Consider the following 57,671-nt stretch of genomic DNA (forward strand, 5'->3'; position numbering starts at 1 on the left):
GCCGGATGCGACGAGAGTCGCACGTCCGGTGCGGAGGGCGGGCCGGGGAAACGGGCCAGGAGCAATCCCGGCACCGCGCCCCGGTCCGACCCCTACATCATCGGCAAGAACCACCAATCGGCCATCGGCACCCTGGTCGAACGCAGCACCCGCTACGTCATGCTGCTGCACCTACCGGCCAGCCACAACGCCGGGGCTGTTCAAGGCGCTTTGCTCGATGCCATCTCTACGTTGCCCACACACCTGCGCCGATCGCTGACCTGGGACCAGGGCAGCGAGATGGGTCTGCATAAGCAATTCTCCATCGCCGCCGACATGCCGGTCTATTTCTGCGATCCCGGCTCACCTTGGCAACGCGGCACCAACGAAAACACCAACGGGCTTCTGCGCCAATACTTCCCAAAAGGCACAGACCTATCCTTGCACACCCGAGCCAATCTCGACGCGGTGGCTACAGAACTCAACTCACGGCCCCGCAAATCATTGGATTGGGATACACCTGCTCAACGCCTGGCCACCCTCATTGACGTCGCAGCCTAGGCTAAACCATCCGTGAAAGGTGGAACCAACGAGGATTTGTCCGCCTGATCGGCGCCGCCAGTCCTCCAGTGTTGGCACTCTCCTGCGCTTTCAGCTGCCAACGAGAGAATGTGCGCTCGATTTCTGCTGAACTCGCCCCGCGAGGCAACGGGCCACGACGCCCAGGACTAAACGCGAACATCAGCAACGACGCGCCCGGATCCGTGACTGCCGTGATCTCACGGGCATATGCAGCACGCGCTGCGTCACTGAGCCCATGGAAGCAACCGACATCGAGCACTAGCTGATATCCGCTTCCGATCGATTCGGGCAGATCAGTGACATCACCAACCACAAACGTGGCGTTGACTCCGGCAGCTTGCGTCTTCTCGCGTGCTCGGTCTACCGCCTTCTTGACCATATCCAGACCGGTCACCTGCCACCCGCGGACCGCCATCTCCACGCTGTGATCGCCTGTCCCGCAACCGATGTCGAGTGCTCGGGGCATCTCAATCTGTACCGCTGATTCCCGATCAAGGATGGTACTTAGATGCTCGCGAAATCCTGATTGCGCTCCGGCGTCCTCCCATGGCGTCACACCGAGCTGATAGGCCAACTTATACATACGGCTCACGACAGCACCCCCATCTTGAAGCATTCCGACGCAAAATACTCCACTATCTACGCACATATGCAGATTCTGATCAATACCTCCACAGTTTGAAGCCAACGACTTGCCATCACACAGTTGAACGAAAAAACCAGGCAACCACTAATCTCGGACTCCAGATCCAGTCACCTGTGTTGCAACGAACCCTTGAATCCGCCGGTGGGGGTGGGGGCGCTACCGGGCCGGGGTCGGCGTATGCGATGCCGGTGCTCGCGAACAGCACCAGGGTGCTGCTCGCGAGCAGGACGGCTCCACCATGCTGACAAATTATGTTGAACAGAAACATGTCTCGCTCCTAGTTCAGGATGTAGGGGTCGCCATACACGGACAGTTGTGTTTGTTGAACCGCGCTGGCGACCGCGAACGTCGCGTAGGAGCGCACAGTCACCGGGCCGCCGCAGGCATCCACCTTCAAGTGGACGTCTTGCATATCTAGTCGCCCTACGCCTGCCGTCACCGGCATGGTGCCCATCGCGACGGTGGTGATCACGCCCGGTTGCAGGTCGGTTTGTACGAAGCCGCCGATCGCCCCGCTGCCGCCTACCTGTACTCCCGGCTGGCCGCTGACGGTCGCCCCGACCGACCCCGTCAACTGCCCGGTGCCGCCAATCTGAAGGCCCTGCGACACGTCGATCTGGCAGCCGACTTGGTAGCCCGCGACGAAATTGGCCGCGGTGACGGGATTGCTGCCGTTACCACCGATGTTCGCCTGCGCGGACAGCGTCATGAACGCCTCGCGCGAGTTCTGTGCGCCGGCCAGGTTTGGGACCGCATTGATCACCTCGCCCGAGAGGGCAACGGTCAGATTCCAGCCATCGAAGGTCGTGCGTTGGCTGGATTGCGGAGCCATCTCGGCGGGGGCGGCCCAGCTGGATGCCGGCATCGCTAGGGCGCACCCGATGGCCACCACAGTCGCTCCGGCGAACCAACCGGAGCGCTTCGATCCATCCATAATGATCGCCTCCTCAAATAGTTTGTATAACACTAACGATTTGATTAAAACAGATGATCAAGATAGATGTACTGTTGGGGCATGACCGAGTTCCCGCCGGAGGATCACCCCAGGCCAGCGGGGTTGTTTGGACCACTGTTCGAGATTCTTCTGCGTCGCATGCATGTCGAAGTGGCTGCCGTACTGGGTGAGCACGAACTGCGACTCCTGCATATCGGCGTGCTCAACGTCTTGGATGCGGCCGGCAAGCAGTCGCAGGCGGACCTCGCCGACGCCTTGCGGGTAGACAAGACCACGATGGTTGGGCTTTTGAACGATCTGGAAGCTGTTGGCTTCATCGAGCGGCAGCGGTCCCCGGAGGATCGCCGCCGCCACGATGTGGTGATGACTCCGCTCGGAAAGCGCCGGTACGCCGAGATAGTCGACGGGCTCAGGGGAGCAGAGGCCCGGGTGCTCTCCGCCTTGAGTGCCACACAGCGATGTGAACTTTTCGTGTTGCTCGAAAAGGCATTCCTGGCGGAGTCCGGGGATGCCGCGGCCGACGGCGATTGATCAGGTGAGGCCGGTGACGAACCGGATTCGGCCCTGCACCGTGATGTGATAGCTGATGCGGTGGAGCACCGCATCGCTGTCGCGCACGGCCAGATCGACGAGTAGGCCGTCGAACAGACTCTGGATCGTCTGTCCGGGCTGTAGTCCGATGCCGGTGCGTGTCCTGAAACGCCAACGGTCGACGGCGAATCCGGCGTCGATCGCCTGATGCCGATCGAAGATCGAGCTCAGGGTTGCGAAGGGGATGGCGCTGTCCACCTGGAACCACGGGAAGGCCCCGGCAGGAATAGGAATGTTGTGCCGCGTCGTGATCGCCTTGAAGGCATCGCTCATGTTCGGGGAGATCAACGCTTGATTTCGTGACCAATCCACGCTGGTCTGTCCGGGCATGTTGACGATGGCGACGCCATTTGTCTGGAAGACAAAGCGTTGATCGACGATCGACGACGGTTGTTGCTCGTTGACCGCCAGCGCCACCGGAGTGAAGAAGTGTGACTGACTTTCGAAGTTCGGAATGAGGACCATGATGCACGCGCCTTTCGTCGCCGGATGAAGGTTCTTCCAGCGCAGGGCCATTGCGATAGATCCGTTGTCGTGCTCGGCCGAACGTTGGTGATGCGACGGTATGGGGGCGCCGGAGCAGAGGCGCGAGTAGTGCGCTACCCGACTTCGGTTTACGGTCTCAGTGTGCAGCCCATGCTTTGGCGCGCTCCAGCTCGTTCAGGCCGAACATCGCGATCTCGCCGGGAACCATCCATGAGAGCGCATGCAACGTGTGCGCTACCCATTCCTTGTCAGTCACCACGGCGATCTTTTTGAAGGCCGAATGGCGCTGGAAAAGCATCCCGAAGCCCAGCTTCAGATCTTCGGCCAGCCCGCCGGAGCCAAAACCCTCGTAGTCGCTGGCGATGACCTCAACGATCCGTAGTTCATCTGACGCCAGTGATTGTTCGATGACTGGTGTGAACTCGCGTAGTTCGTCGCCGGCCAGCCTGCCGGACACCCGGAATCCAATGACGCCCTCCGGCATATCAGTCAATTTTTCGATCATCGTTCCATCGTGCTGCAGACCCGTTTGCCTATCAAGGCACGGGTGCACGCCGGAATCGAGCTTTGAGCGACATCGCATGTTTTTCCACCACGAACCAGCTCAGTGCCGCCAGTGGCAGGGTGAGTGCAGTCGCAACCAGGAAGAACAGGAATGGTGGCAGGACGGCGAGTCCTGCGACGGCCAGCAGCTGCTGGATGGGGAATGCGTAGATGTAGACGCCATACGACAAGTCGTTGCCTAGGTTGAGTCTTTTGTCATGGATGAGGGCACCGGACACGATGACCACATACGCCAATGGCAGGGCGCCGATTACTCGATAGTTGGAGGTCAGTCCCGAGAGCGCAAGAATGCCAAGGCATATCGCGACAAAGGACCATCGTGCGGGCAGGGCGTCTCGATACTGGTGTAGCAGCGCCCCGGCCGCGAACATCAGCGCAAACCGCGCCACCATCTGCGGAATGGTCTCCATCGCGAAGACCGGATACGACAGATATGCTGCGGCACAGAGGAATAACACGAAAGCGGCGGGAACAACCCATTGCCGCTTCAGTGCTCCCGTTATTCCCAGAGCCGCCACCGCGATGTAGCAGACGAATTCGAAGATGAGCGTCCAGATCGACCCGTTCCAGATGCCAGGCCACGGAATGTTGCGCGGTGTTCCGTCGATACCGGCGTAGAACACGTTGAGCATGGCGTTGTTGAGGAAGTACTCGAACGGTTTGGAAGAGCCCAATAAGCTCGCTGCCGAGCCGCCTTGGATGGCGACGCTGACGGGGGCGATGACGAACGCCGTGATCGCCAGGCATATCCATAAGCCGGGGAAGATGCGCAAAGCGCGGGCGATGAAGAAGTCGCGCGGACTGGGGTGGCGCATCCAGCTTGCGGTGATGAGAAACCCTGACAATGCGAAGAAGCCGTCGACACCTACTTGTGCCAGTAGTCCTTCGTATGCGGGGAACGGCAGGCGGTGTCCGGTGAGTGGCCAGGAATGCCACAAAATGACGGTCGTCGCCAACCCGAGCCGCCACGCGTTCAGCGCGTTCTGTCGAGGATCGAATACTTGTCCGAGAGTCATCTGACCCCCTGCGTAGAGCTAGGTGCGCACCCACTAGGTGGCGTTGTCGAACTATGCGGCGAATGCTTACGCCCGTTGCGCGGCCCCGTGCGACCGGGATGAGCGCACCATACGCCCAATCAAGATCATGGATGACGAGTTCTCGGCCAGATAATTGGAAAACGCCCATTTTCGACCTGGCTGGTCGGTGTAGGCGAGAATTTGGTTGATGAAACAGGTAGAGGTACCCGAAGAGCTGGTCGCCGCCGCGGCGAAGGCGCGGACCGTCGCGGTGCTCACCGGCGCTGGCATGTCCGCCGAAAGCGGGCTGCCCACCTTTCGCGATGCGCAGACCGGACTGTGGTCGAAGTACGACCCGATGACATTGGCGACACCGGAAGCCTGGAACGAAGACCCTGGGCTGGTGTGGGCGTGGTATCAGAATCGGCGCATCCAGCTGATGGCGGTGCAGCCCAACGACGGCCACCGCGCGTTGGCGCAGTGGGGATCTCGCCGTGACGTCAAGATTGTCACCCAGAACGTGGATGACCTCCATGAACGTGCCGGCAGTGCGGAGGTCACCCATGTTCACGGCAGCCTGCTCAAATCGCATTGCGACACCTGCCGGACAGGATTTGACGTGAGTGTCGCCGTGCCCGAGTCCGAGCGGGTCGCACCGCCCGAGTGCGACTGCGGCGGAAAAGTCCGGCCGAGCATCGTGTGGTTCGGCGAGATGCTTCCCGAGGTCGAGTTCGGTCACGCCGTCGCGCATGCGCAGAACTGTGAATTGATGTTGCTCATCGGGACCTCCGGCATCGTGTATCCGGCGGCGGGACTGCCGCAGCTGGCACTGAGTCGTGGGGCGACGGTTATCGAGATCAACCCGCAGGAGACCGACCTGTCCTACCGTGCGGATCTCGTGTGGCGGGCCACCGCTGCCACTGCACTGCCGGCCCTGGTAGAGGCACTTTCGCTCTAGCGGGCGGGCTGAGTACCGTTGGCCCGTATGGGAAACACACGAAGTATCGGCATCCCTCGGGTAGGTGTGGGGCACTGGACCAACGGGGCGGCCGAGACCGGCTGTACCGTCATATCTCTGCCGCCGGGCACATGCGCGTCCTGTGAGGTGCGCGGCGGTGCGCCAGCCTCCCGCGAGCTGGCCGCGTTGGCTCCGGACAAGTCGGTCGTCGCGATCGATGCGGTGGTACTGACTGGTGGTTCCGCCTTCGGACTCGCGGCCGCCGACGGCGCCATGCGATTCTTCGAGGAGTCGGGTAGGGGTGTGCCGACACCGGGCGGGCTTGTCCCGGTGATCCCTACGCTCGCGCTGTTCGATCTGGCGGTCGGAGCGGCAGCTGTTCGGCCGTCTGCGGACGATGGATACGCGGCGGCACGAGACTCGGCCGATGGGCGGCATTTCCAGGTCGGGCGGGTCGGCGCGGGGACCGGTGCCTACACCTCGCACTGGCGCGGCCCGGACGGGCGTCGGCATGGCGGTATCCGGTACGCGGAGGTCGCCGCACAGGGGGTGATCGTCGGCGCGCTGGTGGCCGTCAACGCCTACGGCGACATCGACCTGGGTGGGCCGGAAGTATCGCTAGATTCGGTGGCTGCCCTGTCTGAGTTTTTCGGGTTTGGCGACTCACGTCAGCACACCACAATTGGGGTGGTCATCACGAACGCCCAGCTCGACAAGGTGAGCTGCCATATCGTCAGCCAGGGCGCACACGATGGGCTATCGCGTGCAATCACGCCGCCACACACGCGATTTGACGGTGACGCGTTCATTGTCGCCGCGACCGGGCAGGTACCCGCTCATGTCGATGTTGTGCGGCTGATGGCCCTTGACGCTGTGGCGCGCGCGATTCGTTCGGGCTAAACGTTTCACCTCACGGCGCCCGACTCAGACGTCCGTTCGTGCCGCCCACCCTTGCGCCGGTTACGTTATTTTAGATAACGTATCTATCGAGGCGAGTATTCACCTCAAGGTCGAGGTGAATGTGGATGGAGGCATGCGTGTTTGAGCAGCCGGGCAATGACATCCGATTCGACGGACGGGTGGCGATCGTCACCGGCGCCGGTGGTGGGCTTGGGCGCGAATACGCTCTACTGCTCGCCAGTCGCGGCGCCAAGGTCCTCGTCAACGACATCGGATCACCCGACGAACTGTTGGGCACCGGGAGCTCCGATACCCCGGCCAATTCGGTGGTCGCCGAAATTCACGCACTGGGTGGCGAGGCCGTCGCCGACACGAATACCGTCGCCACCGGGGACGGCGGACGGGCCATTGTCGCCGCCGCCTTGGACGCATGGGGGCGAGTTGATGTCGTCATCAACAACGCCGGAATCGTCGGCCCGATCAAGACATTCGCCGAACTCACCGACGAGGACGTCGATACCGTGCTCGGTGTTCAGTTGCGCGGCCCGTTCAATGTATTGCGTCCGGCGTGGAAGGCGATGGTGGACCAGGGATACGGGCGGATACTCAACATCTCCTCCAGCAGCATGTTCGGCCAGGGGGAGGCGTGCACCTATCCGACCGCCAAGGCCGCAATGATCGGCATGACAACCAATCTGGGTCTCGCCGGACCGGCGTACGGCATCAAGGTGAACGCGCTACTCCCGGTCGGGTTCACGCGGATGGTGGAAAACATGCCCGAGCCTGCGCTCAGTTGGCTTCGTGAAACCTTCCCGGCGGCAGCCGTGGCGCCGGTCGCGGCCTTCCTGGTGTCCGAAGATGTGCCATGTTCCGGTATCAGCTTCAGCGCCGGTGGTGGACGTTTCGCACGGGTTCTCCTCAGCGAGACGCACGGGGTGACCTCGACGGATCTCACCATCGAGGAGGTGCGCGAGAGATTCGACGCGGCGATGGAGACTGCCGGCGCCGCCCCTATCGCCAACGTGGGTGATGAACTAGCGCTCTATGCGGCCGCGCTTACCGCGACATGATGGCGTGGTGTTCCTGGACAATGCCGCGACCAACTGTCGCATCAGCCCACAGTGGCTGACCTGGTACAGGTTCGATTGCTCTGCGGTGCTCCTACTGGGTTGCGTGGGATCAAAGACTGAACTGGACGGTCGGCAGACTCGAAAAGCACAACGCCACTGACCATATTCGTGATGTGGAGCGCGCAACCCGGCGCGCAACATCGATACCAAGGAACCTGACAAGTCGTCTGGGTGAGGTGGTGAACGATGGCCGATTTTCGGACAACGGTGTGCATTGTGGGAGCGGGCCCAGCAGGCATGCTGCTGGGCTTGCTATTGGCCCGTGCCGATATAGAAGTAGTTGTACTAGAGCAACATTCAGACTTCATTCGGGACTTTCGCGGCGATACGGTGCATCCCTCGACCTTGGAAATCATCGCCGAGCTTGGCCTGTACGATGAATTTGAACGGCTATCACACCAGAAGGTCTCAACTGTCGGTGTGGTGCAGGATGGCAAGCGTTTCAACATAGCCGATTTCAATAAGCTCGCTGTTCGTTTCCCTTACATCGCATTGGTGCCACAGTGGGACTTCCTGTCCCTTCTGGCGCGAGAGGCAAAGCGATACGACAATTTTCGGCTTCTCATGTCAACTCAGGCGCTGGGCGTGACGCGCGATCGCGGTCGCATCACGGGCGTCAGGTTTCGCGACCGTTCAGGAGAATTTCGTATCGAGGCGGCACTTACAGTGGCTGCCGACGGCCGTCATTCGGCACTGCGCAGCGATATCGCGTTTACACCGAAGGATCTTGGATGCGCCCTCGATGTTGTCTTCTTCAGGCTGCCCCGACTGGAAACTGATCCCGCAGAGGGCATTTGTGTGCGCCTGGGACGGGGAAAGATCTTCGGAGCTACCGATCGCGGCAACTACTGGCAGATGTCGTATGAGACAAGTCGCGGTGGTTTCGAAATACTGCGGAGTCAAGGGATAGAAGCCTTGCGTGCGGACTTGGCGCGGTTGGTCCCGTTCATGGCAGACCGAGTTGACGATATACGTGGGATCCACGATGTCAGCGTGTTGCAATGCCGTATCGACCGGCTTCGTCGCTGGCATGTACCCGGGCTGCTTTTCATCGGTGACGCGGCGCATGCCATGTCGCCGGTGGCCGGACTTGGCGTCAACCTCGCCATCCAGGACGCGGTGGCAGCCGCAAATATTCTGTGGCAGCCCATACGGCTTGCACAGGCAGCTGGTATCGAAATTGACTGTGCCGCTTTGGCGAAGGTTCAGCGCAGACGCTGGGCGCCGACAGTGCTGTCGCAAGGATTGCAACGAATGGTTCAGCGGTTCGGTATCGATGGCGCCTTGAGCGGAAGGCGGCAGCCGCGGTTCCCGGAGGTTCTCGATCGATTCGAAGTGCTGCAAAAGTCCATGAGCCACGTGATTGGTGTCGGGTTCGGGCCCGAGCACGTGCGCTCTCCGCAGCACGCCTGCGCTAGATGAGGAGATGGTTGTGCTGGAAGAAGTTGTGATCGTTGGCGGTGGTACCGCAGGTTGGATGACTGCGTCGTACCTCAAGGTCGCGTTCGGTGACAGGATCGCCGTGACAGTGGTGGAGTCGGCGCGGATAGGGGCAATCGGAGTGGGCGAAGCCACGTTTAGCACAATTCGACACTTCTTCGAGTATCTCGGATTGGAGGAACACGAATGGATGCCATCATGTTGCGCCACATATAAACTGGGCATCCGTTTTCAGGACTGGCGCAAGCCGGGCCATCATTTCTATCACCCCTTCGAACGTCAGCGGGTGGTAGACGGATTCGGTCTCACCGACTGGTGGCTGGACAATCCGAGGTCCGACAGCTTCGATCGCGATTGCTTTTTGATAGGTACCTTGTGCGACAACGATAAGTCGCCACGCCGCCTCGATGGATCGTTGTTCATGGGCACCGACGGCGAGAACACCGCATATCGAACGACACTGTCCGAACAGGACACGCAGTTTCCGTACGCGTATCACTTTGATGCGTCGCTGCTGGCGGACTTCTTGCGAGACTTCGCGGTACGCCGTGGCACCCGCCACGTAGTCGACGACGTAGTGGATGTTCTGCAGGACGATCGTGGCTGGATTAGCCAGGTGCGTACTCGCGCGCATGGCAGCATCGGGGGTGACCTCTTCATCGATTGCACAGGATTTTCCGGCCTGCTACTGGGACGTGCAATGGGGGAGCCCTTTGAGTCGTATCAGGGGAGCCTCCTCAACGATCGGGCGGTAGCCTTGCGCGTCCCGACCGACCAGGACCGCGGGCACCTGCCTCCCTACACGACCGCGACAGCCCAAGACGCTGGATGGATTTGGAGCATCCCCCTGTTTGACCGAATCGGTACCGGCTATGTCTACGCCGAGGATTACTGCAGCCCCGAGGATGCGGAGCGTGCTCTGCGCGACTTCGTCGGTCCGGAAGCGGAAGGGTTGGAAGCCAGTCATATTCGGATGCGCATTGGGCGGAGCCGAAGAAGCTGGGTGGGGAACTGTGTGGCGATCGGATTGGCCAGCGGGTTCGTTGAACCGCTCGAATCAACCGGGATCTTCTTTATTCAGCACGGCATAGAGCAGCTGGTAAAGCACTTTCCTGACGCGAACTGGGAGGAGAGTCTGCGAGACTCCTACAACCGCGTGATCAACCGATGTATGGATGGTGTCCGCGAGTTCCTCGTGCTTCATTACTATCTGGCCGCGCGCGTGGATACTCAGTACTGGCGTGACTCAAAATCCGTCCAGCTCCCTGCTGCTCTCGCAGAACGGATCGAGCACTGGCGCAGCAAGTTACCCGACACCGGGTCTGTCTACCCCCACTATCACGGATTCGAGCCCTACTCATACGTATGCATGTTTGTCGGGCTTGGTGGAATCCCGGCACGGCCGTCGACGGTTGTGAGGTACCTAGATGCGACGCGCGCGCAGCGTGAGTTCGACCTACTTGCGCAACAAGCGTCACGTCTGCGGCATTCATTGCCGACCCACCGCGAGTATCTCGCTCAGATGTACTGAACCGCAAGAACCGAAGCTCGTACTCGGCCTGCCAGATCGATTCACTACATACGTGTGGGTTCAAGGTTTCGCCACCGCTGGCTTTGCGGTCCAGCGCCACCGTGATGTCTGGGCAGACGAGTGGTGTGGAGGCCGCCCCTGCGGACGGAGGATGAGAAGTGGACAAGAAACGAAACCCGAGGAGTCTTCGCGGATGACACTGGCGCCGAATGAAACACATGGCACAAAGGGACCTCTGCGCTCAAGGTGCGTGACCGTTATCGGCGCTGGTGTCGCGGGACTCGTGGCGGCGTATGAGCTGGAACAGCGCGGACACCGTGTTGAGCTTCTCGAGGCGCGCCCGACCGTGGGCGGGCGTTTGCATACGCATAGTTTCTCGTTGGGCCGAAAGGGACCCATCGCAGAACTTGGTGCGATGCGGATCCCAGCCCGGCACTGTCGAACGATGAAGTTGATCGATCAGCTCGGGCTATCGGATCGAGTACGGCAATTCCGCACCCTGTTCTCTGACGATTCCAACTACCTCGCAACACCCGAAGGTCACGCACGAGTACGCGATGCGTCGCCGGCACTGGTAGCCAAGTTCCTTGCGGATAGTGCTCTAAGGCAGCATTATCCAGATGATGCGGTGCTATGCGCATCATGGCTGGCCGCGAGTGTCAATGCAATTGCGCCCGATAGGTTCCGCCATGGTCTTGGCGCGGATCTCAATGTCGAGCTGCTCGATCTACTGCGGCGCATCGATCTAGCGCCGTTTATCGTCACGCGAAGTGGTATCCAACGTGTTGATCTCAACCGGTTCTTCGCCAACCATCCAAACTTCGCGTGTGGAACCAGACTCAGCCTCTTCTTCGCCGATGTCGTTACTGAGACATCATCGGCACTGTTTCGCCTGGAGGGCGGAATCGATCAGATCGCTGTCCGTCTGTCGGCGCGGTTGCGCGGTCCAATCCACCGGGGGAGCCGGGTTACCGGCCTGCATGTTGTGCGCGACGGGGTATTCATAGAGACGCATCGCGGACTGAACACCGAGTTGATCCGGCGCGATTGCGTGTTGTGTACGGTGCCCTTCTCTGTTCTGCGTGGAATCCGGCTGTCCGGCATGACCGCAGACAAGATGACAATCATCCGCGATATGCGTTACTGGGCAGCGACCAAGATAGCTCTGCATTGTCGTGAGGCGTTCTGGGAGCGCGATGGGATAAGCGGGGGAGGTTCCTTCACCGGCGGATTGGTACGCCAGACCTACTACCCACCGGTCGAGAGCGATCCTCGACTGGGTGCGACATTACTAGCCAGCTACACAATTGGCCCTGATGCAGACTTACTGGCGCAGATTCCGATGGAGCAACGCCTTGCCATGATCCGCGCGGAACTCTGCAAGATTCACCCGGAGCTCAGTCAACCAAGCATGGTGTGCGGCAAGGTGATGAGAGCGTGGGGTGACGATCCCCTGAGCATGGGTGCGGCTTCGGTCAGATGGGGCAAGGATTCAGATACAGCGGAGGAAGAACGGGTGCTGGCGGCAGCACCTCAGGGCGGTCTGTTCTTCGCCGGAGAACACTGCTCGTCCGTCCCGGCTTGGATCGAGGGGGCTGTGGAGTCGGGGTTGAATGCCGTCAGTCAGATAGACGCCTACATGCAGTCGACCGGCGTGGGCGCCATGGTTTGTGACGGAGGCCGTGAGGGCGGTGCGGCGTGACTGCGGCTTCAGAACGTTCTGTCGATGTATTGGTCGTCGGCGGTGGGCCCACAGGACTCGCCATGGGAATGGAACTACGATCGCGCGGTGTCGATTTCGTGATCGTTGAGTCTGGCGACGGTACGGTCACGCATCCGAAAGTGAGTGGCATTGGCCCGCGGTCGATGGAGCTGTTCCGCCGCTGGGGGGTTGCGGAGAAGATCCGCCAGTCTGGTTGGCCCGGTGATCATTCACTGGATTGCGCATGGGTCACAAAGATCGGTGGCCATGAGTTGCATCGAGTTCGTGGATTCACCATGGATACGCGACCAGACTACGACCACACACCAGAACCGGATGCGATCTGTCCGCAGCATTGGCTGGCGCCTTTGCTTTATGCCGAGCTCGGCATCGCCCCCGCGGGTCCAATCTTGACACGTACCCGACTCGATAGCTTCGACCAGGACGACGAAAGTGTGTGCGGCCGGGTCACAGACCTCGTGACGGGTGCGCAATCGGAAATCCATGCGCGATATATGGTCGCGTGTGACGGTACTTCTTCAGACGTCAGGCATGCATGCGGTATCGCGGCACCGGCGTTGCACCGGACAGAGACGTTCCGCAACATACTGTTCCGTGCGCCCAAGCTACGCACGCAGCTGGGGGATGCGGCGGCCGGTTTCTACTATCTGATGATCTCCTCCGCGCTGAGATTTCCCGTTCGGGCGCTTGATGGTCAAGAACTCTATCGATTGACCGTCGGGCTGCAGGGCGATCGGGAGGCGATGGATGATGCAGAAGACTTGGTACGGAGAGCAATTGCGTTCAGCACTCCGGTTGAGGTGTTGTCAGACAACGAGTGGCGGCTGGTCCATCGCGTCGCGGAGACATTCCATCACGGCAGAATCTTCTTGGTCGGCGATGCTGCGCACACATTGTCTCCATCAGGCGGTTTCGGCATGAACACCGGAATCTGTGGCGCCGCCGACCTCGGTTGGAAACTAGCCGCCACATTGGGTGGATGGGCCGGGCCCCACCTGCTTGATAGCTATACGGTTGAGCGTAGACCGGTAGCCCTCAGGGGGGTGGAGGAGGCCAATCGGAATCTCGTCCGGGCGATGAAACGCGAGGTTCCGGATGGACTCGGGGATGATTCGGCGCACGGTGAGTGGTTGCGCGCCCGGGTTCGGGATGAGCTTGCCGACAGCGGGTTGGCGCGTGAGTTTGATGCGCCCGATATCCATCTTGGTTTCAGATATGAGAACTCTCCGTTAGTGATTCCCGACTCTGAGGTGTGCCCCGCGGTGTACGTTCCGTCGGGCGCAGAGGACATGAGGCCCAGCACGCGCCCCGGATCGCGCGCACCGCACGCCTGGTTGACGACGGGAGAATCGACACTGGATCTGTTTGGCAATGGATTCGTATTGCTGTGCTTTGCGGCCTCCGGCCGGATTCGACGGGTGGAAAGAGCGTTCGCAGACAAGGGCGTGCCGTTGAAGGTTATCGCTGAGAGGCAGCGTGATATCGCCGAACTGTATGCGCGGCGATTCGTACTTGTCAGACCAGACGGGCACGTCGCCTGGCGTGGTGAACGGCCCCCGGTAAACCCGGAGGAACTTGTCGAACGGGTGCGGGGCTCATACTCGAGATGACGGAAACCACTGATTATGGCGCGCTGCCATCATTTTCATTGACCGGATGGACTTCCGCCGATATCGCGAACCCGTACCCGGTGTACCGCCGGTACCGTGAGGTGTCGACGGTCCATCGCGGCAACGACGGGACACATTATCTGCTCGGCTACGATGAGGTGGCGAAGGTCCTCTCCAGCAAGAGTTTTGGACGTCGCGCAGCTACTGCGGGTCATTCGGGGACTGGCGGCCTGGTTCCGGCTGAGTGCGCGGCCCTGCGGAGTATGGTGGAGAGCTGGCTGGTGTTTCTCGACCCGCCCCGTCACACCGAGATAAGATCCGTGCTCGCTGGGCGTTTCTCTCCTGCGGTGGTCGCTGGGTTACGGCGGCGCATTGCCGTAATCGCCGCCTCATTGCTTTCACGCTGCGCCCTGGAGCCGGAATTTGATTTGGTGCAGGCGTTTTCGGCTCCCTTCCCGATCCTGGTGATTTCGGAGCTACTGGGCGTGCCAGCATCAGACTGGAAGTGGTTACGAGACAGGGTGATGGCCATTCAGGCGATAAGCAGCAGCCGAAGGTTGACGAGTGGCGTTGAGGTGTTTCGGCTCGCGGACGCCGCGGCGGCAGAACTCAGTGAGTACTTTGTATCGCAGGCGAGGCAGCGGCGGAGAGCGCCCAGAGAGGACTTGGTGTCTTTGATGGCGTTCGATAACGCTCTTTCCTCCAGTGAAATCGCCTCCAGTTGTGTACATCTCATGTCAGCAGGACACGAAACGACGACGAATATCCTGGGCAAGGCGGTACTGGCTCTTGGCGCAGATCGGCGGGTGCTGAGCCTGCTACGGGCATCACGGAGTGTGCCGATCTCTGCCGTCGAGGAGCTGGTTCGATTTGATAGCCCGGTTCAGTCGGTGACCCGCTGGGCGTACCGGGACGTGTGCTTGGCGGGGAGTGACATTGCCCGCGGTACTCGGGTGGTCGCAGTGCTGGGTGCGGCTAATCGTGATCCCGCACGTTTTCCTGAACCGGATGTCCTGCGCCTGGATCGCGGTGCGGGCTGCGGTGTTGGGTTTGGGCACGGAATTCACTACTGCCTCGGTGCAGCGCTCGCCCGCGCCGAAATTGAGATCGGCCTCGATCTGTTGCTAGGCGTACTCGGTGAGTTCACTGTCAAAAGGGTGGAGTACCCATGCGACATGGTCTTTCATGGCCCCTCGTCGCTTGTGCTCCGCCGCAGCTAGCGTTCGTCGCGATGTTGATCGGCGCGAAGCAGAACTTTGTCGAGATGCCCTAGCACGCGGGTGATCGTTTCCCAGCTGAATGGATTGGCGATGGCGGCGATATGTCCGTCTGGACGCACCAGGACGAGTTTTGTGCTCTTGGTGGCCCGGTATACGCGGCATACTTCGGTTTCGTTTCCGGTAAGTAGATGCGTGTTGACGTCGGCGGTATATCGAGCTGCCAAGAGGTTCCGCAGCTGGGCGGCTTGAAATGGATCGATAGTTCCGATCAAGAGAATGTGATAGTTCGGTGAGTGCGTAAGTGCCATGACATCGCGGGCTGAGCCGCGGGGATTGGAGAGGGTCGCATAGGGTGCCCGATCGCCGGCGTGAGGGCCCCGGCCGCTGGAGTCCGGGTGATCGATGGCAGTACTGGTTCGGTAAGCAATCCATAGCTGGGAGAACATGTCAAAGAACAACTTGCGCACGGGCGGCAGTCGGCAGGCTAGCCCGATAGCACGCGTTGCGACGTGCGTCCGCATCCACAAGGCCACGGGGCTGGTTGATGTCTCTAGCTTGAATCCGATGTCAGTGCGGGCAAGCACGGCGGCGGCGACCGGGCGACGTTCGTTTTCATACGTTTCCAGGAGCGAAGCCGGCGCCTCGCCGTTGACAACCTGTGCAAGCTTCCACCCGAGGTTCACCGCATCGCCGACTGCAAGATTGAGCCCTTGTCCTCCCGCAGGGTTGTGAATATGGGCGGCGTCGCCAACGAGAAAGGAGTGGCCGATTCGGAAACTTCTGCTGATGCGGCTGTGAAATCGAAACATCGCTGCCCACACGATCTTCTGCAACTTCGCATCGACCGAGAAGTAGGACTCAAACCAGTGCCGCAGGTCGCTATCGTCGAGACTTGCGTAGGCGTCGTGTGACAGGTTGTCCGCTTCCGGCCCGCGATGAAAGTCTGGGGGCACTACACCGAAGAGCCGATAGCGCCCGCTCGCCAGCGGAAGCACCCCCACGAATCCGCCACGTGTGAGATTCAGTCGCATCTTTTGCATACCAAGGTTAACCGCCAAGTCGACGTCAGCCAGAAGTCCCTTCTGCGTGTACGTTTCGCCGCCAAACTCCTGACCAGTAAGACGCCGGACTGTGCTGCTCGCTCCGTCCGCGCCGACGAGCCAACGAGTAGAAATAGTGTTAGCACCCATGGAGCCCATAATGTTCACGCGCACCCCGTCGGCCATTTCAGCGATATCCTCTACCGCACTGCGCCATGAGACATGTATGCCATGCCTGGCAAGTGCGGCGACCAGAATACGTTCGGTTACGAACTGTTCTAAGGAAAGTGCGTAGGGAAACCTGGTTCGAGCTGCCGTTCCGGTGCCTGCTAGGGGCAACTCGCCCACGTGCCTGCCGTTCTCGTGAATGGCTACATGAGTTATCGGTACCCCGCTGGCAACGGCATGATCGGCGACTCCGAGACGGTCGAAGTGCTCCAGTGTCCGGGCGTGCACGATGGTTGCGCGAGATTGCTGTACAGGCCCGGGCTTTCGATCGACAATCTGTACCCGCACTCCGTGCTGCGCGAGCAGCAGGGCGGTGCATAGCCCGCTCGGTCCCGCCCCCACGACGAGAACGTCACAATCGTAACCTGTTTCCATAACTGAACCTGTTGTCTAGTAAGAGGATTCCTGCGGCACTTTTCAGTATTCCGATGCTTGGCCGGGGGCTCATCCTGCGTGTGAAGCGATACACACCACGCATACGCATAGTTTCTATTGCGATGGCACTCAGCTCAGTGCCGCCTGATGAAGCCGGAAGTACCTTCGCGGTATGACCGCTGGTAACCCCAAAGATTTGATTCCGGATGAGGCCCCGTACTTCGATGATCTCGCCGAGATGTACGAGAGCTTCACGGCAGTAAGGGACGCACGTACCAGTCCGATTCGTACATGGCTGGTCGAACATCTCCCCGCAGGTAAGCGCGCACTCGACGTTGGCTGTGGCACAGGCAACAACTGCGTCATGCTGGCCGAACATTACGACGATGTGGTGGGCGTGGACGTCGCCCAGCGCATGCTCGATTTAGCGGCCGTCAAAGAGAGCCGAGTGCCTATCCGCTACGAATGCCGCAGCGCGCTCGAGCTGTCCCCAGATGTTGATGGCCGATTCGATCTAGTGATGTCGGTGAACACGGTGTTCCACATGGGGTCGGCGGCGACGGTGCTACCCCGACTGCGCGAACTCGTAGCGCCCGGTGGACGACTGTTGATTGTCGATGTCACACGTCCGGATAGCGACGCTGACACCGGTGCCGCGTACTCCTATGCCTTCGACAATGCCCGCATCGTCTATGAGGCATCCGGAAGTGCAGAGCTGGCGGCTTCTGCCCTGCGCATGATGCTGCAACCGCGGTGGCTGGAAATGAGATCAGTGATTACCCCGCAAACCGTTTCGGAGTTTCTCCGTGACTACACCGCCGTACTACCGGGTGTACGCATCACTCATGACCTGATACCCACTCTGGTCGCAGCTGCCTGGGACGCTGACTGAGATCCGGAACGGAGTGCATTGACAATGAGCGTGCTCAACGTGCCGAGAGTGCATTTCGCAGGTGTCGCAGTGACACGCCTGCCGACCGGGCCGCGCAGCGGGCTGTTGGATCTCGCTACCAACCAACCACTCACTCTTGACGGTCCATTTCCACTCGAGCGCCCGGCGCGGGAATACGACGAGTTACTGGAAGCCGGCGGCAGCCGATTCGATCACTCGGGCGCGTTGAAGGCCGACGGTCCATTTCACACCCTGAAGGGATGGAATTTCGGTGGGAACGGGCATTTTTGGATCGACGCAAAAGTGGTTTCCTGCGAGCGGGTGTCAGGTGTGGTGGACACCGATGACGTTCTCGTCGGACGAGACGTGGACTTCTGGGGGCACTACTGCGAGTACACGGCGAGCACGGCCAATCGGGCAAGGGTCTTCGACGTAGATCCTTCGTCAAACTGGACCACAACACTGATGATTGGCCAGTTGGCCCTTGGTCGCCGTGGCCGCTCCCATGATGTCGGATATCTGCTGACCGGTGATGTCAATGGATACTGCCCTCCGCGTTGGCAGAACTCCCGTCACGTCGACCAGGCCGGTGGTCATCCACTTGCGCAGTGGTTGCGGCGCTCCACGTTGTTCCAGTTCGCGATAGGCCGCGACGAGGGTCTGCAATGGCTGGAGGGCGCTGGGGCCTCACCGGCCCTTGCTGCGTTGCGTGCATTGATCGATTCCGGTGCGGCAGATGGCATTGTGGTCCAGTTTGCGTTGACCGGAATGGAAGCTCCGGTCGCTCCCGACGCACCTGATCGGTGGGGGCTGCGCGGAACAATTGGTCCCTGGCGTGCCACGGAGCTGCGGACCTACCCAGCGGGCCGACTACTTGCTCCGCGATCACAGGGCGCCGTCGGCGAGGATGTTTTGCTTCACATGGCGAGCGTTCGTGTGGAGGGCTCAGAGGTAACAATGAACCTGGTTACCGCGATTCCTGCCGTGCGACGACGTGCGCGAGAGGGCCACCCGCCAGTCACCCGTGTTGACGAATTGATCGATATGGGGGATTTCGAACTGCAGACAACCGCGGGGGAAGTCATCGCCGTGGTGCCGCGAAAGGCCTATCTCGACAGCAACTATCACCTGACCTCCGGAATTCTTACTGTTCCGAGGCTTGATAAAAGCCAGGAGAATCCGGATGCTGCTCTGCGATTCGTCGGCTCCGGCCGGGTATTGCTGGAAGAAGCCGAAACGGTGGTGCAGTCAGACGACGCGAGCTTGTTCCTCGAACATCCGAACTCGCGCACTGGCGAGGAGTTCGCCGTTGATATTTCCGTGCGTTCGTATTTCAGAGGAGAGCCCGCTGCCGCCCAGGCGATAGGCGTCCGGCAATTCTTCAACCCACGGGCGCTGCCGCTGGATTCGGCGGCGCAAGCGCCTGGAGCACGTCCGGAAGATGTAATGATCGTCGCGCTACGTAGGTCAGGCACTGCCGGGTACACGACGAACGTCACCGTGGGCACAGATGCCCACGGTTTTGGAGTTGTCACGGTGAAAGGCATCCGTGCCGGCACCACGCGGGTACTGCTGCAGCCTGAAGGGGCGCCACTGCCTGGGTTGGAGAGTGCTTGCGGCGCATACGACAATGACGACCAACTGGGCTATTGGCCTACCGTGGGGAGTATTTCAATACGGGTGCTCCCAGATCGTTGGTACCTGGACGACTTGCATGACAGCGCCATTAGTTTTGACCTCTTGTACCGAGAGGTGTTCGCGTACTACGAGCTGCTGTACTCGTTCATGCGGACAGACGTATTGAGCCTCGCCGATGAGTTCAAGGTTGAGCCCTACGCCAGGCTCATCTGGCATGTCAGCGATCCGGCACATCGCGACCGAACCTACTTCATGCCGTCGACTCGCGATATAAGTACACCTCAAATCCGTTTGTTGCAAAGGTATTTCCTCGCGTGCGAGGCCAAGCGTCAGACTCCGCCTATCCCTACTGGGCGTCGTGTTCCCATCGAGCCGATCACTACACGTAACGAACTGCACGCCGCCCTGGATCAGGCGTTGTCGATTGAACTGGCGGTAATGATCCAGTACCTCTATGCGGCTTACTCAATTCCTACTCACGGCGCTGCGAAACGCTATGTAGAAAAGGGAATTTGGACGGAAGCGCAGTCCGCTCTGGCGTGCGGCCGCGGGCCGGGGACGCTGGACAACGGATACCGGGGGCTCCTGATGAACGTGGCCAGGGAGGAGATGATTCACTTCCTCGCCATCAACAACATCAGGATGGCAGTGGGCTTGCCGTTCCAGGTACCACGGCTGGATTTCGGGCGGCTGAATGGCACGCTCTGGACTCCACTGGAATTGTCTCTCGAACCATTTGGGCCTACTGCAGTAGAGCGGTTCGTGGAACTGGAACGACCGCACGAGCTGGTACCTGGCTTGGTGGGTGATCGACCCACGCCGCAAAGACCTTATCGATACGGCTCATTGAGTGAACTTTACGCTGCGATTCGGGCCGCGATTCAGCTAATGCCAGATGTCTTGGTGGCCAAGAAATATCAAGGAGGGGGAGGACACCACCTCTTCATGCGTGAGTCGGTCAATGCAATCCACCCGGATTACCAGTTGGAAGTCGACGATGTTGCCAGTGCGATATTCGCGATCGACTTCGTTACCGAACACGGAGAGGGCGGAAGGATCGCATTGCCCAACGCTGGTGAAGAGTCGCACTTCGAAACATTCCTCGGGATCTCTGCGTCGCTGGCCCAAGAACACATGAATATGCCACTAGCAGAACGTGTTCCATGGAATCCGGCATACCCGGTGCTGCGCAATCCGACACTGCACACTGTGGACGCCGCAAGGTGCCATGTCACCAATGCGCCCGCGCGGGTAGCGATGACAGCGTTCAACCGTTCCTACCAGTTGGCCGCGCAACTCATGGTGCAGCACTTTGGCTACTGTCCCGCGGGCAACTTGCGACGATCTCCCGTGATGAATTGGGCGTTAGACATAATGGTCACCGTGCTGCGCCCATTGGGCGAGCTGATTGTCACCTTGCCATCCGGGCTGGCGGGAAAGACCGCAGGGCCATCGTTCGAGCTGGAAAGTGATCCGCGGTACATTCCGCGCCCCGAAATCGCGATGGCATGCATGGCCCGTGAAGCAGATGAAATCGCCACGCTGGCTCGCGACTGTCCTGGATTGACTGTTGCCGTGCCGGACGTTCTGACCTTCCTCGGGGAACAGTTCCGCGTCTTTGCAAGGGGCCAACACTGATGGATGCGCAACGTCTCCAGGGACTGGAACTCACTCGCGCACAATCCGAGCAGTGGATGGCGGTGGATCCTGCTGACGGATCCGCAGGCAACGTGGCTCACTGCGTAGAACTCACCGGCCCTGTCGATTTTCTATTACTCGCGCAGGCATGCAATTTCGAGCTTATGGCATCCGGTGCCGACGTGATCAGATTCTCTGAACACGCGGGCCGCCCATATCAATGGTTATCTCGAGGACTCAGCAGAGATCCGCTTTGGGTGGACCTTACCGAAGAGGCGGACCCGGTCGCTGCGGCGTATTCGTGGATGCGCCGTGATTACACCGAACCACGCCCTATGATGTGTAATCCGCTCACGCTCTGGGCGCTGATTAAGGTGGGGCCGGATCACTATTTCTGGTACGTGCGGTCCCATCATGCCGTGATAGACGGCTACGGCGGCCTCGCGATCACCGCCCGGATCGCCGACCACTACTCGGCGAGGGTTCAGGGTGAAGAGCCGGCTCCCTATCGCGGCCTTTCGGTGTCAGAACTCATCACGCTGGAACAGGAATACACGAATTCTGAAGATTTCGGACAGGACCGTGCCTACTGGGCCGGGCGCACGGCCGAGCTAGAAATCGCAGTACATCACCACGCGGCAGAGACGCGCAGCACGCTGGAGCACCGTGCAGCGGCCGGGCTTAGCGCAGAACTAGGCGTGAGGCTGGATGCTGTTGCCGAGACGGCGGGCACAAGCATTGCCAGGGTCCTGACGGCTGCGCTCTGCGGATTCGAATCAGTGCTGTCAGGCCAGGACACGGGCACAGTGGCGCTTGCGGTTGCCGGCCGGCGGACCACGGCGCTGAAACTCTCCGGCGGGATGATCTCTAACGCAATACCGATCGCGCTCCACTGTGGGTACCCGGTCACCAGAGACGGTTTGATTAAAGCCGCCGCCTCCGCGGTGTCCAGCGGTCTGCGGCATGCGCGGTATCGGTTCGAGGATATAAGACGCGACGCCGGTGCCGTGGGATATGGGAGGAATGCATTCGGGCCCACGGTGAACATACTTTTGGCCGACAACATCGTGCGGTTGGGCGTGGCTAGGGGCAAGTACGAGATCCTCACCTCGGGGAACACCGAGTACCTGCATTTCGACATCTACCGATCTGGGCCCGAGAATCTCCTACATATCAACCTTATTGGGAACGATGCCTTCTTCACCGCGACAGATATCCGGGAACGGCTAGATCGGTGTTTGAGATACCTGCGCGAGTTCTTGAGTGCCCCTGGCGACACCCCACTCGGCAAGATCAACACACTCGATGATGCGGAACGGCGCCGGGTACTTACCTGGGGCAACGGCGAGGAGCTCGCGCAGGATGCCGTTCTGCCCGAAGAGTCCTCGCTCGGGGAGATCTTCCAAAGACGAGTGGCCACTCACGTAGATGAGGTGGTGATCCGCAGCGACGGCACTTCGTGGAGGTACCGAGAATTCGCAGGCCGCGTCAATAGGCTGGCTCGACAGTTGATCGAACTGGGTGTTGGGCCCGAGACCGTCGTGGCGGTTGCGATGGTGCGGTCGGCGGACATGTTGGTGAGTATGTACGCGGTGATTGTCGCAGGCGGCGCTTACCTTCCCATCGATCCGGCGTCGCCGGAACACCGCAATGCACATATCGCAGAGGCGGCCGCACCGCATCTTGTTCTCACCAGGAGTAGTGACCCTCATACCCGAGGGTTGCCGGCATCTGTCCCCGTCATCGCGGTCGACAGGATTGAGCTGTCGGAGTTCTCCGATCGCCCCGTCGTCGATGCCGATCGAAGGTGCTCACTTCGGCCGGGTCACATTGCCTACATAATCTTCACCTCTGGTTCGACCGGAAGGCCCAAGGGAGTAATGGTCGATCATGCGGCCATCGTTGCCCATCTGAGATGGATGCAAGCGCGATACCACATGAGTTCCAGTGATGTGGTGTTGCACAAAACCCCTGCCACTTTTGATGTGTCGGTGTGGGAGATGCTGTGGCCAATCTTATATGGAGCGCGAGTAGTGATTGCCGCTCCAGATGGGCATACCGATCATGCCTACTTGGAGGCTCTCATATGCACCGAGCAGGTAACGATTGCCCACTTCGTACCTTCCGTGTTGGAGGTGTTCGCGGCCGAGGCTGAGCTATCGGCCTGTCAGAGCGTGCGGATGATCGTCTCGTCGGGTGAAGTGCTGCCGGCTGATCTGGCCAGCCGCCTACGCGCGGCCGACATCGAGATACATAACCTATATGGACCCACGGAAACAACCATTGATGTTACTTCACACCAAGTTTCGGAGTCAGATACCGATACGGTACCGATAGGCGCACCTGTCGCGGGTACCCGGCTCTTCGTCCTGGATGGATGGCTGAGGCCGGTACCGCCAGGAGTGCCGGGTGAATTGTATGTCGCCGGAATGCAGTTGGCGCGCGGCTACGTCAACTGCTCGGGATTGACTGCGCAGCGCTTCGTGGCCTGCCCCACCGCTGCGGGGGAGCGTATGTACCGCACCGGCGATGTGGTGCGGTGGGATGCGTCAGGTCACTTAGAATATTTGGGACGCAAGGATTTTCAGCTGAAGTTACATGGAGTGCGCATTGAACCGGGTGAGATAGAAGCCGTCTTGACGGATCATCCTGCGATCGACCGCGCCGTGGTGATAGCGCATTCGGAGGGGCGAGCAAAAGATCACAGGCTGGTGGGATACGTCGTGGCGGCAGGCGACTTCGGCGTGGCGCACGAGCGCGACACAGTACATCGCTGGCGTGACGTCTACGACGAACTGTATGGCGATGGGGCGCGAGATCAGCCGTCCCGACGTGGCTTGGGGGCCGAAGACGACTTCACAGGCTGGAATAGCAGCTACACCGGGGCGCCGATTCCGTTGGATCAGATGCGTGAATGGCGTGACATGACAGTGAACCGCATTCGTGAACTCGGACCGCGACGAGTATTGGAGATCGGTGTTGGCTCGGGGCTGATTCTGTCGAAGATCGCACCCCTGTGTGAGGTCTACTGCGGTTCAGATCTCTCGCCCGTGACTGTGGCCCGCCTGGGCCGGTGGCTGGGTGATGTGAAGGAGGCTTGGGCTGGGCGCGTCCACCTTATCGCCGGTGGGGCAGACGAATTGAGTGACTACGCCACCGGACACTTTGACACCGTCGTACTTAACTCAGTTGTGCAGTACTTCCCCAGCGCTCACTACCTGCGGCGTGTTGTTGATCGGGCCCTGCGGGTACTCGCGCCAGGCGGTGCGCTGTTCATCGGTGATGTACGAAGTTTGAGATATCTGCGGGAACTCGAGACCGGGGTGGAATTGGCACGGGGAAGTGATGGCCATTCGGGCGATGTACGTCGGCGCGTGCTGAGGCGATTGTCGAATCAGCGTGAACTGTTGGTGGATCCGCACTTCTTCTCCGAGATCGCTCACGAGTTCCCCGGCGTTGTGCACGACATCCAGCTCAAGCGGGGCAGCTCGATCAACGAACTGACTCGTTACAGATATGACGTAGTCCTACATAAGATGCCCAAACCAACTGTCTCCGTGAAGAAGGCGGCGCACGTCGAGTACGTCGATATAGATGCCATCCGGTCGCTACTCCTGGGGCAAGGTATGGAATGTGTTCGAGTGCTGGCTATTCCGCATCGGGGCTTGTTGACTGAAATCCGGGCGGTCGACGAGCTTGCGAAAAATATGAAAGACCTAGCGACACCACGGGATCGTGAGGGCAGCGCCGCTGATGGACTGCCTGAAGGACTGTTGCCAGAAGATCTCCACACGGCGGCGGCCGAGTGCGGCTACTCGTGTGCGGTCACATGGTCGGCGCGACGCGGCTACATGGAGGCCGTCTTCGTGCAGACGTCCGCGTTGAACGGCAGATGCATCGTCGATGCCTACGTCCCCGGTACTTCGAGCCGTTCTGCTAAACCAACGTCGAACAAGCCGATGGCTGGTGTCCTGGCCGAGGCCGTGCGTGAGTTCGCCGCGGCACGGCTGCCCGACTATATGGCGCCGTCGGTGATCGTGGTGCTCAGTGAGTGGCCGTTGACCGCGTCGGGAAAGCTGGATCGTGCTGGACTGCCCGCTCCGTCGATGGTGCAGGACAGGTACCGTGCTCCCACCTCCGAAGCAGAGCGGCTCTTAAGCGGCGTATTTGCTGAAGTGCTCGGAGCGGATCGGGTCGGCGTCGACGATGACTTCTTCGCGCTGGGAGGGGACAGCATTCTCTCGACGCAGATCGTGGCGCGGGCGCGCAGGATCCCCGTGGTGTTTACGTCACGCGATGTGCTCGAGAAGCGCACGGTAAGACGGTTGGTTCAGTTCATAACGAGTGGAGAAAAAACCCCTGCCCTGCAGGAAGTCTCCGGCGGAGACGTGGGTGAGATGGAATTGTCGCCTGCGGCCCAATGGTTGATGGAGTTGGGAGGCAATGGTTGCGGCCGCTTCCATCTCTCCACGCTGGTCAGATTGCCTAGAGGCATCGATCGGCGCGCGCTTGTGTCAGTGCTCACTGCGGTGATCGGACAACACGCCATGATGCGCGCTCGGTTGTGCCGCAAAGAAGTGGGATCCCAACAGGAATGGCGAATGGTTGCGGGTTCGGCGAGCTCGATAGACGTCGATGCGCTGCTGATCCGCGTCCAAGTCGAGAGTGGTCAAGGTATTCCGGAAGGCGTCTGGGAGGCGGCGGTAAGCGAGTTGAACCCATTCTTGGGCAACGTGGTCCGAGCGGTATGGCTTGACTGCGGACCTGACGGTGAGGGCAGCTTGTTGCTGGTGGCGCACCACCTGATTTTCGATGGCGTGTCTTCACGGATCGTGCTGGAGGACCTGGCGGCAGCGTGGGCGGATATCGAGGCGGGACGACCGCTCGCCCTATCGGCGGACGGTACCTCGATGCGAACCTGGTTGCATGCCTTGCGTGCCGAGGCGAGTTCGGCGTCTCGGGTGGCGGAGCTTGCGATGTGGAAATCGATGCTTGAGGGGCCAGATCCGCTGCCGGGGATTCGGGCGCTTGATCCGGCGGTCGACACCACCTCGAAAATCCAGCGAGTGCAAACATTTATTGACGCTGAAACAACTTCGGCAATTCTTGGCCCCGGGCTGGCAGGGGAGGAGCCTCAGCTTGGCGATATTTTGATGGCTGCGTTGGCAGTCGCCGTGGCACGGTGGCAGGGCCGAAGAGGCGTGGTGCTGCCGTCGGTACTTTTGCGGCTGATAGGCCATGGTCGTCAGGAGCTTGCGGGGGCGGACCTATCGCGGACGGTGGGGTGGTTTAACTCGATATATCCACTACGGATTGACTTATCCGGCATTCATTTGGACGAAGATCCAGCAGGTAATCGCGATATCGCCGCAGCGGTATTGGCCGTCGCCCAGCGTGTGCAAAGTATCCCGGATGGCGGTGTTGGGTATGGGCTACTTCGGTATCTGAACCGAGACACCGCACAGGAGTTGCCTGCTGAAATGCCAGGCCGGATTTGCTTTAACTATCTCGGTCAAATGCAGACCGATACAAAGGATGCCGGTGCATGGAAGCCAATCGTCGAGGGACTGTATGAATCCATGCCAGACCCCGGGCTGCCCGCCGCCGCGGCCCTGGACATCACCGTGGTTGTGATCGACGGCCGGATGATTGGGGATTTCGGATTTCCCACGTTGTTGTTTGAGATGAGGGAGGTGCAGGAGCTGGCCGAATTGTGGGCTGACGTGTTGTCCAGTTTGGCCGTAACAGTGAGTAGTAGGTAACGAAGGGCACGAGCCCTTGTTCGATGAGTTGGCAAGGTGCACAGCTGAGTTGATTGCATGGCGCAGTGTCTTCTTAACTTGCTTTAAGCCAGGCTCCTGGTTTTGCGATTACGGTTGATCATGGCCTCTTTCTGTAGGGTGGGGCGGATTGCAGCCTTGTTCTTGTTGATTCGAGTTGACCATGACAAGAGGTTGCGGTGGAGAAGGTTAGATGGAGTTCACAATCATTGCGGCCGTTGCGCGGTCGCAATGATCACGTAAGGCGCATCGTCGAGATACTGGATGTTGCGGCAAAGACGCGGCGCTGCAAGATACTTCTGCTGGAGTCTCCGGTCGGCAGCGGCAAGAGCCGGCTCCTGCTCGAGTCAATGTTGTTGGCCGACCGCCGCGGCTACGCGGTGATCGATGGTCTCCCGGAAAAGCCGCGCGTCATGAAGTCCTCGATGACACGAGCCTGTCAGCTCGAGTCTCAAATCAAGGATCTGCTCAGGCGGGGGCCGGTTTTGGTGGCCGTCGATGATCTCCAATGGGTCGACACCCCGAGCGTGGAAGCGTTGTTGGGCTTGGTTGATAGGTTTGCAGGCGTCCCGTTGGTGTGGGAATTTGCGCTCAGGCCAGGAGGTTTGGATGATCTCGGCGGGTATTTCTTTAGGGCGATGAGCCGAGATGGGCGAGCCGAGTGGCTCCAGCCACTGGGAGCGTTATCTGAGTCGGCGATTGCCGAAGTTGTCGGTGATCTGCTCGAGGCGGAACCCAGTCAGGATCTGGTGAGATTGTGCGAGTGTTTTGACGCCACTCCGCAGGTCACGGTGCAGCTGATTCAGGGGTTGATAGAGGATGGCGCGATCGAGGTAGATCACGGTGTGGCGAAGCTGAAACCTGAGAAACCTGATCCTTATGCCGGTGAAACCATAATGGCACCAGCATGTTTGGCATCTCTGGTGTCAGATCGACTTTCTGGGCTGCGGGGAGTAAGTCGAGAGGCGCTGCAAGTGGCGGCCGTTTTGGGCCGGGTGTTCTGTCCGGAAGATTTATCGGAGATGCTCGGATGTTCTCCGGCGGAGTTGGTGGCTCCGCTGTCGGAGGCCGTGGCCGCTGGTTTGATTGTTGCTCAAGCGGTTGACTTCGCCTTTCCGCATGATCTGATCCGCCGTGCGGTGCTGGGGAGCGTCCCGGCTCCCTTGGTCCCGCTACTGCATCGTCAAGCCGCAGCAATGCTGGTCGAACGAAACGGTGGACACACGGAGAGGTCCGCTGTGCATTTGTTACATGGACACGCGAATGATGCGGAGGCGGCTGGGATCATCGCCCGGATCGCTGAACGATTGATGTCGGTTGCGCCTGAGTCAGCTGCCACCTTGGCATTGCGCGGAATGGAGAAGGCGCCCAAGGGTAGTCGTGTGTACCTGAGGATGGCCGGCATTGCGGTCGTTGGGTTGCTTCGGTCCGGGAGTCTAGCTCGAGCGGCCGAAATCGCTGAGCAGGTCATGCGCGACCCGTGGGAGGGAGCCGGCGTAATGGTTGACCGGGTTCGGGCGGGCCTGATTACCGCGATGGCGCTGCGCGGAGAGACAGACGGAGCTTTTGTGCTGGCATCGCATTCACAAGGTCCTGCAGACGGTCGTGCTGTACGTCGTACCCAGCTGGTGCGGCTGGCGCTTTCGTTCTTTTCGCAGATCGAGTCTGTCGAGACTACGGCCGAGGGGATCCTGTCCGATTCGACGTCATGCCCAGCCTCTATGACGATGGCGGCGATGTCGATACGTGCGACGGTGTCCTGGCGTCGAGGCAAGGCTTCCGATGCGTTGTGCGCAATCGAGGAATCGGTTGACCTGTGGCAAAGACAATCTGGCGACTCCTTTGATTCCTACCCGTTGTGGCAGAAGGCGTGGATGCTGCTGCGGATGCAGGAGTTGGACGCCGCCGACGGCGCAATCGAGGCCCTCGGCCGGGTTATTGAGTCCAGCAGGACGGAAGTGCTGGTTCCGGTCTATTTGTCGTTGCGTGGATGGTGTCGACTCGCCCGCGGCGATGTGGCCGGAGCAGAAGTGGACGGCTCCGATGCGTTGAGCTTGTGCTATCGCTACCGGATGCAACTGCCCGTTCCGTGGCTGCACGCGTTTCTGGCATGTACTGCGCTACGCCGTGGCGAGCTGGGATTGGCATCCGACTGCGTGCAACGCCTTGACGAGTGTCTCCCGCACAATCAGCAACATCCGTTGTGGGGGCTGCGGTGCCTGATCCGCGCTCAGGTAAGTGCGGCCGGCGGTGAGCCTGGGACGGCGCTCCGAGCTCTGCTCGACGCTGGCGACAGCCTGGAACTGATAATCGCGGACCCTGCGTCTGCAGCCTGGTGTGTGCGGCTGGCGCGGAGTGTCGGCCACGAATCCTTTGCTCGGGATGTAGTACGGACTTCCCGGATGATCAGCGAGCTGAACCCGGATCAGCCATTCTTGGCGGTAGTGGCGGATCACTGCCGGGCACTGATGGACCGTGATGCCGTTATCGTCAAATCCCTTGCGGGCCAATATACGGATCCGTGGGTTCACGCTTCGGCGACAGAGGACGCCGGGGTGTTGCTGGCAGCAGTGGACCGTGCGACCGCGGTAGCTGAACTCAGTGCCGCGATGGCGGTTTACGTGGAGTTGGGCGCGGACTGGGACGCTGCCCGGGTTCGGCATCGGCTGCGTGACCTCGGTGTCCGACGGCGGCATTGGAGTCACACCACGCGTGCATCCACGGGTTGGGCAAGTCTGACCATTGCCGAGGAGAAGGTGGCGCGGCTGGCCGCTGGAGGTCTCACCAATCGCCAGGTCGCGCGGGAGCTCTTTATCTCTGCCCACACAGTGGGGTTCCATCTGCGCCAGATTTACCGCAAGCTGGAGATTCGGTCGCGGGTAGATCTGGCAAGAATCGCGCCACCTGAAGTGTGCGATGTGCTGGGTGGCGAGCGGGGAGAAGGATGATCTGTGATTCACCCACAGGTGGTGGGGCTGCACGGGGAGGCGCATTTGTTGTCGCAGTTGTCGTGCTCATCGCGGCCGTAGCGTGCGTCTCTTCAGGTCCGCGTTCCAGAAAGCCGACCATTTCCGGTGATGGCACAGTGGTCACTTTCCCTGTCGGCGAAGACGTTCTGCGGTTGGATCTGCGCGACCTCCGTGTGAACGGAGCGGCGGAGCTTTCACGGGCGACCGTGACACGTATCGGTGCGCCGAGTGCGGTCCGGATAGACGATCGCGGGGCGGTGACGTGGAGCTATCCAGACAGCGGATTTACGTTTACCGCGACTGCTCGCGATGGCCGTCTCGTTGTCGATGTGACGAGTGATCGAGATCAGAACCTGGCATGGCCCATTGCGGGCGCCGATGCCACTGACTTGCAATTGCCGCTCGGGGGCGGCGTGAGCATCCCAATTCACGATCCCACCTGGACCAAACCCGAGGTGGGTATCGTGGGCGACCATCCCATACAGGAATTGACCATGCCAATCTTGGGCTACTCCTACGTGGGCACCGGGGTCAGCTATGTCGTGCCCACGGATCTGGGCTCGACGCTGACGCTGGACTCCAATCTGGTGGGCACGGTGTCGCACACATTCAGCAAGAGCCGCGGCACCCAGAACTATGCCGTGTCTATGGCGATTACCGATGGATCGCCCACCGCCGCGGCACGGAGTTACCGCACGCTGCTCCAAGGGCAGAACAAATTCGTCACCCTGGCCGACAAAATCAAGGCCAATCCGGACGTACAAAAGCTGATCGGGGCATTTCACGCGTACACGTGGGCCGGTGGGCGTGAACCTGAAACAGTGCTGAGACTGCGTGCGCTGGGGATACGGCGAATGTGGCTTGGGTATGACGACGATGGGGACCCGCCGATGAACTCCGCAGCCGTTGAGGCAGCGAAAGAAGCTGGGTATCTGATTGGGCCGTATGTGTCCTTTGACAATGCCCAAGACCCAGCGGGGGAGATCGATAATCCCGGGTCGCGATGGCCGGCGGGCATCTATCCCAATGCCTGTGTCCACACCGCAGAAGGAAAGACAGTCAACGGATTTCAAGACCGCGGCTGCTACCTGAGCTCGCAAGCCCTAGCGCAGATGCCTGACCTCGTGCAAGCGCGGGTTCGCTCGCGCACGGCAAACGGTGCCAACAGTGTCTTTGTGGACGTCGACGCGACCGGTATGACTTTCGATGACTACACACCGGGCCACCCGATGACACAAGATCAAGACCGGCGTAACCGCGTGAATCGACTCGACGAGATTGGCAAGCGGTATGTGCTGGGTTCGGAAACGGTGGGTTCCTGGGCCGCGAGCACCGTGGCGTTCAGTCATGGATCCAGCACACCCATCATTTCCGCCCTGTGGCCCCTGGAACGGGACAAAGGAATCTGGGGAGAGTATTGGGGGGAAGACGGACCTCAGTTCTTCTTCAAGCAAGTTCAGCTCCCAGCGGTGCTGCACGACACGATGTTCAACCCAAAGTATCGAATTCCACTATATGAGAGCGTATTTCACGACTCGGTGGTCAGCACTGATAGGTGGGAGCTGCCGTTCAACAAGTTCCCTGCCGAGAAGCGGAATCGGGCGCTTTTAGCGCTGCTCAATCTGGCCCCAATGATGTATGCCTTGAATACAGACACCCTTGACCGTGAAGGGGCTGATTTAGCGGCCCTGCAGACGTTCTATTCCAAGCTGAGCGACACCGCGGGTACTGAACCACTGTCCGCATTCGAATGGCTCACTGCGGATCGACTCGTGCAGCGGACAGTTTTCGGAGACAGGAAGCTCACCGTCACAGCCAATTTTGGTGATGTGCCCTACGCCGATGTTGCCCCGGGTTGTGTGGCGGCAGAACCGGGTGGTGTCTTCTGTCCGTGAACTCACACGGAGTAGGCGGGCAGCACCTTCTCCCAGTTTTCGATGTCGCCGTGTACCGGGCGAAAGATGGGGTGCGGGCGCAGCCGCGTGGAACTGTTGGTCGCGAGAAGCTCCGGATTGCGTTGGGCCAGTTTGGTGTCCAGTAGCCAGCGTTCGTAGGCGAGTTGCCCGCGATGCACGTCGATCAATGGTTCGAACGCGGCCGCGGGAAAACCGATGAGCTCACGGTTGAACCGATAGCCGCGCTGGTCGGCCTCATCGGCGAGGCCCGCCAGGTAGGCGCCGACGGCGGCAACTGGCTCTGCCAGCGATGTGAACCGTTCCAGCTGCGGGTGGTTGCGGTATCCGCGAGTGCGTCCTTGCAGCACCTTCTGCGCCAGGAGACTCTCCCGCCAGCACGCGACCAGCCCCTTGGCATCGAGGTTGCATGGATGTAGGGACCACAGTCGCATGCCTTCTCTGTACCTGACGGCAGCGATGGTGGCCGCGCAGACACGGTGCTACAGGTTCACCAACTCGCGCGACCGCTGCCAAAGTTCCTCTTGTGCCTGCTGGTTGGAGCGGATCCGGACGGCGGGCAGTACGCCCAGACCCGGGGTCGACGTGAAGAACTGCCCGCTGATTGTCGCGAGGTCATCATCGAGCACCAGCCGAATGCCCATCCGGGCTCCCTGATCGGGGCGCCGCACGAATGGTGTGCGTGAGGCCAGGCCCGCCGCGGCGGTGAGGATGCGGCTGTCCCGAACCAGCCCGGTCGAGACCATGCCCGGGCAGAAGCAATTGACCGTCACCCCGGTGCCCTCCAGCCGCCGCGCGAGTTCCTGGGTGAACAGGATGTTCATCAATTTGGACTGTCCGTACCGGACCTCGGAGCCAATGGCGTTGTAGGAGCGTGGTTCTGCGAAACGGTCCAAGTTGATGCGCGGCCATGATCGGTGCGCCTCGGATGCGGTGATGACGATGCGCGCGTGATCCGCGGCGATGATCGGCTCCAGCAACAGGTTGGTCAGCAGAAACGGTCCGAGGTGGTTGGTCGCCGTCATCAGGTCAAAGCCGTCCACGCTGGGCTTGCTCGACAGGGAATGAATGCCGGCGTTGTTCACCAGGGTGTTGATCCGGGGGTGCGTCGCGGCGATCTCGCGGGCCGCTGCCCGCACCGAGTCCAGGTCGGCGAGGTCGGCCTGGATGTACTCCGGCGCGGTGATCGCCCCGTTCTCGGCCGCCAGCTCCCGGATCGTGTCGGCTGCCTTGACGGGGTCGCGTGCCACCAGCGTGAGCAGCGCCCCGCGCCGCACCAGCGCACGGGCAATTTCCTTGCCGATCCCATTGGTGGCACCGGTGATGACGATCCGGGAACCGGCGATGGGGCGATCTGGATAGGTGGCCATGATCCTCCTCAATGAGCGAACTCGATGCATTCAAATGCTGACAGTATGTGAATGCTATGAGCATTGCAATGGGTGCGCGGTGGTGTCAAGGACACAGACGTCAGAAGAGGGCGGCGCGAACTCGGCCTCACGATGTGGGACGAGGTCAGCACGGCACCCTATAGGCGCGTGTGTTGGACCGCAGATTCACTCCGACGGGGTCGACCCCAGGAGTATTTGAATAGTGTTGCTGAGCTTTAGATCCCGAAAGTCAGGGTGATCTTCGCGCCCGGTTCAAGATGTGTTCCGGCGGCGGGATCTTGCGCGATGATCCGGGATTTCTGATCGGAATCATCCACGGGGACCTCTTTGGTCGCGACGCTCACCCGGCCCAGCTTGCGCAGCACCGGCTTCACGTCGGTCCACTGCAAGCCGACCAGCTGGGGCATGACGCCCGGTTGGATCACCGGAACGGTTGCACTCGATGGGCTTGACGGCGCTTCTTGGGTGGCGGGTGTCGAGCACCCTGCGAGCAGCCCCCCGGCAATGCAGATCGCGGCCACCGTTCTCATCGAGCCCCTTCCCAATACTTTTGGCGCAAAAGTCCTTTGGCCAGCTTACCGGTGGGGGTGCGCGGAAGGGTGTCGGTGAAGTCAAAGGTGCGGGGAACTTTGTATCGGGCGATGCGCTCGCGCAGGAATTCCGTCAGCTCGGCGGCCAGCGTGTCCTGGTCAGCCGACGGGTCGGCGGGTTGCACCACGGCCTTGACCGCCTCGCCCATCTCGGCATCGGGCACTCCGATCACCGCGACGTCCAGCACCTGGGGGTGTAGTGCCAGGGAGTTCTCGATCTCCTGCGGGTAGATGTTGACGCCGCCGGAGATGATCATGAATGCCTTGCGGTCGGTCAGAAAGAGGAATCCGTCGTCGTCGACGTATCCGATATCGCCCGTCGTGGTCCAGGTGTCATGCTCGGGATGGCAAGCGCTGCGGGTTTTTTCGTCGTCATTGTGATAGGTGAAGGGTCGTTCCTCGCGTTCGAAGTACACCAGCCCGGCCTCGCCGGTCGGCAGCTCTGTACCTTCCTCATCGCAGATGTGCAGCACGCCCAGTGCCGGGCTGCCGACAGAGCCCGGTCGCTTGAGCCAGTTCGCGCAGTCGATGAATGTGACGCCGTTGCCTTCGGTCGAGGAGTAGTACTCGTAGAGGATCGGCCCCCACCAGTCGATCATCGAATGCTTCACCTCGACCGGGCATGGCGCGGCGGCATGGATCGCGACCTTCAAAGACGACGTGTCGTGCCGCAGCCGGGTTTCCTTGGGCAGCTTGAGCATTCGCACGAACATTGTGGGTACCCATTGGCTGTGGGTGATCCGGTACTTCTCGATAGCCGCCAAGGCGTCATCGGCGTCGAAGCGTTCCATCACCACGGCGGTGCCGCCCATCGACTGCACAAAGCCGCAGAACCGCAAGGGCGCGGCGTGGTAGATCGGTGCCGGCGACAGGTACACGGTGTCGGCGTTGAATCCGTAGAGATGAGCGAAGAGCATCGCGAACGGATTCGGTTCGTCGACCTGCCGATCCATGAGGGGAACCTTGATGCCTTTGGGGAGTCCGGTGGTTCCCGAGGAATACAGCATGTCCGATCCCGCGGGCTGCGAGGGCAGTGGTTCGTCGGCGGCGCCGGCCAGGGCGTCCTCGTATGAGCCGTACCCGGGTACCTCGCCGCCGAACGCGAGACGCTGCGTGACCGCCGGAATATCGTCGAGAATTGCCACGGCCTGTTCGCACACACCGGCGGCGACCACGAGTGCTGTTGAACCTGAGTCGTTGACGATGTAGCTGACCTCTGCGGGGGCCAGATGGTGATTGACCGACGTGATGTAGAGGCCCGAACGCAATGCGGCCCAGTACACAACGAACACCTCGGGGGCGTTGTCGCTGAGCAATGCCACATGATCGCCCTTGCGCAGTCCGGTGTCGTACCAGTACCGGGCCAGCCGCCGGGATTGCTCGTCCAATTGTCCGTAGGTGAGGGTGGCTCCGGAGCCTGCCATGACGACGGCGGGCCTGTCGGGGAACTGGGCGGCGTGGGTACCTGGGTACACGGGCGAAGACCTTCCGACGGCATTGTCTGCGGGCGCCGTCGACTGTACTTGACGGGTGTCAAGTTCGATCCCGGGCCCCGCCTCGATTCAATACGAGCGGATGTCTTGTGAGCCTGGTGGCACGCCACGAAGATTCTGGTCCGTGACCGACGAACAGTCCGGCGCCCCGGCATCTACCGAGGGCCAGCCCACAACCTCCCTCATCGCGCGCATCGGCGTCGACTGGTGGGCAACCATCATCGCCGGTGTGATCGCCCTACTCGCGGTGGCCAATGTGCTGCCCAAGATTCCGTGGTGACTCGATGACGTCAAAGACCGAGACGCAGAACGCCGACGAGGCGTACGAAAACCCCGAAGCAAGCTTCACCTCCACGCGGCCACTGGACTACGTTCCAGGCATCTTGCTGCTCATCGGTGTGGGCTTGCTGGGCAAGTACGCGCAGATTTGGTGGAAGGACCTCGCCAAGGCGCAGCACTGGACCGTCCCCGATATCGAATATGTGTTGTGGGCCATTGTGATCGGTCTGTTGATCACCAACACCATCGGGTTGCACCGCATCTTCCGCCCGGGTGTGCAGACATACGAGTTCTGGCTCAAGATCGGCATCGTCGCGCTGGGTGCGCGCTTCGTGCTGGGTGATGTCCTCAAACTGGGCGGCACCAGCCTGGTGCAGATCCTGATCGACATGACGGTGGCGGGCGCCATCATTCTGTTGGCGGCCAAGTGGTTTGGCCTGAGCGGAAAGCTGGGTTCGCTACTAGCGATCGGTACTTCGATCTGCGGGGTGTCGGCCATCATCGCGGCCAAGGGCGCCATCCGTGCGCGCAATTCGGATGTCAGCTATGCCATCGCGTCCATCCTGGCGCTGGGTGCGGTGGCGCTGTTCACCCTTCCGGCGATTGGCCACGGGCTCGGACTGACTGACTATGAGTTCGGCCTATGGGCGGGCCTGGCCGTCGACAACACCGCAGAGACGGTGGCTACCGGGCGCCTGTACTCCGAGCACGCCGGTGACATCGCGACGGTCGTCAAGTCCACGCGCAACGCACTCATCGGCTTCGTGGTGCTCGGGTTCGCGTTGTACTGGGCGGCCCGCGGTGAGGCCGAGACCCTCGCGCCTGGGATCAAGGCCAAGGCGGCCTTCGTATGGGACAAGTTCCCCAAGTTCGTTCTCGGGTTCCTGGCGGTGTCCACCGTCGTGACCCTCGGATGGCTGACCAAGGGGCAGGTCAACAATCTGGTCAATGTGTCCAAATGGGCGTTTCTGCTGACCTTCGCCGGAGTCGGACTGAACACCAACTTCCGGGAGATCGCCCGCAGCGGTTGGCGTCCCCTGGTGGTCGCGGTGATCGGTTTGGTTGTGGTGGCGGCCGTGTCGCTGGGCCTCGTTCTGTTGACATCACGGGTCTTTGGCTGGGGTGCGCACATCTAGGCCCGGTCTCAGGTAGCGGCAGGGTGTCGTCACGCACACGTAACCGGCACGGACTGCGGACGCAACATCGCGCCACGATCCTGTGCGTCGATGTCCACAGAAGTCGCTGCCTCAACAGATGCCGGCGCAATTCCCGTAGATGCGCGCGAATCCGGGTCCGCCGAATATGAGAACGAGCCGGTTCCGCCCCATTCGCGCCGAAGTCTGACCTCGGTCGGCGCGGTGTGGCTCGGATTCCCGATGATCCTGACCTGTGCGGTGTTCGGCGGTCTCATCGTCTACTCGGTGGGATTCTGGCGCGGCATGTTGGCGATCGCATTGGGGAATGCGGTGCTGACCGGCTACGTGGGCGCCTTGAGCTACCTGGCCGGCAAGACCGGAAAGAACTTCGCGCTCACCGCGATCGGGACGTTCGGGCGACGCGGATACCGCGTGGTCTGCGCGTTCCTGGCGACCGTGGTGATCGGCTGGTTTGCGTTTCAGACGGGTCTCACCGGCTCGGTGTTGGCAGGCAGCGCCGGATGGGACGCGCGGTGGACTGCTCTTGCCGCGGGTATCGGCTATGTGGCGGTGACGCTGGTCGGCATCCGGGCGCTATCGCTGATCGGTCTCGTCGCCGCTCCGTTGTATCTGCTGCTTGGTGGGGTGGCAATTGTTCTGGCCCTGCGGAATTCGACGCTGTCGGATGCCTTTGGATACGGCGGGGCAGCGGGCTCGGCCGCGATGAGCATGGGAGCCGCGGTGACGTTGGTGGTCGCCTGCTTCATCGATTCGGGGACCATGACCGCGGACTTCACGCGATGGTCACGCGATGGGCGACAAGGCTTTTGGGCGTCGTTCGCGGCCTTCCCGCTGGGTAACAGCATCGCGATGGTGATCGGCGGCATGATCGTGGCCCTGGGTGCTGCCCGTGCCCCCGCGACAGACGGTGGGAACTTCCTCGGTGCGCTGATCGATGCGGGTGGCTGGCTGGTGCCGGTATCCATCGCATTCGTCTTCGTCAACCTGGGATCGGTGTGCACGCATTGCCTGTACAACGGCGCGGTCGGCTGGAGCCAGCTCACAGGCCACAAGATGCGATTGCTTGCGGTGCTGCTGGGCGCAGTGGGGGTGTTGTTGGCGGTGCTTGGGGTGTGGTCGCATTTCGAGCAGTGGTTGACCCTGTTGGGTGTTGTGGTCCCGCCCATCGGGACGGTGCTGATCCTCGATCAGTTGGTGCTGCCGAGGTACGGAATGGGTGTGCGCGAATCGGCCGTTCGGTGGGAATCCTTCGGGGCATGGGGGGCGGGTGCGGTGTCGGCGTTGGCCGCGCACCTGTGGGCGCCACAGCTTTCGGATGCTCTCGTGGGAATCGGCACCGCTGCGCTGGTCTACATCACGGCGCGACGCACCGTTCAGCAGGGAGTGGCGGTATGACGCGACAGGTCGATGCGCAACCGTATTCGTGGCCGTTCGACGGTCCCGTGGACCCCGAACACACCGCGGTGCTGTGCATCGACTGGCAGGTCGACTTCTGCGGCCCCGGCGGATATGTCGACACCATGGGGTATGACCTGTCGCTGACGCGGGCGGGGCTGGCACCGACGGCCCGTGTACTCGCGGCGGCGCGCGCGGCCGGCATGACCGTTATCCATACCCGTGAGGGCCATCGGCCGGACCTGTCCGATCTTCCGGCCAACAAGCGGTGGCGCTCGGCCAGGATCGGCGCGGAGATCGGTGTGGCGGGACCCTGCGGACGAATCCTGGTGCAGGGGGAGCCGGGGTGGCAGATCGTGCCGGAGGTCGCCCCGCTACCGGGCGAGCCCGTCATCGATAAACCCGGCAAGGGGGCGTTCTATGCGACCGACCTCGATTTGGTGTTACGCACCCGCGGCATTCGATACATCGTGCTGACGGGCATCACGACAGACGTCTGCGTGCACACCACCATGCGTGAAGCCAACGATCGCGGTTTCGAATGCCTCATCCTGTCGGACTGCACGGGCGCGACCGATCCCGGAAATCACGTGGCCGCGCTCAAGATGGTGACCATGCAGGGCGGAGTGTTCGGCGCGGTTGCCGATTCGAATCAGCTGCTCGCGGCGTTTTAGACACCGGCAGATCAGGGGGTCTTTACACCCAACGTCACGCGATAGGCGACGATGGAGGGGTGAACTGTCAGGAAGTGCGCGAGCAGCTGTCGGCGTGGGTCGACGGTGAGCAGGCAAGCGTTGCGCGCAAGCGTCTGGATGAGCATGTGCTCTCCTGCGCGTCCTGCCGGGAATGGCTAGGGCTGGCGCGCGGGCTGGAACGTCAGTTCGCCTACGCGCGTTCGGCTCCGACCCACGACCTGACCGGGCAGATCCTGGCTGCCGCTGCTGTCGAACCCCTGACCCGAACGGCCCGTTACGCGCACTGGGCCCGTCACAACATCAACCGGTGCGCTTTGGTGCTCATCGGGCTGCTCCAACTGGGAGTGGCCGGTATGCAGGTCGCCGGAATCGACTTCGGGATGGTGTCTTCGCATCACCACGGTGCGATGACCGGAGCACACCTCATGAACGAATCCACCGCCTGGGTGGTGGCGCTCGGTGTGGCCATGGTGATCGCCGGTGTTCGTCCGGCCGCCGCGGCCGGAATGGCAACGGTGCTGGGAGCGTTCGCGCTAGTACTCACCGGATACGTCATTAATGACGCCGTCAACGACCAGGTCACCCTGGCCCGCATCATCAGTCACTCGCCGGTGCTACTCGGATTGATCTTCGCGCTGCTGGTCCTGCGCGACTACCGCGCGGGGCGTACACCGCCCAACCAGCATCGTGCGGTGTTCCTGGATGAAGTGGCAGCCGGGGAGCGGCATCTGCGCTCCGCCGACAACTCAGCCGCCTGAGGCTCCGGCGCGACGGCCGGCCACAAATCCCCACACGAGGTCGATGGCGAGGAATGCCGCCAGCGAGATTCCCAGCAGCGGTGTGAACCAACCGATCGCGATGACCAGTAGGGCAAGGGCCACCAGCTCCAGGGGCTTGAGCGCGAGCAGGCCTCCCCGCTTCGGCGGCACCGGCAGGCGCCCGCTCCTGGTCGGGCGTCGGCGCCACCACATCAGGTAGCCGCGGGTTATGACGGTGATCAGCCCAATGACGATGAGCGCCACGAGGATCTGATTCGGGATGCCGAACAGGATGCCCATATGGCCGTCGATCGCCCATTCGGTCGATTTCTGCAGCAGTGACCAGTCAGAGAAGTTACTGCGCCCGGTGATCTGTCCGTTCGATGGGTTCACCGTGATGGTGTCCAGCTGCGTGGGGAGATCTCGCTTGCGCTCGGCCACCAGCCAGGCCGTATTGGGCTCCGGCGGTGGTGTCATCCACAGCGGGCCGCGCAGCCCGGCCTCGTGCACCGTCTGCAGCACCTTGTCGATGCCCGCCAGCGGCTCTCCTGTCGGCATCGGGGCGGCGCCATGATGTTCATGCCCGGTCATGGGCTTGGCGGCCGCCGGATCGAGTTCGGTGGACAGCGCCGGCCGGATGGCCTGGGTGATGTTGCCGATATTGGTGCCGGCATACCGCGACCAGGTGAGCCCTGTTACCGAAAGTGCCAGCAGCCCAACGATTATCCAGACTCCCACGGCGCCGTGCCAAGTCAATCTGCGTCGGCGTGGGGTGGCATCGCGGTCGGGGAGTGCGATCCTGCTCAGCCGTGCGGTGCGGCGGCGGTAGCCGATCCACAGGAACAGGCCGCCAAGAGCCACCACCCACAACCAGCTGGCGGCGAGTTCGCTGTAGTTGCGCCCGAACGCGCCCAGATGCAGGTTCCGGTGAAGTTCGTCGAACCAGGCACGCACCGGCAGCCACTCGCCGTAGGTGGTCAACGTTCCCCGGATCTGGCCGTTGTACGGGTCGACGAACACGGTGCGTGAGTAGTCGGCAGGCACGTCCTCGGTGGCGAAGACGATCCGCGTGGAGTCATCGGGGCGTGCGGGTGGGCGGATGGATGTCACCGTCCCTGCCGGTTGTGCCGCGGTGGCCGCCGCCACCTGTTGTGAGAGTGGCAGCTGCTGGGATCCCACCGAATCGACTTTCAGTTCATGGCGGTACACGGCGGCGTCGACCTGCCCCACCAGCGCATAGGCGAGCCCAGTGAGCGCTGCGACCAGAAGGAATGGCCCAACGAGGAGCCCCGCATAGAAGTGCAGACGCAGTACGATCGGTGCTAATCGTCCCCACACGGTGTCGGGCTGGGACTCGCGGGCCTCGGGCCGATCCTCGGTATATGTCACGGGATATTGGTCGGATGAACCGGTTAAAGAGTTCCCGCTGTTCACCTCGGAACGTCTACGACATAGAGTAGGAGTCGTGGCCACCGGCACCGACGACGATCAGCTGCTTGAACTTGCGCTGTCCGCCGGTCGTGGCGACCAATCTGCCCTCGAATCTCTGGTCAAAGCGACCCAGGCCGACGTGTGGCGATTCGTCGCTTACCTGGCCGATACCGGTGTCGCGGACGATCTCACTCAGGAGACCTACCTGAGGGCACTCGGCGCACTCCCGCGCTTCGCCGGACGCTCGACGGTGCGCACCTGGCTGCTATCGATCGCACGCCGGGTGGTCGCCGACCATATTCGCCACCTGAAGTCACGGCCGCGAATTGCGCATGGAGCCGATCTGGAAGAGGCCTCGCTGCGCCGTCCGACCCACCGGTTCGAGGAGCTGGTCGAGCTCAAGGCACTTCTGGCCGCGCTCGACGATGACCGACGCGAGGCATTGGTGCTGACTCAGGTGGTCGGTCTGTCCTATGCCGAAACCGCCGACGTGTGCGGTTGCGCGATCGGCACCATCCGCTCTCGTGTGGCCCGCGCCCGTGACGAGCTGATCGGCTGGGCAGAGCCCGACGATATGACGGGCTAACGCGACAAGCGTTCGGCGATCTCCTGGAGGTTGGCCTCCATTCCCACTCTCCAGTCCTGCAAGCGGCGTGACACGATGCGTGCCTCCTTGTCGGGCATCGCCTCGATGGCGGGCGTCAGTCCCGAAGGGCCTGGGCCGAGGCGTCCCCACTGCCGGACGATGATTCCGTCGCTTGCCGGCTCGACCTCGAAACCCCAACTCGCCGCATACGTGCCCCCCTCGGAGAGCACGTTCCACACCCAGCGGGACTCGGGCTCGACTTCGGTGATCACCGAAATGGTTTCCCATTGGCTGCCATCTCCGCCATTGGTGCCCTTGAACCGCGCACCGACCGCGACCTTGTCGGCGCCGTCGAGCCAGTGGACGTTGATGAGTTCACCGGTGCAGTAAGTGGGGAAGGCAATATCGGTGACCAGGGCCCAAGCCTCGGCAACTGTGCCCGACATCCGTTGGGACACTTCGATAGTGGGGCAGTCGCGGTATCGCATAGGCTGATCCTACTTATGCGATGGAGGACCGGATGCGTATTGGTGTGACGATCGAGCCGCGGTTGCCGGGTGCTGCCGACTTTGCGCGGCGCGCAGAGCAGCTGGGCGTCGCCTCGCTGTGGGTGCCCGAGGTGTGGGGATATGACGCCCTGACGGGGCTTGCCTACCTGGCGGCCCGCACCGAGACCATCGGGCTCGGAACCTTCGTCGTTCAGCTGGGGTCGCGATCACCGGCAATGCTGGCGACGTCGGCACTAAGCATCCAGCAGCTCTCCGGCGGGCGCTTCATGCTGGGGGTTGGGACGTCCGGGCCACAGGTGATGGAGGGATGGCATGGCGTGCGCTTCATCAAGCCGGTCCAGACCACCCGGGAGACCATCGACATCGTCCGGATGGTGGCGCGCGGGGAGCGGCTCCAGTACGAGGGACAGGTGTACACGCTGCCGCTGCCCGGCAGCGCCGGAAAACCCTTGCGGCCCTTGGTAGCACCGCAAAATGTGCCCGTGTATGTCGCGGCCATGGGTCCGGCCAACCTGGCGCTCACCGGTGAACTTGCCGACGGCTGGCTCGGTAACTCCTTCATCCCGGAACTCGCCGAGGTGTTTCTCGGCCCCATCCGTGACGCGGCGGTGTCGGCCGGGCGGCAGCTGGGCGATATCGATCTGGTGGCGCCGGTCGCTCTTGAATTCGCTGATACCGCAACCGATGCTGCCGCAGCGGTCAGGCGTCAGGCCGCCGGATATGCGTTCACCATCGGCGCCATGGGGGCCTCCGGCCGAAACTTCTACAACGAGGCATTCACCCGGCTCGGATACGGAGAGGGAGTTCGCGCGGTCGAAGCACTGTGGCGCACGGGCGATCGCGATGCAGCCCGCGACGCCGTCCCCGACGATCTGGGTCGTCTCACCAATCTCGTGGGCACCGACCAGATGATCCGTGAGCGGCTGGAACGCTATCGTGCCGCGGGCATCTCGACTCTGCTGGTGAAGCTCGACACGCCCTTCGACGAGCAGCTGCGCGCGCTCGATCGCCTGTTCGCTCTGCTCTAGAGCGCATGCACCGCAGTGGCGATGGGGGTGTTGCCCTCGGTGAGGAAGAGGATGTCGTGCGTTGTGTTCGGCGCGGGAAGCAGTTCGGCGACTACTGCCGCGACATCGGCACGGGTGACAGATCCGCGTCCAATCTTGCTGGCGGACAGGGTGACTGAGCCGGTTGGCTCCTCATCGGTGAGTAGGCCCGGGCGCAGGATGGTCCAGTCCAGGCCATCGCGTGCCCGGAGGTCCTCTTCGGCGGCCGTCTTCGCGATCACGTAGGCGATCCACGATTCGTCTCCTTCGGTGGGTGCGGGCTCACCGGCGCCGAACGCGCTGATCTGAACGAAACGCCGTACCTGTGCGTACTCGGCGGCTTCGGCGAGCAGGACGGCGGCGGCCCTGTCCACGGTGTCCTTGCGCGCCGGGCCGCTGCCCGGTCCCGCTCCCGCCGCGAACACGGCGGCGTCCGCCCCCGCGAGGGCCACCGCGACCGATCCCACCGCGGCCGACTCCAGGTCGAGAACCAGCGGCCGTCCACCCCATGACTCCACATCGGCGGCATGGTCGGGATTGCGGATCAATGCGACGGCAGTATCGCCGCGCGCCGCGAGCAGACGGACCAGATGTGCGGCGATCTGTCCGTGACCACCGGCGATGATGATCTTCTGTGGCATGCTCTTCCTCTCGTAGTCCACGATCGGCAACCCCGCCGATCGTTCGGTCATTCCCGGTCGCGGCTCGTCTCACAAGGTGTGCTTGTTAGCTGTCAACAATCTTTTGTTGGCCGTGAGCCCTGGAATCTCATTACGCTCGGGCGTGCCGGACGTAGCTGGCTGACTTCTATGAGGAGTGGACATGGTCGAGATCCCAGGGACAATTGATCCAGTCCAACCGTATCGCCCGCACGAGCGGCCGTTGGCGGGGAAGGTGGCCGTCATCACCGGCGCATCGGCGAACATGGGCGCGGCGCTGGCCCGGACGTTGGCTCACGATGGGGCCCACATCGTTGTGCACTACCGCAGCGATAACAAGAAGGAACCGGCGGCCGAGGTGGTCCGGCAGATTCAGGAGGATGGCGGCGAGGCGGTCAGCTTCCAGGCCGACCTTACGGTCCCGGAGAACTGTACGAAGCTCGCCGACGCTGCCTTCGAGGCATTCGGCCGGTGGGACATCCTGATCAACACCGCGGGAATGATTGTGCGGAAACCCTTGGCGGATATCACCGAAGAGGAATACGACGGGGTCTTCAACACCAACGCCAAGACGGTGTTCTTCATGATGCGGGAGGCGGCGCGCCGCATGGCCGACGACGGCCGGATCCTGAGCTTCGTCACCACGATGGTCGGTGCGCTGGCGCCCACGTACAGTGCTTACGCCGGATCCAAGGCGCCCGTTGAGCATTTCACCAAGGCACTGGCCAAAGAGGTTGGCGGGCGCGGGATCACCGTCAACTGCATCGCACCGGGCCCGCTGCAGACGAGCTTCTTCTACCCGGCCGAGTCTGATGACAACATCGCCTGGCTGCAGTCGATGAGCATCAACGGCAAGATCGGGCGCGGTGACGACATCCTGCCCGTGGCCCGGTTGCTGGTTCTTCCCGAATCGGGGTGGACAACCGCACAGACCATCTTTGTCAACGGCGGCATCATCTCCACCATCAACTAGGAATTCTGTCCTCAATGACTGATACGACGGCCAAGCGCCGTGCCCTGATCATCTTGTCGTCCGCGCGTGCGCTGCCGCTCAGCTCACCGCTGTCGACGCCGCAGATCCCGATCGGGTTCTTCCACGTGGAGCTGGCGCAGGTGCTGGCCGAATTCGAGGGTGACTACGAGTTCACGCTGGCCACCCCGGACGGTGCACCGCCCCAGATCGACATCAACGGCTTCTCGCTACCGTGGCACGCGACCGACCGGATGACCGAGGTCTATGCGAGCTCGGTCGCGGCGTTCTCGGCTCCCGATTTCGATATCGACGCATACCGCCGCGAGCATGCCGATCTTGTCGAGCGCCGCGAGCGTGAATTGCAGCTGCTGGAGCGCCATCTGGGCTGGCTCCCGATCACCGAACCGCTGCCCTCAACGGACGCGGAGGTGCGCGCGTTCCGCCCGGAGGTGGTGCGCCGGGTGGATGCTTTGGCGCCGCGGCCGTATCTGTCGCTCTCCGAGCTGATCGGCAGGCACCGAGACCCATCGGAGCCCTTCAGCCTCGCCGACTTCGATTTCATCCATGCCCCGGGCGGGCACGCTCCGATGGTCGATTTCCACAAGAACGCGTGGCTCGGCGAGGTATTGCACACCGCCCGGGAGAACGGCGTGTACATCTCGTTGATCTGTCACGCGCCGATTGCCCTGACCTCTACGAACCTGCGGGTGAACGCCGACGGCGCCGTCTACACCGTCGAAGACAACGTCTTCGCCTCGGCCGAGATCACGACGGTGGGCAGAGAGGGTGAGACCGGCATGCTCGACCAGGGGTACGTACACATCCCACCCGGCCCGACACGTCTGGAGTACTTCGTGGACGAGGGGCTGCGCGAGGCCGGTTTCACGGTGACCACCGCGCCCATTCCTACCTCGCTGATCCTGCTCTCGGGCAACGAGATCGGCCTCGTCACGGGCAACGGCCCGCAGACGGTGGACATCCAGGCGGCCGATATTCGCGCCGCTGTCGACAAAACCTAGACTGGCACCGTGCGGAGAATTGTCGAGAACATCGCTTGATCCCGGTCACCATTGTCTCGGGTTTCCTGGGCGCCGGTAAGACGACGCTGCTGAACAACCTGTTGCGCAATACGTTGGGTGTGCGAATAGGTGTGGTGGTCAACGACTTCGGCGCCATCAACATCGACGCCATGCTGGTCGCCGGTCAGGTTGACTCGACCATGACGATGTCCAACGGGTGTCTGTGCTGCACCGCCGACGACGACGAATTGGGCGGCATGCTGACCGTGCTCGCCGGTCGCGACATCGATGCCATCGTGATCGAGGCGAGCGGCCTGGCCGAGCCGTTGCCTTTGGTGCGCATGGTGCTCGCCGCGGCCGCCGACGATAACCGGATCGGGTACGGGGGACTCGTCACAGTCATCGACACCGCCCAGTACGAAGATGTCGCGGTGCGGCACCCGGAGATCGCGCAGCACCTGTCATTGGCAGATCTTGTGGTCCTCAACAAGATTGACCTGGCCGATGCCGGCGACCGCACTCACCTACGCGCCGTCGTCAAGGAACGCAACCCGCGCGCGTCGATCGTCGAGACCACCGGAGCCGATGTCGACCCCCGGCTGCTGTTCGACAAGAAGGAGCGCCCGGCACCGATCGGTCAGCTCTCGCTGGAGGACCTCATTCGCGAGGACCACAGCCATGACGAGCACGCCCACCATCACTACGAAACGGTGGAGTTCGCCACCGAGCAGTCTTTGCATCCGCGGCGGCTCATCGAGTTTCTCGACAGTCAGCCCGCCGGTGTGTACCGCATCAAAGGGTTGGTGCGGCTCGGTGACAGCACGCTCGCCGTGCACACCGTGGGGGATCACATCAGCATCGATAAGGCACCCAAGCGGGCGGGGCTGGCATCGGGAGCCAATCTCGTGCTCATCGGTACGCATTTGGACGGAGACACCATCACCGAGCGCCTGCACGCTCTTGTCGATGATGCACCGGACCCCGATCACGAACGGTCGATGCTGGTCCTGGGAAAGTATTTGCGCTAATCAGACGCCACGTCTAGTGTTACTTCTCGTGCAGCGTCAACTCGTAGTAGCAACCCGCAGCGGGGTCTGATTCAGACCGACCCCTCGCTGTGGGTCGAAGCTACTACCTGTCGGTCACTTTCCCTTTCGGATGAAAGACCGGCACATGCACTCCTCAACAACAATTCCCCCGCGGACCGACCCGTTCACAGACCGCTTCGGCGTCCCACTGCCACGCGGCCTGCGCGAAGAGGCAGGCGAGATGTCCTGGACCTCGTTCTGCCAGACCTATGAGCGCCACGCGGGCTCGCTGCGGCTGGGCCAGTGGTCCGAGAATGACGGCATCTACCAAGCGACGCTCGCCATCGGTGAGCGCATCGAATCGTCCACGGCCGCCGCGTGCGGGCCCATGGCCGCGCTGACCGCCATGCTGTCCGAACGCGGGATACAGATGGAGACGCTCAGCTTCCACCAGCTGCGGGACGGCGATCAGACCTTCACCTTTGTGCACGGCACCAACGGCGCCAGCACCGCCTGGGCGATGGGACGCGCGCATGATGCCATCGCGTCATCGCTCAGGGCGGTCACCGCATGTGCCAATCGTCTGGCCTGCTGACGCCCCTTCGGGTCAGTGCAAGGGCCGCAGGACGATGGGCATGCCGTCGATTGGCAGCGGCATACCGGCGTAGTCCCATTTGGCCTCGTAGTTGGGATGGGCCAGCTCAAACCGGTACCGGCGCAACAGCCGGTGCATGACGGCCTTGATCTCCAGCTGGCCGAACACCATGCCGATGCACTTGTGCGCACCCCCGCCGAACGGTGAGAACGCGTACCGGTGCCGTTTGTGCTCGTTGCGCGGTTCGGCGAAACGGTCGGGGTCGAACGTGTCCGGATCGGTCCACAGCTCGGGGAGCCGGTGGTTCATGCCCGGCCAGATGTTGATCATGGTTCCGGCCGGGATGTGGAACCCGAGTAGGTCGGTATCGCGCACCGCCGACCGGATGTTGAACGGCAGCGGTGTCACAAGGCGCAGCGCCTCGTTCATCACCAGGTCGAGGCTCTCCAGCTTCTCCAGCGAGTCGATGTCCAGCGGTCCGTCGCCGAGACGGTCCGACTCTTCCCGAACCCGTTCTTGCCATTCGGGATTCGCGGCCAGGTAATAAGCCATGGTGGTGGTGGTCGACGTCGTGGTGTCGTGCGCGGCCATCATCAGGAAGATCATGTGGTTGACGATGTCGGTGTCCGTGAAGGCATCGCCCTCGTCAGTCTCGGCGTGGCACAGCGCCGTCAACATGTCTGCGCCCGACTCTTTTTGGCGCGCAATGCTGACCCGCTCGGCAAAGTACTCCTCGAGCAGCTTGCGCCCCTGCAAGCCCTGCCACCATTTGAACGGGGGCAGACCGAAGCGGAAGATCGCGCCGCCGGCGCGGGTGGTCGCCACGAACGCCTTGTTGACCTTCTCGAGCCGCTCGTGTTGTGAATGCGGCTCATTGCCCATGAACACCACCGACGCGACGTCGAGGGTGAGTTCCTTGATGGCCGGGTAGAACAGGAATCTGCTGTCGTTGGTTGGCCATTGGGCGACGATCTCGTTCGCGACCGAGTCGATCTGTTCCACGTAGCCGGCCAGGCGGCTGCGCAGGAATGCCTGCTGCATGATCAGGCGGTGTTCGCGGTGCTCCTGGAAGTCCAGCAGCATCAGTCCGCGGCTGAAGAACGGTCCGATGACCGGAACCCAGCCCTGTTGGGAGAAGTCTTTGTTCGCGTTGCTGAATACCGCCTGGGTGGCGTCGGGACCCAGCGCTGCGACGATCTTGCCGATGGGTGTCTGTGACCAGCTGACGGGGCCGCGCTCCTGGTACATGTTGAGTACCCAGTCGATGCCGCCGCGGAACATCTCGATCATGTGCCCGAGCATCGGCAAGCCCTGGTCGCCCATCACCGGCTTCAGACCGCTTCCGGGTGGCGGCGGAGCCAGCTCGCTCAGTGGCCAGTCGCGATTGTTGAGGTAATTCTCGACGTATGCCATCCCCGGAAGGGTGTTCATGGTGGGAAGACGTCGTTTGGCCTGGTCGATGAGGTAATCGGTGCTGCTGATCGTCGCCATGGGGCGTGGCTCCTTCGCTCGCGACGAGCACATCGGTGTGCTCCAGATCATCTTCGCCACAGGACTTGACGGGTGTCAAGTTCTGTTCATACGGTATTTCAGTGCAAACTGTGCAGGTGGTCAGTCCAGCGCGCAGTGGCACGCAGACCCGTGGCGATCGCCAGCGGGACGCGATCATGACGGCTGTCGCCGAGCTCATCGCGGAAAACCACAGCTTTGCCGACCTCTCGGTCAGCGCCATCAGCGAGCGGGCGGGCGTCGGCAGGTCGGGGTTCTATTTCTACTTCGACAGCAAGTACTCGGTGCTGGCGCAGATGGTGGGCGACGCGTTCGCCGAACTTGACGAGCTCACCGACTACTTCGCGCCGCGTGGTGAGAAAGAGACGCCCGAACAGTTCGCCAACCGCATGGTGGGCAGTGCCGCCGCGTCTTTCGCGCACAACGACCCGTTGATGAAGGCGTGCCAGGAGGCACGGATCACCGATCCGACGATCGCGGGTCTGCTCGACGACCTCACCGATGTCGTTATCGAGAAGATCATCAAGATCGCCGAGATCGAGGTGAATGAGCGTGGTGCCCAGCCAATCTCGGATGACCTGCCCGCGTTGGTGCGATCACTGGTAGCGCTGACCGCGTCGACCGTGTCGGGTGACAGTTCGTTTGTCGGCCGCAACGTGGACCCAGCACGGGCGCTCGGGGTTATCGAGACCCTATGGCGTGTCAGCCTTTTGGGGCGCTGACTGCGCCGTCTCTGATCGGCGCTGCAGTACCGCGCGGCGAACGCCGTAGCCGATCGCGCCCAGAACGGTAAGCGCACCGAGCCAGGGCAGGAGTAGTCCGAAGAGCAGCAGCACGCTGTTGCCCGCCGACACGAGCCCGTCCCAGCCGCGCTCGATCTGTCCGAAGAATCCCTGGTACTTGGGTGGTGTGGGTGGGAGGCCGACTTCTTCGGCCAGGAATGTCACGGTGACCGAGCTGTAGGCGACCTGTTCCCCGAGTTGATTGCGCTGCGCGCGCAGGCTGTCGAGGTCCGCCTGACGCTTGGACAACTCGGTCTCGGCCTGGATCAGAGCTTCGGTGTCCTTGGAGTCCCGCATGATGACCAGCAGCCTGTCGACGGAGGTCTGCAGGGCGGCGATTCTGGCATCCAGGTCCACTCGCTGGGCGGTCACGTCATCGCTCTTGGTGTCGGCGGACTTGACCTTGCCCAGCTCCTTGAGTTCACGAAGAACGCCGTCGAGCTTGGCGGCGGGGATACGCAGGACGATCGAGGTGTGCGCGCGAGCCGATCCTGATCCGGCGTCTTCCGAACGGCTCTCCACCCGGCCGTTGGCCGATTCGGCCAGGCCGGCCGCTTTGTCGGCGGCCTCGGACGGGCTGGAGACGGTGATGGTCATGGTCCCGGTCTTGACGATGTCGCGTTTGGCATCGATGGGCGGTCCGTGCTGCGGGGCCTGTTGCATCGAGTCGCGGAGCGGGGCCGCCGGGAGTTGTGTGTAGGTGGGCGCCGCGGTGGCGGGGTAGCCGCCTTCCTGGGGTGCTTCAGACCGGGGGTGCGAGCCTCCCGCGCAGGCCGTCGTGGCCATCAGCACTACTGCAATTGTAGTTGCCCAAGGTAACCAACTATGGCGAGATTGCGTGTCATCAATCGTCATATTCCGAAGGTACCGTTTGCTATTGGACCGCGCAGAAATTCAAGATCGATGGCCGGTACGGTTCAGTGATGGCATACGAATTCACCGGTAAGCGATGCTTCGTCACCGGGGCCGCCAGCGGGATCGGACGGGCCACTGCGCTGCGTCTGGGGCGCGAGGGCGCCGAGCTGTTTTTGACCGATCGCGCCGCGGACGGGTTGGAGTCCGTCGTCGCGGAGATCAAGGCCGCCGGAGGGAAGGTCAGCGCCTACCGGGCGCTCGATATCTCCGACTACGACGCGGTGTCCGCCTTCGCGGCCGACATCCTGGCGACCCACCCGAGCATGGATGTCCTACTCAACATCGCGGGCATTTCGGTGTGGGGATCGGTGGACCGGCTGTCGCATCAGCAGTGGCGTTCGGTGGTCGATATCAACCTGATGGGGCCCATCCACGTCATCGAAAGCTTCGTCCCCGCGATGATCAAGGCCCGCAACGGCGGCCAGATCGTGAATGTGTCGTCGGCGGCCGGGCTGGTGGCCCTGCCATGGCATGCCGCCTACAGCGCCAGCAAGTACGGACTGCGGGGCGTCTCGGAGGTGCTGCGCTTCGATCTGGCTCGGTACAAGATCGGCGTCACGGTGGTTGTCCCTGGGGCGGTCAACACCCCGTTGGTGCGCACCGTCGACATCGCGGGAGTGGACCGTGACAACCCCTACGTCAGTAAATGGGTGAACCGATTCGTGGGGCATGCGACCTCCCCGGAGAAGGTGGCCGAACGGATTCTGCAGGGTGTCCGCCGCAACCGCTATCTCGTCTACACCGGGATCGATATCCGGGCGCTGTATCTGTTCAAGCGCACGTTGTGGTGGCCCTACAGCGTTGCGATGCGGCTCGTGAATCTCGCCTTCACGAACGCGCTGCGGCCCGGACTGCAGAAGGCGGGATCGAATCAGCCGCCGTCAGATTCCTAACGCCACCAGCGGTCGAACGGGGTGACCGGGACGGTGCGCTTGTGCCGGGTCTGCAGGTACCAGCGCTCGATGCGGTCGGCGGCCTCGACGGTGACCGCCTTGCCTTCCAGGTAGTCGTCGATCTGCGCGTAGGTGACGCCGAGCGCGACCTCGTCGGGCAGTGCGGGCCGGTCATCTTCCAGATCGGCGGTGGGCACCTTGTGGGAGATGCTTTCCGGCGCGCCGAGGTGGGAAAGAATCTGCGCACCTTGGCGTTTGGTGAGTCCGGTGAGCGGGGTGACATCGACGCCGCCATCGCCGAACTTGGTGAAGAATCCCGTGACCGCCTCGGCGGCGTGGTCGGTACCGACCACGAGGTGCCGATGCTGACCGGCGACGGCGTACTGGGCGACCATGCGTTCGCGGGCCTTGATGTTGCCGCGGACGAAGTCAGAGGGCGTCTCGCCCAGGGCGTCGGCGACCGCACTGGAAACCGCGTCAGAGGCGTCCTTGACGTTGATGACGATGGAGCGGTCGGGGTCGATAAACCTCAGGGCCACTTGGGCATCGTGCTCGTCGGCCTGCACCCCGTAGGGCAGGCGGACGGCGATGAACTCTGCCTGAACCCCTTCCAGTCGTGACTCCTGCGCCGCCAATTGGCACAGCCGCCCGGTCAGGGCGCTGTCCTGTCCACCGGAGATGCCGAGCACGAATCCCGCTGTCCCGCTGGCCCTTAGATAGTCCTTGAGGAATCCCACCCGTCGCGACACCTCGGCAGCCGGATCGATCGTGGGGGAGACGTCGAGGGCGGACCGGATCTCTTCGCGAAGGGTGCTCATTGCCCGACTGTAGAACGCCGGATCAGCGTGCGCACACCTTGCACACCAGGTCCTGCCACGCGTCGCCGAGCTGAGCTAATGACTGGCCGTTGGAGGTGGTGGCGAAGTGCACGTAGCCGGGATCGATGATCGACATCAGGGCATGGGTCTGTGCGTCGAGGTCGCCGGTGCATTCGAGCTGGGCCAGCAGTGACCGGATATGTGTGCGGACGAGCATGGTCGGCGGTGCTTTATGCCAGGCGTCGGCGTCGGCGGTGGTGGCGCGCGCGAGGTCGAGGTGCCGTTCTAGGAAGGCGAGTCGGGCGCGCCCGAACGCGATGAGCCGGGTCAGTGGGGGCGCATCCGGTCCCAGCGGCGGTGGCCCGAACATGAAAGCCTGCTGCTCGATGTGTTCTTCGTGGTCCAGCAGGGCCAGCAGCAGCCCGGTGCGGCTGCCGAATCGGCGAAAGAGGGTTCCCTTGCCGACGCCCGCCGCGTTGGCGACGGCATCCATGGACATGCTCTCCGGGCCGACCTCGTCCAGGATCTGACGTGCGGCTTCCAGCAGGCGGACCCGGTTGCGAGTGGCGACGGCACGCTCCCGGGTGGGATTCTGCGCAAGGTCGACAGAAAGCAGGGGTATTTCTTGACCAGGCATAACGCCTCAATACTAGCCGCTGGGAATCAAACGGACCACGGTCCGTATTGTAAAAGGTGACAGAGAAGCAGGATGTAGGTGCGACAAACGCGCCGCTCTGATGAAAGGTGTTCCCCATGGCCGAGAAAGTGGCAGAGAAGAACGTGCTGGCAATCGTCGGAAGCCTGCGTAAGGCATCGCTCAATCGGCAGCTCGCCGAGGCCGCCGCTGAGAGTGCGCCGGCCGGTGTGAGCGTCAGTATCTTCGAGGGCCTGGCCGACCTGCCGCATTACAACGAGGACATCGACGGCGACAACGCGCCCGCATCCGTGGAGTCGTTGCGTGCCGCTGTGGCCGATGCCGATGCGGTCCTGCTGGTCAGCCCCGAGAACAACGGCACCGTCTCCAGTGCGCTGAAGAACGCGCTCGACTGGCTGTCCCGTCCGTTCGGCAGCAGCGTGTTCAAGGGCAAGCCCACCGTGGTGATCGGAACGTCGGCCGGAAGGTACGGCGGTATCTGGGCGATTGACGACACCCGGAAGGTGGCGTCCATTGCGACCGCCAATGTCCTTGACGACATCAAGGTGGCCGTGCCGTCCTCGGCCTTCGACGGTAAGCATCCGCGGGAGCACGCCGAGACGGTCGCCGAGCTGACCAAGGCCCTGGACGCATTGACGTCCGTCAACGATTAATTCGCAAAGGCATCACTGGCGGTCATGCCCGGCGCCGCGCCGGGCATGACCGCCTCTGTCTTCGGCCCGTAGACGATTCAGCTTCTGGATCCGGCCCAGGTTTCTTTCATCGCGGAGACGGACGCGACGCTGATCGCACAAATCACCAGCAGCATCAGCCCGACAGCCCAGTTGCCCAGAGCGTTCTGCAGCGGGCCTGCGATCAACGGCGGGATGGCGCCTCCGAAGACGCCGGCCACGTTGAACGCCACCCCGGTGCCGCTGTAGCGGGTGCCCACGGGGTAGGACTCCGGAAGGAAGCTCGCCATCGGCCCGAATGCGAGGCCGAACAGCACGTAGGTGATCGCCATCGCGGCAAGGTAGGCCCAGAACGGTCCGCTGCTCAACAGGGGAGTGACCAGTAACGTCCACGGAAGTATCAGCCCCATGCCGGTCAATATCACCCGCCGCCGGCCAAATCGGTCGCTGAGGATTCCGCCGGCCGCGGCGGACACCATGAGCACCACCGCCCCGAGCGCGCCCGCGGTCAGGATGGCCGCGCGGGAGAAGTGCAACTCGGATCGGGCGAATCCAGGGAAGTAGGTGTTGGTCATGAAGGACAGCGTGAAAATGATCAGCATCGTCCCGCAGGTGAGCGCCAGCGTGCGAGGGCTTTCCGTAAGCACATGCCGCAGAGGCGATTTGACCAGCTTGTCTTGAGCCTTCGCGTTCACGAATTCGGGTGTCTCGGCGACGTGGAGCCGGATGTACAGGCCGACCGCCACCAGGAGCCCGCTGGCGATGAAGGGTATGCGCCATCCCCACGACAGGAATGCGGGGCTGTCTTCCCCGACGGTGACACTGACGATGAGGAACACCAGGCTGCTGAGCAATAGCCCCGTCGAGCTGCCAATCGGCACAGCGGTCGCGGCGCGGCCACGATCGCGGCTTGGCGAGTATTCGGAGGACAGCAGTGCCGCCCCGCTCCACTCGCCGCCGACCGCGAGGCCCTGCACGAGGCGCAGTAAAACGATGGCCGTGGGTGCGGCGGCCCCGATCGAGGCGGCGCCGGGAACCAGGCCTACCGCCATGGTGGCGAGCCCCATGGTGATCAGGGTGACCACCAGGGTGCCCTTGCGGCTGAAGCGGTCTCCGTAGTGACCGAACAGCGCGGCACCGAGGGGGCGTGCCAGAAACGCGGTGCTGAAGGTGGCGATGGAGGCGAAGAGCGCCAGAGAATGGCTGAGATTCGGGAAGAACACCGCGGGGAAGACGAGCGCGGCCGCCGTTCCGTAGATATAGAAGTCATAGAACTCGATGGCCGACCCGACTGCGCTGGCCATGAACACTCTGCGGGGGCTCGGTTCCATGCGTGGCAGCTTAGGGTGCGTGCCCGCCAGGTCCTGAAGCTGCGGAACGTGGCCGAGGACTCTCCGGTCCGGCGAACATATAGGTGTCCGTTCCGACCGGGTACCGGGGTACCACTCCTGCGGGCGGGGCCGCCGCCGACGTGGGACTCTTGCGCTAGATCGCGATCTGTCCCCAGATTCGTCCACAGAACTTCACAGTTTCCACAGACTCGCCAGGCGAAAAGGTTTGCCCGGCGGTGGGCGATCTGCTAGCCGGTGTCGGTGCCCGGTGGTAGACACCACATATGTTCCAGCCATCTCGGAGGGCCCGGACACGCCCTGGTTACGACACGCCGGAATTTCAGGGGTGTCAGGTCTCACGACCAGGGAATTTCACGAATGTTGTTCAGAACATCTTGTATGGGTTCCGATTGTCGGACACTAGGTGTAGTGTCTGGAACACCGAAAGGCCGGGAACCACTCCGGGCCGCCCGGCCCGGATTTTCGCCAGATCTTCTGGCCGATCCCGGCGCTCAGCCACCACGGGCGGCGTGGAATTTTCCCGGGTGCTGGACTGCTGAAAACTTTGTTGAGATGTCTACGATCGATTCGCTGAGGAGCTACGCATGAGCATCACCGTCTACACCAAGCCCGCGTGCGTACAGTGCAACGCGACGTACAAGGCCCTCGACAAGCAGGGCATCGAGTACAACGTCGTGGACATCACCGAGGTCCCCGAGGCGCGCGATTACGTGATGGCACTCGGCTACCTGCAGGCGCCCGTGGTGGTGGCCGGTGACGATCACTGGTCGGGTTTCCGCCCGGACCGCATCAAGGCGCTCGCGGGCGCAGTCGCAGTCTCTGCCTAATAAGTAGTAAGTAGTACGGGAGCCGGGCATGGCCCATCTGGTCTATTTCTCCAGCGTGTCGGAGAACACCCACCGCTTCGTTCAGAAGCTGGGCGTTCCCGCCACCCGGATCCCGCTGCGTGGCGATATCCAGGTTGACGACCCCTATGTCCTGATCCTGCCGACCTACGGCGGCGGGCACCCGGTGCCCGGTCAGGCCGCGGGATACGTCCCCAAGCAAGTCATCAAGTTCCTCAACAACGAACACAACCGGTCTTTGATCCGCGGGGTCATCGCGGCCGGCAACACCAATTTCGGCGCGGAGTACTGCTACGCGGGCAAGGTCATCTCAGCCAAGTGTGACGTGCCATATCTGTACCGCTTTGAACTCATGGGCACCGCTGAAGACGTGCAGCAGGTGCTGGCTGGACTCGACGAATTCTGGAAGGACACACCGTGGCGCCAACCGCGACAACTGCAGAACCTGTGACCTCTGCGCACGGCTCGGCTCACGGCGAGCTGGACTATCACGCCCTCAACGCCATGCTCAATCTGTATGACGCCGACGGCAAGATCCAGTTCGACAAGGACGCCGCCGCGGCTCGGCAGTACTTCCTGCAGCACGTCAACCAGAACACGGTCTTCTTCCACAATCAGGACGAAAAGCTCGACTACCTGATCGAGAAGGAGTACTACGAGCGCGAGGTGCTCGACCAGTACTCACGCAACTTTGTGAAGTCGCTGCTGGATCGGGCCTACGCCAAGAAGTTCCGGTTCCCGACCTTCCTTGGCGCGTTCAAGTACTACACCTCCTACACGCTGAAGACCTTTGATGGAAAGCGCTACCTGGAGCGCTTTGAAGATCGCGTGGTCATGGTCGCGCTGACGCTGGCCTCCGGTGATCTGCAACTGGCCGAGAAGCTCGTCGACGAGATCATCGACGGACGCTTCCAGCCGGCAACCCCGACATTCCTCAACTCGGGCAAGAAGCAGCGCGGCGAGCCGGTGTCCTGCTTCCTGCTGCGGATCGAGGACAACATGGAGTCCATCGGGCGTTCCATCAACTCGGCGCTGCAGCTGTCCAAGCGCGGTGGCGGTGTAGCCTTGCTGCTCACCAACATTCGTGAGCATGGTGCACCGATCAAGAACATCGAGAACCAGAGCTCGGGCGTCATCCCGATCATGAAGCTGTTGGAGGACTCGTTCTCCTATGCCAATCAGCTCGGTGCCCGCCAGGGTGCCGGTGCGGTGTACCTGCACGCGCACCACCCGGACATCTACCGCTTCCTGGACACCAAGCGCGAGAACGCCGACGAGAAGATCCGCATCAAGACGCTCTCGCTGGGTGTGGTGATCCCGGACATCACCTTCGAGCTGGCCAAGAAGAACGAGGACATGTACCTGTTCTCGCCCTACGACGTCGAGCGCACCTACGGGGTGCCGTTCGCCGACATCAACGTCACCGAAAAGTATTACGAGATGGTCGATAACGGCCAGATTCGCAAGACGAAGATCAAGGCGCGCGAATTCTTCCAGACCCTCGCCGAGCTGCAGTTCGAGTCGGGTTACCCGTACATCATGTACGAGGACACCGTGAACCGGGCCAACCCGATCGAAGGCAAGATCACCCACTCGAACCTGTGCTCGGAAATCCTGCAGGTGTCGACGCCCTCGCTGTTCAACGACGATCTGTCCTACGCCAAGGTGGGCAAGGACATTTCGTGCAACCTGGGCTCGCTGAACATCGCCAAGACGATGGACTCACCGGACTTCGCGCAGACCATCGAGGTGTCGATCCGCGCGCTGACCGCGGTATCGGATCAGACGCACATCTGGTCGGTGCCCTCAATCGAGCAGGGCAA

50 protein-coding genes (1 of these 50 running past the window's edge) are annotated in these 57,671 nt (G+C 62.1%); 32 read left to right on the plus strand and 18 right to left on the minus strand.

Features of this window, described 5'->3' with window-relative positions; all coding sequences use genetic code 11:
• Positions 1–540, plus strand: a 540-nt coding sequence (locus tag AOT87_RS19165; protein ID WP_240483278.1) for an IS30 family transposase, incomplete at its 5' end; no start/stop codon positions are given.
• 1 nt (position 541) lies between these two features.
• On the opposite strand, the gene AOT87_RS19170 is transcribed toward AOT87_RS19165, so the two are convergent.
• Together AOT87_RS19170 and AOT87_RS19175 are read right to left on the minus strand one after the other, a co-directional pair.
• On the minus strand, positions 542–1,144 hold the full coding sequence (locus tag AOT87_RS19170; RefSeq protein WP_057969868.1) for a class I SAM-dependent methyltransferase: 603 nt from the start codon (positions 1,142–1,144) through the stop codon (positions 542–544).
• Between the two features lie 340 nt (positions 1,145–1,484).
• Positions 1,485–2,141, minus strand: coding sequence for an MspA family porin (locus AOT87_RS19175; protein ID WP_057969867.1), 657 nt, complete (start codon positions 2,139–2,141; stop codon positions 1,485–1,487).
• A gap of 81 nt (positions 2,142–2,222) precedes the next feature.
• On the opposite strand from AOT87_RS19175, the gene AOT87_RS19180 reads away from it, so the two are divergent.
• Positions 2,223–2,693, plus strand: a complete 471-nt coding sequence (locus AOT87_RS19180; protein WP_057969869.1) for a MarR family winged helix-turn-helix transcriptional regulator — start codon at positions 2,223–2,225, stop codon at positions 2,691–2,693.
• Here the strand turns inward: AOT87_RS19180 and AOT87_RS19185 are convergent, their stop codons facing one another.
• The 3 genes from AOT87_RS19185 to AOT87_RS19195 form a co-directional block, all read right to left on the minus strand.
• Positions 2,694–3,218, minus strand: a complete 525-nt coding sequence (locus AOT87_RS19185) for a hypothetical protein (protein ID WP_057967198.1) — start codon at positions 3,216–3,218, stop codon at positions 2,694–2,696.
• Positions 3,219–3,375: 157 nt separating this feature from the next.
• Positions 3,376–3,744: an STAS/SEC14 domain-containing protein gene (locus AOT87_RS19190; RefSeq protein ID WP_057967193.1), complete on the minus strand. Its 369-nt coding sequence runs from the start codon at positions 3,742–3,744 to the stop codon at positions 3,376–3,378.
• 31 nt (positions 3,745–3,775) lie between these two features.
• The gene (locus AOT87_RS19195) at positions 3,776–4,819 is read right to left on the minus strand and encodes an acyltransferase (RefSeq protein ID WP_057967192.1); all 1,044 of its coding nucleotides are present in this window, start codon (positions 4,817–4,819) and stop codon (positions 3,776–3,778) included.
• 208 nt (positions 4,820–5,027) lie between these two features.
• Here AOT87_RS19195 and AOT87_RS19200 point away from each other — a divergent pair, with 208 nt between their 5' ends.
• The 8 genes from AOT87_RS19200 to AOT87_RS19235 all read left to right on the plus strand — a co-directional run bounded on the left by AOT87_RS19200 (position 5,028) and on the right by AOT87_RS19235 (position 15,331).
• On the plus strand, positions 5,028–5,777 hold the full coding sequence (locus AOT87_RS19200; RefSeq protein WP_057967191.1) for an NAD-dependent deacylase: 750 nt from the start codon (positions 5,028–5,030) through the stop codon (positions 5,775–5,777).
• 27 nt (positions 5,778–5,804) lie between these two features.
• On the plus strand, positions 5,805–6,677 hold the full coding sequence (locus tag AOT87_RS19205) for a P1 family peptidase (RefSeq protein ID WP_057969866.1): 873 nt from the start codon (positions 5,805–5,807) through the stop codon (positions 6,675–6,677).
• A gap of 179 nt (positions 6,678–6,856) precedes the next feature.
• A complete protein-coding gene (locus AOT87_RS19210) occupies positions 6,857–7,747 on the plus strand; it encodes an SDR family NAD(P)-dependent oxidoreductase (protein WP_234795821.1) in 891 nt (296 codons plus the stop codon).
• 246 nt (positions 7,748–7,993) lie between these two features.
• Complete coding sequence (locus tag AOT87_RS19215; RefSeq protein WP_070940584.1) at positions 7,994–9,229, plus strand: FAD-dependent oxidoreductase; 1,236 nt, start codon at positions 7,994–7,996, stop codon at positions 9,227–9,229.
• Positions 9,230–9,239: 10 nt separating this feature from the next.
• Positions 9,240–10,778 carry a tryptophan halogenase family protein gene (locus AOT87_RS19220; protein WP_198531063.1) on the plus strand — a complete coding sequence of 513 codons (1,539 nt, stop codon included), beginning with the start codon at positions 9,240–9,242 and terminating at the stop codon, positions 10,776–10,778.
• Between the two features lie 193 nt (positions 10,779–10,971).
• Positions 10,972–12,480 carry an NAD(P)/FAD-dependent oxidoreductase gene (locus AOT87_RS19225; protein ID WP_165610853.1) on the plus strand — a complete coding sequence of 503 codons (1,509 nt, stop codon included), beginning with the start codon at positions 10,972–10,974 and terminating at the stop codon, positions 12,478–12,480.
• A complete protein-coding gene (locus AOT87_RS19230) occupies positions 12,477–14,111 on the plus strand; it encodes an FAD-dependent monooxygenase (RefSeq protein WP_057967705.1) in 1,635 nt (544 codons plus the stop codon). Before AOT87_RS19225 ends, AOT87_RS19230 begins: the two co-directional genes overlap by 4 nt.
• Entirely contained in the window at positions 14,108–15,331 is a 1,224-nt protein-coding gene (locus AOT87_RS19235) for a cytochrome P450 (protein WP_057967706.1), read from the plus strand. The genes AOT87_RS19230 and AOT87_RS19235 overlap by 4 nt, the downstream gene beginning before the upstream one ends.
• Here the strand turns inward: AOT87_RS19235 and AOT87_RS27975 are convergent.
• A complete protein-coding gene (locus AOT87_RS27975; RefSeq protein ID WP_081343383.1) occupies positions 15,328–16,974 on the minus strand; it encodes an FAD-dependent monooxygenase in 1,647 nt (548 codons plus the stop codon). The genes AOT87_RS19235 and AOT87_RS27975 overlap by 4 nt on opposite strands.
• 172 nt (positions 16,975–17,146) lie before the next feature.
• Here AOT87_RS27975 and AOT87_RS19245 point away from each other — a divergent pair, with 172 nt between their 5' ends.
• The 5 genes from AOT87_RS19245 (at position 17,147) to AOT87_RS19265 (ending at position 31,786) form a co-directional block, all read left to right on the plus strand.
• Positions 17,147–17,866 (plus strand): class I SAM-dependent methyltransferase, encoded by a 720-nt coding sequence (locus AOT87_RS19245; RefSeq protein WP_057967708.1) that lies wholly within the window; start codon positions 17,147–17,149, stop codon positions 17,864–17,866.
• Between the two features lie 957 nt (positions 17,867–18,823).
• Complete coding sequence (locus AOT87_RS19250) at positions 18,824–21,142, plus strand: ferritin-like domain-containing protein (protein ID WP_198528440.1); 2,319 nt, start codon at positions 18,824–18,826, stop codon at positions 21,140–21,142.
• On the plus strand, positions 21,142–26,904 hold the full coding sequence (locus AOT87_RS19255) for a non-ribosomal peptide synthetase (protein WP_057967710.1): 5,763 nt from the start codon (positions 21,142–21,144) through the stop codon (positions 26,902–26,904). Before AOT87_RS19250 ends, AOT87_RS19255 begins: the two co-directional genes overlap by 1 nt.
• 236 nt (positions 26,905–27,140) lie before the next feature.
• On the plus strand, positions 27,141–29,870 hold the full coding sequence (locus AOT87_RS19260; RefSeq protein WP_131727281.1) for a LuxR family transcriptional regulator: 2,730 nt from the start codon (positions 27,141–27,143) through the stop codon (positions 29,868–29,870).
• A gap of 137 nt (positions 29,871–30,007) precedes the next feature.
• Positions 30,008–31,786, plus strand: coding sequence for a glycoside hydrolase (locus AOT87_RS19265; protein WP_057970356.1), 1,779 nt, complete (start codon positions 30,008–30,010; stop codon positions 31,784–31,786).
• A gap of 2 nt (positions 31,787–31,788) precedes the next feature.
• On the opposite strand, the gene AOT87_RS19270 is transcribed toward AOT87_RS19265, so the two are convergent.
• The 4 genes from AOT87_RS19270 to AOT87_RS19285 form a co-directional block, all read right to left on the minus strand.
• Entirely contained in the window at positions 31,789–32,238 is a 450-nt protein-coding gene (locus AOT87_RS19270) for a pyrimidine dimer DNA glycosylase/endonuclease V (RefSeq protein WP_057967713.1), read from the minus strand.
• A gap of 48 nt (positions 32,239–32,286) precedes the next feature.
• Complete coding sequence (locus AOT87_RS19275; protein ID WP_057967714.1) at positions 32,287–33,174, minus strand: SDR family NAD(P)-dependent oxidoreductase; 888 nt, start codon at positions 33,172–33,174, stop codon at positions 32,287–32,289.
• A gap of 236 nt (positions 33,175–33,410) precedes the next feature.
• On the minus strand, positions 33,411–33,602 hold the full coding sequence (locus tag AOT87_RS19280; RefSeq protein WP_057967729.1) for a PASTA domain-containing protein: 192 nt from the start codon (positions 33,600–33,602) through the stop codon (positions 33,411–33,413).
• Positions 33,603–33,721: 119 nt separating this feature from the next.
• Positions 33,722–35,260 (minus strand): acyl-CoA synthetase, encoded by a 1,539-nt coding sequence (locus AOT87_RS19285; RefSeq protein WP_057967715.1) that lies wholly within the window; start codon positions 35,258–35,260, stop codon positions 33,722–33,724.
• A gap of 142 nt (positions 35,261–35,402) precedes the next feature.
• Here AOT87_RS19285 and AOT87_RS28470 point away from each other — a divergent pair, with 142 nt between their 5' ends.
• The 5 genes from AOT87_RS28470 to AOT87_RS19305 all read left to right on the plus strand — a co-directional run bounded on the left by AOT87_RS28470 (position 35,403) and on the right by AOT87_RS19305 (position 39,562).
• Positions 35,403–35,558, plus strand: a complete 156-nt coding sequence (locus AOT87_RS28470; RefSeq protein WP_109398685.1) for a hypothetical protein — start codon at positions 35,403–35,405, stop codon at positions 35,556–35,558.
• A 4-nt stretch (positions 35,559–35,562) separates the two neighbouring features.
• On the plus strand, positions 35,563–36,693 hold the full coding sequence (locus AOT87_RS19290; RefSeq protein ID WP_057967716.1) for a YeiH family protein: 1,131 nt from the start codon (positions 35,563–35,565) through the stop codon (positions 36,691–36,693).
• A gap of 90 nt (positions 36,694–36,783) precedes the next feature.
• Positions 36,784–38,109 (plus strand): cytosine permease, encoded by a 1,326-nt coding sequence (locus AOT87_RS19295; RefSeq protein WP_057967717.1) that lies wholly within the window; start codon positions 36,784–36,786, stop codon positions 38,107–38,109.
• Complete coding sequence (locus tag AOT87_RS19300) at positions 38,106–38,783, plus strand: isochorismatase family cysteine hydrolase (protein ID WP_057967718.1); 678 nt, start codon at positions 38,106–38,108, stop codon at positions 38,781–38,783. The genes AOT87_RS19295 and AOT87_RS19300 overlap by 4 nt, the downstream gene beginning before the upstream one ends.
• A gap of 59 nt (positions 38,784–38,842) precedes the next feature.
• A complete protein-coding gene (locus AOT87_RS19305) occupies positions 38,843–39,562 on the plus strand; it encodes a DUF2275 domain-containing protein (RefSeq protein ID WP_030097058.1) in 720 nt (239 codons plus the stop codon).
• On the opposite strand, the gene AOT87_RS19310 is transcribed toward AOT87_RS19305, so the two are convergent.
• Complete coding sequence (locus AOT87_RS19310; RefSeq protein WP_057967719.1) at positions 39,551–40,951, minus strand: PepSY-associated TM helix domain-containing protein; 1,401 nt, start codon at positions 40,949–40,951, stop codon at positions 39,551–39,553. The two genes, AOT87_RS19305 and AOT87_RS19310, sit on opposite strands and share 12 nt — an antisense overlap.
• A 76-nt stretch (positions 40,952–41,027) precedes the next feature.
• Here AOT87_RS19310 and sigC point away from each other — a divergent pair, with 76 nt between their 5' ends.
• On the plus strand, positions 41,028–41,579 hold the full coding sequence (sigC, locus tag AOT87_RS19315; protein WP_030097060.1) for an RNA polymerase sigma factor SigC: 552 nt from the start codon (positions 41,028–41,030) through the stop codon (positions 41,577–41,579).
• On the opposite strand, the gene AOT87_RS19320 is transcribed toward sigC, so the two are convergent.
• Positions 41,576–42,067 carry an SRPBCC family protein gene (locus tag AOT87_RS19320; protein ID WP_057967720.1) on the minus strand — a complete coding sequence of 164 codons (492 nt, stop codon included), beginning with the start codon at positions 42,065–42,067 and terminating at the stop codon, positions 41,576–41,578. The two genes, sigC and AOT87_RS19320, sit on opposite strands and share 4 nt — an antisense overlap.
• A 32-nt stretch (positions 42,068–42,099) precedes the next feature.
• On the opposite strand from AOT87_RS19320, the gene AOT87_RS19325 reads away from it, so the two are divergent.
• On the plus strand, positions 42,100–43,116 hold the full coding sequence (locus AOT87_RS19325) for an LLM class flavin-dependent oxidoreductase (RefSeq protein ID WP_057967730.1): 1,017 nt from the start codon (positions 42,100–42,102) through the stop codon (positions 43,114–43,116).
• Here AOT87_RS19325 and AOT87_RS19330 read toward each other — a convergent pair.
• Positions 43,113–43,775, minus strand: coding sequence for an NAD(P)H-binding protein (locus AOT87_RS19330; RefSeq protein WP_057967731.1), 663 nt, complete (start codon positions 43,773–43,775; stop codon positions 43,113–43,115). The genes AOT87_RS19325 and AOT87_RS19330 overlap by 4 nt on opposite strands.
• Positions 43,776–43,956: 181 nt before the next feature.
• Between AOT87_RS19330 and AOT87_RS19335 the strand changes: the two genes are divergently transcribed.
• From AOT87_RS19335 to AOT87_RS19350, 4 genes are all read left to right on the plus strand, one after another.
• Positions 43,957–44,766, plus strand: coding sequence for an SDR family oxidoreductase (locus AOT87_RS19335; RefSeq protein WP_057967732.1), 810 nt, complete (start codon positions 43,957–43,959; stop codon positions 44,764–44,766).
• 14 nt (positions 44,767–44,780) lie between these two features.
• Positions 44,781–45,785, plus strand: a complete 1,005-nt coding sequence (locus AOT87_RS19340; protein ID WP_234795767.1) for a hypothetical protein — start codon at positions 44,781–44,783, stop codon at positions 45,783–45,785.
• A 35-nt stretch (positions 45,786–45,820) separates the two neighbouring features.
• Positions 45,821–46,813, plus strand: a complete 993-nt coding sequence (locus AOT87_RS19345; RefSeq protein ID WP_057967721.1) for a GTP-binding protein — start codon at positions 45,821–45,823, stop codon at positions 46,811–46,813.
• A 145-nt stretch (positions 46,814–46,958) separates the two neighbouring features.
• The gene (locus AOT87_RS19350) at positions 46,959–47,408 is read left to right on the plus strand and encodes a hypothetical protein (protein WP_057967734.1); all 450 of its coding nucleotides are present in this window, start codon (positions 46,959–46,961) and stop codon (positions 47,406–47,408) included.
• A gap of 12 nt (positions 47,409–47,420) precedes the next feature.
• Here the strand turns inward: AOT87_RS19350 and AOT87_RS19355 are convergent, their stop codons facing one another.
• On the minus strand, positions 47,421–48,899 hold the full coding sequence (locus tag AOT87_RS19355) for a cytochrome P450 (protein WP_030097068.1): 1,479 nt from the start codon (positions 48,897–48,899) through the stop codon (positions 47,421–47,423).
• 116 nt (positions 48,900–49,015) lie between these two features.
• Between AOT87_RS19355 and AOT87_RS19360 the strand changes: the two genes are divergently transcribed.
• A complete protein-coding gene (locus tag AOT87_RS19360; protein ID WP_030097069.1) occupies positions 49,016–49,639 on the plus strand; it encodes a TetR/AcrR family transcriptional regulator in 624 nt (207 codons plus the stop codon).
• Here the strand turns inward: AOT87_RS19360 and AOT87_RS19365 are convergent.
• Entirely contained in the window at positions 49,610–50,485 is an 876-nt protein-coding gene (locus tag AOT87_RS19365; protein ID WP_057964273.1) for a DUF4349 domain-containing protein, read from the minus strand. The genes AOT87_RS19360 and AOT87_RS19365 overlap by 30 nt on opposite strands.
• 137 nt (positions 50,486–50,622) lie before the next feature.
• Here AOT87_RS19365 and AOT87_RS19370 point away from each other — a divergent pair, with 137 nt between their 5' ends.
• Positions 50,623–51,507: an SDR family oxidoreductase gene (locus AOT87_RS19370; protein WP_057967722.1), complete on the plus strand. Its 885-nt coding sequence runs from the start codon at positions 50,623–50,625 to the stop codon at positions 51,505–51,507.
• On the opposite strand, the gene nadE is transcribed toward AOT87_RS19370, so the two are convergent.
• Both nadE and AOT87_RS19380 read right to left on the minus strand, forming a co-directional pair.
• Positions 51,504–52,325 (minus strand): ammonia-dependent NAD(+) synthetase, encoded by an 822-nt coding sequence (nadE, locus tag AOT87_RS19375; RefSeq protein WP_057967723.1) that lies wholly within the window; start codon positions 52,323–52,325, stop codon positions 51,504–51,506. The two genes, AOT87_RS19370 and nadE, sit on opposite strands and share 4 nt — an antisense overlap.
• Positions 52,326–52,347: 22 nt before the next feature.
• Positions 52,348–52,962, minus strand: a complete 615-nt coding sequence (locus AOT87_RS19380; protein ID WP_057967724.1) for a TetR/AcrR family transcriptional regulator — start codon at positions 52,960–52,962, stop codon at positions 52,348–52,350.
• 116 nt (positions 52,963–53,078) lie between these two features.
• Between AOT87_RS19380 and AOT87_RS19385 the strand changes: the two genes are divergently transcribed.
• Positions 53,079–53,633 carry an NADPH-dependent FMN reductase gene (locus tag AOT87_RS19385; RefSeq protein ID WP_057967725.1) on the plus strand — a complete coding sequence of 185 codons (555 nt, stop codon included), beginning with the start codon at positions 53,079–53,081 and terminating at the stop codon, positions 53,631–53,633.
• Positions 53,634–53,710: 77 nt separating this feature from the next.
• Here AOT87_RS19385 and AOT87_RS19390 read toward each other — a convergent pair whose 3' ends face one another.
• A complete protein-coding gene (locus AOT87_RS19390; RefSeq protein WP_057967726.1) occupies positions 53,711–54,982 on the minus strand; it encodes an MFS transporter in 1,272 nt (423 codons plus the stop codon).
• A 605-nt stretch (positions 54,983–55,587) separates the two neighbouring features.
• Between AOT87_RS19390 and AOT87_RS19395 the strand changes: the two genes are divergently transcribed.
• The 3 genes in view from AOT87_RS19395 to nrdE are tightly spaced (at most 53 nt apart) and all read left to right on the plus strand, a layout consistent with a single transcriptional unit that may run on beyond the window.
• On the plus strand, positions 55,588–55,830 hold the full coding sequence (locus tag AOT87_RS19395; protein WP_005056596.1) for a redoxin NrdH: 243 nt from the start codon (positions 55,588–55,590) through the stop codon (positions 55,828–55,830).
• Between the two features lie 28 nt (positions 55,831–55,858).
• The gene (nrdI, locus tag AOT87_RS19400; protein WP_030097076.1) at positions 55,859–56,299 is read left to right on the plus strand and encodes a class Ib ribonucleoside-diphosphate reductase assembly flavoprotein NrdI; all 441 of its coding nucleotides are present in this window, start codon (positions 55,859–55,861) and stop codon (positions 56,297–56,299) included.
• Between the two features lie 53 nt (positions 56,300–56,352).
• Positions 56,353–57,671, plus strand: partial view of a class 1b ribonucleoside-diphosphate reductase subunit alpha gene (gene nrdE / locus AOT87_RS19405; RefSeq protein WP_044105330.1) — the 5' portion only. The gene runs 763 nt beyond the window's last position; 1,319 of the gene's 2,082 nt are visible here — the first part of the coding sequence; it begins with the start codon at positions 56,353–56,355; its stop codon lies beyond the right edge, outside the window.

The organism is Mycobacteroides sp. H003, assembly GCF_001440135.1.
In the GTDB taxonomy this organism is placed as follows: Bacteria; Actinomycetota; Actinomycetes; order Mycobacteriales; family Mycobacteriaceae; genus Mycobacterium; species Mycobacterium gwanakae.

Excerpts from the sequence above, each read along its gene's own strand:
- AOT87_RS19170 (WP_057969868.1), bottom strand. The coding sequence starts at position 1,144 with ATGTATAAGTTGGCCTATCAGCTCGGTGTGACGCCATGGGAGGACGCC.
- AOT87_RS19175 (WP_057969867.1), bottom strand. The coding sequence starts at position 2,141 with ATGGATGGATCGAAGCGCTCCGGTTGGTTCGCCGGAGCGACTGTGGTG.
- AOT87_RS19180 (WP_057969869.1), top strand. The coding sequence starts at position 2,223 with ATGACCGAGTTCCCGCCGGAGGATCACCCCAGGCCAGCGGGGTTGTTT.
- AOT87_RS19185 (WP_057967198.1), bottom strand. The coding sequence starts at position 3,218 with ATGGTCCTCATTCCGAACTTCGAAAGTCAGTCACACTTCTTCACTCCG.
- AOT87_RS19190 (WP_057967193.1), bottom strand. The coding sequence starts at position 3,744 with ATGATCGAAAAATTGACTGATATGCCGGAGGGCGTCATTGGATTCCGG.
- AOT87_RS19195 (WP_057967192.1), bottom strand. The coding sequence starts at position 4,819 with ATGACTCTCGGACAAGTATTCGATCCTCGACAGAACGCGCTGAACGCG.
- AOT87_RS19200 (WP_057967191.1), top strand. The coding sequence starts at position 5,028 with ATGAAACAGGTAGAGGTACCCGAAGAGCTGGTCGCCGCCGCGGCGAAG.
- AOT87_RS19205 (WP_057969866.1), top strand. The coding sequence starts at position 5,805 with ATGGGAAACACACGAAGTATCGGCATCCCTCGGGTAGGTGTGGGGCAC.
- AOT87_RS19215 (WP_070940584.1), top strand. The coding sequence starts at position 7,994 with ATGGCCGATTTTCGGACAACGGTGTGCATTGTGGGAGCGGGCCCAGCA.
- AOT87_RS19225 (WP_165610853.1), top strand. The coding sequence starts at position 10,972 with ATGACACTGGCGCCGAATGAAACACATGGCACAAAGGGACCTCTGCGC.
- AOT87_RS19235 (WP_057967706.1), top strand. The coding sequence starts at position 14,108 with ATGACGGAAACCACTGATTATGGCGCGCTGCCATCATTTTCATTGACC.
- AOT87_RS27975 (WP_081343383.1), bottom strand. The coding sequence starts at position 16,974 with ATGGAAACAGGTTACGATTGTGACGTTCTCGTCGTGGGGGCGGGACCG.
- AOT87_RS19245 (WP_057967708.1), top strand. The coding sequence starts at position 17,147 with ATGACCGCTGGTAACCCCAAAGATTTGATTCCGGATGAGGCCCCGTAC.
- AOT87_RS19250 (WP_198528440.1), top strand. The coding sequence starts at position 18,824 with ATGAACCTGGTTACCGCGATTCCTGCCGTGCGACGACGTGCGCGAGAG.
- AOT87_RS19255 (WP_057967710.1), top strand. The coding sequence starts at position 21,142 with ATGGATGCGCAACGTCTCCAGGGACTGGAACTCACTCGCGCACAATCC.
- AOT87_RS19270 (WP_057967713.1), bottom strand. The coding sequence starts at position 32,238 with ATGCGACTGTGGTCCCTACATCCATGCAACCTCGATGCCAAGGGGCTG.
- AOT87_RS19275 (WP_057967714.1), bottom strand. The coding sequence starts at position 33,174 with ATGGCCACCTATCCAGATCGCCCCATCGCCGGTTCCCGGATCGTCATC.
- AOT87_RS19280 (WP_057967729.1), bottom strand. The coding sequence starts at position 33,602 with ATGCCCCAGCTGGTCGGCTTGCAGTGGACCGACGTGAAGCCGGTGCTG.
- AOT87_RS19290 (WP_057967716.1), top strand. The coding sequence starts at position 35,563 with ATGACGTCAAAGACCGAGACGCAGAACGCCGACGAGGCGTACGAAAAC.
- AOT87_RS19295 (WP_057967717.1), top strand. The coding sequence starts at position 36,784 with ATGTCCACAGAAGTCGCTGCCTCAACAGATGCCGGCGCAATTCCCGTA.
- AOT87_RS19300 (WP_057967718.1), top strand. The coding sequence starts at position 38,106 with ATGACGCGACAGGTCGATGCGCAACCGTATTCGTGGCCGTTCGACGGT.
- AOT87_RS19320 (WP_057967720.1), bottom strand. The coding sequence starts at position 42,067 with ATGCGATACCGCGACTGCCCCACTATCGAAGTGTCCCAACGGATGTCG.
- AOT87_RS19325 (WP_057967730.1), top strand. The coding sequence starts at position 42,100 with ATGCGTATTGGTGTGACGATCGAGCCGCGGTTGCCGGGTGCTGCCGAC.
- AOT87_RS19330 (WP_057967731.1), bottom strand. The coding sequence starts at position 43,775 with ATGCCACAGAAGATCATCATCGCCGGTGGTCACGGACAGATCGCCGCA.
- AOT87_RS19335 (WP_057967732.1), top strand. The coding sequence starts at position 43,957 with ATGGTCGAGATCCCAGGGACAATTGATCCAGTCCAACCGTATCGCCCG.
- AOT87_RS19340 (WP_234795767.1), top strand. The coding sequence starts at position 44,781 with ATGACTGATACGACGGCCAAGCGCCGTGCCCTGATCATCTTGTCGTCC.
- AOT87_RS19350 (WP_057967734.1), top strand. The coding sequence starts at position 46,959 with ATGCACTCCTCAACAACAATTCCCCCGCGGACCGACCCGTTCACAGAC.
- AOT87_RS19355 (WP_030097068.1), bottom strand. The coding sequence starts at position 48,899 with ATGGCGACGATCAGCAGCACCGATTACCTCATCGACCAGGCCAAACGA.
- AOT87_RS19365 (WP_057964273.1), bottom strand. The coding sequence starts at position 50,485 with ATGGCCACGACGGCCTGCGCGGGAGGCTCGCACCCCCGGTCTGAAGCA.
- AOT87_RS19370 (WP_057967722.1), top strand. The coding sequence starts at position 50,623 with ATGGCATACGAATTCACCGGTAAGCGATGCTTCGTCACCGGGGCCGCC.
- nadE (WP_057967723.1), bottom strand. The coding sequence starts at position 52,325 with ATGAGCACCCTTCGCGAAGAGATCCGGTCCGCCCTCGACGTCTCCCCC.
- AOT87_RS19380 (WP_057967724.1), bottom strand. The coding sequence starts at position 52,962 with ATGCCTGGTCAAGAAATACCCCTGCTTTCTGTCGACCTTGCGCAGAAT.
- AOT87_RS19385 (WP_057967725.1), top strand. The coding sequence starts at position 53,079 with ATGGCCGAGAAAGTGGCAGAGAAGAACGTGCTGGCAATCGTCGGAAGC.
- AOT87_RS19390 (WP_057967726.1), bottom strand. The coding sequence starts at position 54,982 with ATGGAACCGAGCCCCCGCAGAGTGTTCATGGCCAGCGCAGTCGGGTCG.
- AOT87_RS19395 (WP_005056596.1), top strand. The coding sequence starts at position 55,588 with ATGAGCATCACCGTCTACACCAAGCCCGCGTGCGTACAGTGCAACGCG.
- nrdI (WP_030097076.1), top strand. The coding sequence starts at position 55,859 with ATGGCCCATCTGGTCTATTTCTCCAGCGTGTCGGAGAACACCCACCGC.